This window comes from Herminiimonas arsenitoxidans (genome assembly GCF_900130075.1).
GTDB lineage: Bacteria > Pseudomonadota > Gammaproteobacteria > Burkholderiales > Burkholderiaceae_D > Oxalicibacterium > Oxalicibacterium arsenitoxidans.
In genome coordinates, this window is the sequence record NZ_LT671418.1 from 1,553,118 (window position 1) to 1,610,598 (window position 57,481).

At 52.5% G+C, this 57,481-nt stretch carries 56 protein-coding genes and 1 other RNA gene (2 of these 57 only partly in view); 21 read left to right on the forward strand and 36 right to left on the reverse strand.

All coding sequences use genetic code 11. The features are described 5' to 3' along the window. The 4 genes from BQ6873_RS07325 to BQ6873_RS07340 form a co-directional block, all read right to left on the reverse strand. A protein-coding gene (locus tag BQ6873_RS07325) for a sulfate/molybdate ABC transporter ATP-binding protein (RefSeq protein ID WP_076592062.1) crosses the window boundary here: on the reverse strand, positions 1-375 show its 5' portion. It extends 693 nt beyond the left edge of the window; 375 of the gene's 1,068 nt are visible here — the first part of the coding sequence; its start codon is at positions 373-375; its stop codon lies beyond the left edge, outside the window. Then, the gene (gene cysW, locus BQ6873_RS07330) at positions 372-1,283 is read right to left on the reverse strand and encodes a sulfate ABC transporter permease subunit CysW (protein ID WP_076592063.1); all 912 of its coding nucleotides are present in this window, start codon (positions 1,281-1,283) and stop codon (positions 372-374) included. The genes BQ6873_RS07325 and cysW overlap by 4 nt, the downstream gene beginning before the upstream one ends. Before the next feature lies 1 nt (position 1,284). Then, entirely contained in the window at positions 1,285-2,151 is an 867-nt protein-coding gene (cysT, locus tag BQ6873_RS07335; protein WP_076592064.1) for a sulfate ABC transporter permease subunit CysT, read from the reverse strand. A gap of 376 nt (positions 2,152-2,527) precedes the next feature. After that, positions 2,528-4,369, reverse strand: coding sequence for a peptide transporter (locus BQ6873_RS07340; RefSeq protein WP_076592065.1), 1,842 nt, complete (start codon positions 4,367-4,369; stop codon positions 2,528-2,530). Between the two features lie 655 nt (positions 4,370-5,024). Here BQ6873_RS07340 and BQ6873_RS07345 point away from each other — a divergent pair. Genes BQ6873_RS07345 through BQ6873_RS07355 form a run of 3 tightly spaced genes read left to right on the forward strand, consistent with a single transcriptional unit; the run spans position 5,025 to position 11,816 of the window. Continuing rightward, a complete protein-coding gene (locus BQ6873_RS07345) occupies positions 5,025-6,647 on the forward strand; it encodes a ShlB/FhaC/HecB family hemolysin secretion/activation protein (RefSeq protein WP_173830617.1) in 1,623 nt (540 codons plus the stop codon). Between the two features lies 1 nt (position 6,648). Beyond that, positions 6,649-11,034: a beta strand repeat-containing protein gene (locus tag BQ6873_RS07350; RefSeq protein ID WP_083664414.1), complete on the forward strand. Its 4,386-nt coding sequence runs from the start codon at positions 6,649-6,651 to the stop codon at positions 11,032-11,034. A 20-nt stretch (positions 11,035-11,054) separates the two neighbouring features. Continuing rightward, on the forward strand, positions 11,055-11,816 hold the full coding sequence (locus BQ6873_RS07355) for a FecR family protein (RefSeq protein WP_076592066.1): 762 nt from the start codon (positions 11,055-11,057) through the stop codon (positions 11,814-11,816). Positions 11,817-11,832: 16 nt separating this feature from the next. Here BQ6873_RS07355 and BQ6873_RS07360 read toward each other — a convergent pair whose 3' ends face one another. From BQ6873_RS07360 to BQ6873_RS07395, 8 genes are all read right to left on the reverse strand, one after another. Then, positions 11,833-14,277: a TonB-dependent siderophore receptor gene (locus BQ6873_RS07360; RefSeq protein WP_231949295.1), complete on the reverse strand. Its 2,445-nt coding sequence runs from the start codon at positions 14,275-14,277 to the stop codon at positions 11,833-11,835. A gap of 124 nt (positions 14,278-14,401) precedes the next feature. Beyond that, positions 14,402-14,476: non-coding RNA, sX9 sRNA (locus BQ6873_RS07365), on the reverse strand. 62 nt (positions 14,477-14,538) lie between these two features. Further along, entirely contained in the window at positions 14,539-15,555 is a 1,017-nt protein-coding gene (locus BQ6873_RS07370; RefSeq protein WP_083664415.1) for a FecR domain-containing protein, read from the reverse strand. Further along, positions 15,552-16,058: a sigma-70 family RNA polymerase sigma factor gene (locus tag BQ6873_RS07375; protein WP_076592067.1), complete on the reverse strand. Its 507-nt coding sequence runs from the start codon at positions 16,056-16,058 to the stop codon at positions 15,552-15,554. The genes BQ6873_RS07370 and BQ6873_RS07375 overlap by 4 nt, the downstream gene beginning before the upstream one ends. A gap of 126 nt (positions 16,059-16,184) precedes the next feature. Then, positions 16,185-18,686 carry a TonB-dependent siderophore receptor gene (locus tag BQ6873_RS07380; RefSeq protein ID WP_076592068.1) on the reverse strand — a complete coding sequence of 834 codons (2,502 nt, stop codon included), beginning with the start codon at positions 18,684-18,686 and terminating at the stop codon, positions 16,185-16,187. Positions 18,687-18,789: 103 nt separating this feature from the next. Beyond that, on the reverse strand, positions 18,790-19,806 hold the full coding sequence (locus BQ6873_RS07385) for a FecR domain-containing protein (protein ID WP_162274196.1): 1,017 nt from the start codon (positions 19,804-19,806) through the stop codon (positions 18,790-18,792). Beyond that, positions 19,803-20,312 (reverse strand): sigma-70 family RNA polymerase sigma factor, encoded by a 510-nt coding sequence (locus BQ6873_RS07390; RefSeq protein WP_076592069.1) that lies wholly within the window; start codon positions 20,310-20,312, stop codon positions 19,803-19,805. The genes BQ6873_RS07385 and BQ6873_RS07390 overlap by 4 nt, the downstream gene beginning before the upstream one ends. A gap of 223 nt (positions 20,313-20,535) precedes the next feature. After that, positions 20,536-21,174 (reverse strand): NAD(P)H-dependent oxidoreductase, encoded by a 639-nt coding sequence (locus tag BQ6873_RS07395; RefSeq protein WP_076592070.1) that lies wholly within the window; start codon positions 21,172-21,174, stop codon positions 20,536-20,538. 133 nt (positions 21,175-21,307) lie between these two features. Between BQ6873_RS07395 and BQ6873_RS07400 the strand changes: the two genes are divergently transcribed. Continuing rightward, on the forward strand, positions 21,308-21,763 hold the full coding sequence (locus BQ6873_RS07400) for a MerR family transcriptional regulator (protein WP_076592071.1): 456 nt from the start codon (positions 21,308-21,310) through the stop codon (positions 21,761-21,763). 144 nt (positions 21,764-21,907) lie between these two features. Here the strand turns inward: BQ6873_RS07400 and BQ6873_RS07405 are convergent, their stop codons facing one another. After that, positions 21,908-22,288, reverse strand: coding sequence for a hypothetical protein (locus BQ6873_RS07405; RefSeq protein ID WP_076592072.1), 381 nt, complete (start codon positions 22,286-22,288; stop codon positions 21,908-21,910). Between the two features lie 236 nt (positions 22,289-22,524). On the opposite strand from BQ6873_RS07405, the gene BQ6873_RS07410 reads away from it, so the two are divergent. Next, the gene (locus BQ6873_RS07410) at positions 22,525-22,893 is read left to right on the forward strand and encodes a c-type cytochrome (RefSeq protein ID WP_173830588.1); all 369 of its coding nucleotides are present in this window, start codon (positions 22,525-22,527) and stop codon (positions 22,891-22,893) included. Between the two features lie 11 nt (positions 22,894-22,904). On the opposite strand, the gene BQ6873_RS07415 is transcribed toward BQ6873_RS07410, so the two are convergent. The 9 genes from BQ6873_RS07415 to BQ6873_RS07455 form a co-directional block, all read right to left on the reverse strand. Beyond that, on the reverse strand, positions 22,905-23,450 hold the full coding sequence (locus BQ6873_RS07415; protein ID WP_076592073.1) for an RBBP9/YdeN family alpha/beta hydrolase: 546 nt from the start codon (positions 23,448-23,450) through the stop codon (positions 22,905-22,907). Continuing rightward, on the reverse strand, positions 23,447-24,298 hold the full coding sequence (locus tag BQ6873_RS07420; protein WP_076592074.1) for an EAL domain-containing protein: 852 nt from the start codon (positions 24,296-24,298) through the stop codon (positions 23,447-23,449). Before BQ6873_RS07420 ends, BQ6873_RS07415 begins: the two co-directional genes overlap by 4 nt. A gap of 76 nt (positions 24,299-24,374) precedes the next feature. Next, the gene (locus tag BQ6873_RS07425; RefSeq protein WP_012078607.1) at positions 24,375-24,593 is read right to left on the reverse strand and encodes a TOBE domain-containing protein; all 219 of its coding nucleotides are present in this window, start codon (positions 24,591-24,593) and stop codon (positions 24,375-24,377) included. Between the two features lie 47 nt (positions 24,594-24,640). Continuing rightward, positions 24,641-25,480 carry an ATP-binding cassette domain-containing protein gene (locus BQ6873_RS07430; RefSeq protein ID WP_076592075.1) on the reverse strand — a complete coding sequence of 280 codons (840 nt, stop codon included), beginning with the start codon at positions 25,478-25,480 and terminating at the stop codon, positions 24,641-24,643. Between the two features lie 16 nt (positions 25,481-25,496). Then, complete coding sequence (gene ssuC / locus BQ6873_RS07435) at positions 25,497-26,327, reverse strand: aliphatic sulfonate ABC transporter permease SsuC (RefSeq protein WP_173830589.1); 831 nt, start codon at positions 26,325-26,327, stop codon at positions 25,497-25,499. A gap of 9 nt (positions 26,328-26,336) precedes the next feature. Next, on the reverse strand, positions 26,337-27,485 hold the full coding sequence (gene ssuD, locus BQ6873_RS07440; protein WP_173830618.1) for an FMNH2-dependent alkanesulfonate monooxygenase: 1,149 nt from the start codon (positions 27,483-27,485) through the stop codon (positions 26,337-26,339). A gap of 79 nt (positions 27,486-27,564) precedes the next feature. After that, the gene (locus BQ6873_RS07445; protein WP_076592077.1) at positions 27,565-28,539 is read right to left on the reverse strand and encodes a sulfonate ABC transporter substrate-binding protein; all 975 of its coding nucleotides are present in this window, start codon (positions 28,537-28,539) and stop codon (positions 27,565-27,567) included. 124 nt (positions 28,540-28,663) lie between these two features. Then, entirely contained in the window at positions 28,664-29,257 is a 594-nt protein-coding gene (gene ssuE, locus BQ6873_RS07450; RefSeq protein ID WP_076592078.1) for an NADPH-dependent FMN reductase, read from the reverse strand. Between the two features lie 20 nt (positions 29,258-29,277). Next, positions 29,278-30,282 (reverse strand): sulfate ABC transporter substrate-binding protein, encoded by a 1,005-nt coding sequence (locus BQ6873_RS07455; protein ID WP_076592079.1) that lies wholly within the window; start codon positions 30,280-30,282, stop codon positions 29,278-29,280. 219 nt (positions 30,283-30,501) lie between these two features. On the opposite strand from BQ6873_RS07455, the gene BQ6873_RS07460 reads away from it, so the two are divergent. Then, on the forward strand, positions 30,502-31,551 hold the full coding sequence (locus tag BQ6873_RS07460) for an NADP(H)-dependent aldo-keto reductase (RefSeq protein ID WP_076592080.1): 1,050 nt from the start codon (positions 30,502-30,504) through the stop codon (positions 31,549-31,551). A gap of 73 nt (positions 31,552-31,624) precedes the next feature. Continuing rightward, the gene (locus BQ6873_RS07465) at positions 31,625-32,179 is read left to right on the forward strand and encodes an NADPH-dependent FMN reductase (RefSeq protein WP_076592081.1); all 555 of its coding nucleotides are present in this window, start codon (positions 31,625-31,627) and stop codon (positions 32,177-32,179) included. A gap of 91 nt (positions 32,180-32,270) precedes the next feature. Here BQ6873_RS07465 and BQ6873_RS07470 read toward each other — a convergent pair whose 3' ends face one another. Next, positions 32,271-32,672: a diacylglycerol kinase gene (locus BQ6873_RS07470; protein WP_076592082.1), complete on the reverse strand. Its 402-nt coding sequence runs from the start codon at positions 32,670-32,672 to the stop codon at positions 32,271-32,273. Positions 32,673-32,923: 251 nt separating this feature from the next. Between BQ6873_RS07470 and BQ6873_RS07475 the strand changes: the two genes are divergently transcribed. Then, positions 32,924-33,706 (forward strand): IclR family transcriptional regulator, encoded by a 783-nt coding sequence (locus BQ6873_RS07475; protein ID WP_076592083.1) that lies wholly within the window; start codon positions 32,924-32,926, stop codon positions 33,704-33,706. Between the two features lie 88 nt (positions 33,707-33,794). Here BQ6873_RS07475 and pbpG read toward each other — a convergent pair whose 3' ends face one another. Beyond that, the gene (gene pbpG / locus BQ6873_RS07480) at positions 33,795-35,009 is read right to left on the reverse strand and encodes a D-alanyl-D-alanine endopeptidase (RefSeq protein ID WP_076592084.1); all 1,215 of its coding nucleotides are present in this window, start codon (positions 35,007-35,009) and stop codon (positions 33,795-33,797) included. 225 nt (positions 35,010-35,234) lie between these two features. Beyond that, positions 35,235-36,125, reverse strand: coding sequence for a DMT family transporter (locus BQ6873_RS07485; RefSeq protein ID WP_076592085.1), 891 nt, complete (start codon positions 36,123-36,125; stop codon positions 35,235-35,237). Positions 36,126-36,365: 240 nt separating this feature from the next. Here BQ6873_RS07485 and BQ6873_RS07490 point away from each other — a divergent pair, with 240 nt between their 5' ends. Next, positions 36,366-36,932, forward strand: a complete 567-nt coding sequence (locus tag BQ6873_RS07490; RefSeq protein ID WP_076592086.1) for a phasin family protein — start codon at positions 36,366-36,368, stop codon at positions 36,930-36,932. Positions 36,933-37,012: 80 nt separating this feature from the next. On the opposite strand, the gene BQ6873_RS07495 is transcribed toward BQ6873_RS07490, so the two are convergent. After that, entirely contained in the window at positions 37,013-38,653 is a 1,641-nt protein-coding gene (locus BQ6873_RS07495; protein ID WP_076592087.1) for an ABC transporter permease, read from the reverse strand. Positions 38,654-38,764: 111 nt separating this feature from the next. Here BQ6873_RS07495 and BQ6873_RS07500 point away from each other — a divergent pair, with 111 nt between their 5' ends. Further along, positions 38,765-39,862 (forward strand): ABC transporter ATP-binding protein, encoded by a 1,098-nt coding sequence (locus BQ6873_RS07500; protein WP_083664418.1) that lies wholly within the window; start codon positions 38,765-38,767, stop codon positions 39,860-39,862. A 17-nt stretch (positions 39,863-39,879) separates the two neighbouring features. Here the strand turns inward: BQ6873_RS07500 and BQ6873_RS07505 are convergent, their stop codons facing one another. Then, on the reverse strand, positions 39,880-40,683 hold the full coding sequence (locus BQ6873_RS07505; RefSeq protein ID WP_076592088.1) for a competence/damage-inducible protein A: 804 nt from the start codon (positions 40,681-40,683) through the stop codon (positions 39,880-39,882). A 16-nt stretch (positions 40,684-40,699) separates the two neighbouring features. Continuing rightward, a complete protein-coding gene (locus BQ6873_RS07510) occupies positions 40,700-41,632 on the reverse strand; it encodes an EI24 domain-containing protein (protein ID WP_076592089.1) in 933 nt (310 codons plus the stop codon). A 198-nt stretch (positions 41,633-41,830) separates the two neighbouring features. Here BQ6873_RS07510 and BQ6873_RS07515 point away from each other — a divergent pair, with 198 nt between their 5' ends. Then, positions 41,831-42,187 (forward strand): FKBP-type peptidyl-prolyl cis-trans isomerase, encoded by a 357-nt coding sequence (locus tag BQ6873_RS07515; protein ID WP_076592090.1) that lies wholly within the window; start codon positions 41,831-41,833, stop codon positions 42,185-42,187. A gap of 64 nt (positions 42,188-42,251) precedes the next feature. Then, the gene (locus BQ6873_RS07520) at positions 42,252-42,506 is read left to right on the forward strand and encodes an acyl-CoA-binding protein (RefSeq protein ID WP_076592091.1); all 255 of its coding nucleotides are present in this window, start codon (positions 42,252-42,254) and stop codon (positions 42,504-42,506) included. Positions 42,507-42,582: 76 nt separating this feature from the next. Here the strand turns inward: BQ6873_RS07520 and BQ6873_RS07525 are convergent, their stop codons facing one another. From BQ6873_RS07525 to BQ6873_RS07535, 3 genes are read right to left on the reverse strand one after another with little or no spacing between them, the layout of a single operon-like run. After that, positions 42,583-42,867, reverse strand: coding sequence for a polyhydroxyalkanoic acid system family protein (locus BQ6873_RS07525; protein ID WP_076592092.1), 285 nt, complete (start codon positions 42,865-42,867; stop codon positions 42,583-42,585). 4 nt (positions 42,868-42,871) lie between these two features. Continuing rightward, complete coding sequence (locus tag BQ6873_RS07530) at positions 42,872-43,855, reverse strand: 2-hydroxyacid dehydrogenase (RefSeq protein WP_076592093.1); 984 nt, start codon at positions 43,853-43,855, stop codon at positions 42,872-42,874. A 10-nt stretch (positions 43,856-43,865) separates the two neighbouring features. Beyond that, complete coding sequence (locus BQ6873_RS07535; protein WP_076592094.1) at positions 43,866-45,272, reverse strand: sodium:proton antiporter; 1,407 nt, start codon at positions 45,270-45,272, stop codon at positions 43,866-43,868. A gap of 285 nt (positions 45,273-45,557) precedes the next feature. Here BQ6873_RS07535 and fdxA point away from each other — a divergent pair, with 285 nt between their 5' ends. The 4 genes from fdxA to nth all read left to right on the forward strand — a co-directional run bounded on the left by fdxA (position 45,558) and on the right by nth (position 48,802). Beyond that, positions 45,558-45,881, forward strand: coding sequence for a ferredoxin FdxA (fdxA, locus tag BQ6873_RS07540; RefSeq protein WP_076592095.1), 324 nt, complete (start codon positions 45,558-45,560; stop codon positions 45,879-45,881). A 232-nt stretch (positions 45,882-46,113) separates the two neighbouring features. Continuing rightward, positions 46,114-47,349: a polyhydroxyalkanoate depolymerase gene (locus BQ6873_RS07545; RefSeq protein WP_076592096.1), complete on the forward strand. Its 1,236-nt coding sequence runs from the start codon at positions 46,114-46,116 to the stop codon at positions 47,347-47,349. A 104-nt stretch (positions 47,350-47,453) separates the two neighbouring features. Then, positions 47,454-48,155, forward strand: a complete 702-nt coding sequence (gene rsxB, locus BQ6873_RS07550) for an electron transport complex subunit RsxB (protein WP_076592097.1) — start codon at positions 47,454-47,456, stop codon at positions 48,153-48,155. Next, positions 48,152-48,802 carry an endonuclease III gene (nth, locus tag BQ6873_RS07555; protein ID WP_076592098.1) on the forward strand — a complete coding sequence of 217 codons (651 nt, stop codon included), beginning with the start codon at positions 48,152-48,154 and terminating at the stop codon, positions 48,800-48,802. The genes rsxB and nth overlap by 4 nt, the downstream gene beginning before the upstream one ends. Before the next feature lie 22 nt (positions 48,803-48,824). Here the strand turns inward: nth and BQ6873_RS07560 are convergent, their stop codons facing one another. Continuing rightward, the gene (locus BQ6873_RS07560; protein ID WP_076592099.1) at positions 48,825-49,421 is read right to left on the reverse strand and encodes a malonic semialdehyde reductase; all 597 of its coding nucleotides are present in this window, start codon (positions 49,419-49,421) and stop codon (positions 48,825-48,827) included. Positions 49,422-49,573: 152 nt separating this feature from the next. On the opposite strand from BQ6873_RS07560, the gene BQ6873_RS07565 reads away from it, so the two are divergent. After that, the gene (locus BQ6873_RS07565) at positions 49,574-49,999 is read left to right on the forward strand and encodes a DUF1841 family protein (protein ID WP_076594008.1); all 426 of its coding nucleotides are present in this window, start codon (positions 49,574-49,576) and stop codon (positions 49,997-49,999) included. Between the two features lie 68 nt (positions 50,000-50,067). Here the strand turns inward: BQ6873_RS07565 and BQ6873_RS07570 are convergent, their stop codons facing one another. The 3 genes from BQ6873_RS07570 to BQ6873_RS07580 form a co-directional block, all read right to left on the reverse strand. Continuing rightward, a complete protein-coding gene (locus BQ6873_RS07570) occupies positions 50,068-50,421 on the reverse strand; it encodes a c-type cytochrome (RefSeq protein ID WP_076592100.1) in 354 nt (117 codons plus the stop codon). A gap of 12 nt (positions 50,422-50,433) precedes the next feature. Further along, positions 50,434-50,754 carry a c-type cytochrome gene (locus BQ6873_RS07575; RefSeq protein ID WP_076592101.1) on the reverse strand — a complete coding sequence of 107 codons (321 nt, stop codon included), beginning with the start codon at positions 50,752-50,754 and terminating at the stop codon, positions 50,434-50,436. Between the two features lie 170 nt (positions 50,755-50,924). After that, positions 50,925-53,066, reverse strand: a complete 2,142-nt coding sequence (locus BQ6873_RS07580) for a site-specific recombinase (RefSeq protein ID WP_076592102.1) — start codon at positions 53,064-53,066, stop codon at positions 50,925-50,927. A gap of 115 nt (positions 53,067-53,181) precedes the next feature. On the opposite strand from BQ6873_RS07580, the gene BQ6873_RS07585 reads away from it, so the two are divergent. Genes BQ6873_RS07585 through BQ6873_RS07595 form a run of 3 tightly spaced genes read left to right on the forward strand, consistent with a single transcriptional unit; the run spans position 53,182 to position 55,830 of the window. Continuing rightward, positions 53,182-54,036 (forward strand): AAA family ATPase, encoded by an 855-nt coding sequence (locus BQ6873_RS07585; RefSeq protein ID WP_076592103.1) that lies wholly within the window; start codon positions 53,182-53,184, stop codon positions 54,034-54,036. A 27-nt stretch (positions 54,037-54,063) separates the two neighbouring features. After that, complete coding sequence (locus tag BQ6873_RS07590; RefSeq protein WP_076592104.1) at positions 54,064-54,651, forward strand: GNAT family N-acetyltransferase; 588 nt, start codon at positions 54,064-54,066, stop codon at positions 54,649-54,651. Positions 54,652-54,660: 9 nt separating this feature from the next. Beyond that, positions 54,661-55,830 (forward strand): vWA domain-containing protein, encoded by a 1,170-nt coding sequence (locus tag BQ6873_RS07595; RefSeq protein ID WP_076592105.1) that lies wholly within the window; start codon positions 54,661-54,663, stop codon positions 55,828-55,830. Positions 55,831-55,851: 21 nt separating this feature from the next. On the opposite strand, the gene BQ6873_RS07600 is transcribed toward BQ6873_RS07595, so the two are convergent. Beyond that, positions 55,852-56,682 carry a response regulator gene (locus BQ6873_RS07600; RefSeq protein ID WP_076592106.1) on the reverse strand — a complete coding sequence of 277 codons (831 nt, stop codon included), beginning with the start codon at positions 56,680-56,682 and terminating at the stop codon, positions 55,852-55,854. A gap of 384 nt (positions 56,683-57,066) precedes the next feature. On the opposite strand from BQ6873_RS07600, the gene BQ6873_RS07605 reads away from it, so the two are divergent. Next, positions 57,067-57,481, forward strand: the 5' end (the start) of a protein-coding gene (locus tag BQ6873_RS07605) for a DNA topoisomerase IV subunit B (RefSeq protein WP_076592107.1). The gene runs 1,565 nt beyond the window's last position; the window shows 415 of its 1,980 coding nt (coding positions 1-415); the start codon lies at positions 57,067-57,069; its stop codon lies beyond the right edge, outside the window.

The following is a 57,481-nucleotide window of genomic DNA, read 5'->3' on the forward strand; positions in this document are numbered from 1 at the left end:
TTGCACCAGCTCCAGCAGCTTGGTTACTTTTTCCTTGATCACTTGTTCGGAAGGACGCGTAGCCGCAGGGCGCACACGCAAACCGAAAGCGATGTTTTCAAACACAGTCATGTGCTTGAATAAGGCGTAATGCTGGAACACGAAACCAACCTGACGTTCGCGCACATGGCGCGCCGAAGCGTCTTCACCATCCAGCAATACCTGGCCGTGATCCGGTTGTTCCAGACCGGCAATGATACGCAACAAGGTAGTCTTGCCGCAGCCGGAAGGTCCGAGCAATGCGGTCAATTCACCCGCTGGGAATTCCAGCGATACATTGTTGAGTGCGACAAAATTGCCGAATTGTTTTTGAATATTCTTGACTTCGATGCTCATGATCCCTGCTCCTGAAACTGTTCGTGTGTATCTTTTAAACGCCATTCAATGAATGATTTGAGCGCCAGTGTAACCAGTGCCAACATTGCCAGCAATGATGCTACAGCGAATGCTGCGGAAAATTGGTATTCGTTATAGAGAATCTCAACCTGCAGCGGTATCGTATTTGTCTGACCACGGATATGACCGGATACCACCGATACTGCGCCAAATTCACCCATCGCACGTGCATTACACAGAATCACTCCGTACAACAAACCCCATTTGATATTAGGCAGCGTCACATGCCAGAAGGTTTTCCAACCCGATGCACCCAAGACCAGCGCGGCCTCTTCCTCTTCACTACCTTGTGATTGCATCAATGGAATCAATTCACGCGCAACAAACGGGAAGGTCACGAATATCGTTGCCAGCACGATCCCCGGAACTGCGAACAGGATCTTGATATTGTTTTCCTGCAACCAACCGCCGAACCAGCCTTGCGCACCAAACAACAGCACATAAATCAAACCGGAGATCACTGGAGAAACCGAGAACGGCAAATCGATCAAGGTCAGCAAAACACTTTTGCCGCGGAAATCAAACTTCGCGATACACCACGAAGCCGCCACACCGAATACCAGATTCAAAGGCACCGCAATCGCCGCCGTAATCAGCGTCAGCTTGATCGCAGAAACAGCATCTTCTTCAACAATCGCTGCGATGTAGGCATCCCAACCCTTTTTCAACGCTTCAGCAAAAACAGATGCCAATGGCACGAATAGAAACAAAGTCAAAAATGCCAGCGCAACAACAATCAATACCGTACGTACCCAAACCGGTTCCAGCGTCGCAGCCGGCACACACAGCGCTGTACGCGGACCACTGGCGACCGTCACGCCATTAGATGGAAAAGCAATCGCTGTCATATCAAACCTTCTCTGCCTGACCACGCTTGCGGGTCCAGGCTTGCAATAAATTAATCGCCAATAGCATCAAGAACGAAGCCGTCAACATCACCACCGCAATCGCCGTCGCACCTGCATAGTCGTACTGCTCCAGCTTGGTTACGATAAAGAGCGGCGTAATCTCGGACACCATAGGCATATTGCCGGCGATGAAAATGACAGAACCGTATTCACCCGTCGCACGCGCAAAAGCCAGAGCAAAACCAGTCAGCAATGCAGGGAACACCGTAGGGAAAATAACCTTGGTAAACGTCTGCCAATGACTGGCGCCCAAGCTCGCTGCAGCTTCTTCCAGCTCACGCTCGGCATCTTCCAGCACCGGCTGTACGGTACGCACCACAAAAGGCAGGCCGATAAACGTCAACGCGATCACAACGCCCAGCGGCGTAAATGCCACCTTGATGCCTACTGCTTCCAGATAACGACCGATCCAACCGTTAGGCGAATACAGTGCGGTCAATGCAATACCAGCCACCGCAGTCGGCAATGCAAACGGCAAATCAACCATTGCATCAATAATTTTCTTGCCGGGAAATTTGTAGCGCACCAGCACCCAAGCCACGATGCCACCGAAAAACGCATTCAAGGTTGCCGCAATCAGTGAAGCGCCAAAGCTCAACTTATAAGAAGCCATCACGCGATCTGAGGTCACCGCAGTAACGAAGTCATCCCACGTCATCGTGAACGTCTTCAAAAATACGGCCGACAGCGGTATCAAGACGATCAGGCTGAGATAGAAGATGGTAAAACCAAGCGACAAATTGAATCCGGGAAGTACCCTGGATGCAGTTTGTTTCCTGACAGGAATGGCAATGGCAGCAGCGGACATAAGCTCTCTTTATTACAAATATGGCTAACAGGCTGCAATAATTGCACTTAGCCGATATAAAGAAAACGAATCTTTTTGCATTTTGTTAGAAGAAAAACGTATATAGAATTTCCCCCACGTAACGCAGTAGCTGTGATTCCTGCCAGAGAAGATGAGATTTTTGCCGCGATAGCTGAGATTCAATCTTGCATATAGGAAACATATTAATTTCCTCGCAAAACTGACTCTCTACAACCAAGCCACCTTCCCCTGCCTAGCGAAGGTTGCAGCCCGGTCATACGATACTTCACATCCCAACGCACACAAGTCATGTGCATCTGCTTCAAAGTTGTTATCAATAGCGCCAACACGTGTCAGGACGAATTACTGGAAAACACTAAGCCGATGGCAACTCTTTAAGCAATTGCAGCAAGCGCTGCCCCAGGATTTCCGGGCGACCACAGAATAGTTTGTCGAGCAGTGCCGGTTGTTCCAGTTGGCGATACAACGCCGCTCGCGCCGGATAATCGTCCGCCAGACGCACCGCTGCCGCAACGTAATCCTCAACGCTTTCGGTAATGCACCAGTCAGGCAAGCCCAAGCGTCTGAACAAGCCTTCGTCGATATGCTCGAACACTTCACGACCACTTTTACATACGCCTGGAATACCGATAGTCACAGCATCGACGATGCCATTGGTATTACCGAACGGGAACGGGCTGAGAAACATATCGCACTGATTAAAAATGGAGAGGTATTGCTGATATGGCTGATGTTGATACACCGATGCCTGCGGCAGATAACCTTGTATCAGGCGGCATACTTGAGGGTAAATCAAACCCTGCGCCTGACCGATCAAAAAATGGAAATGTATCTGGCGCGATGATTGCCGGTCAATTTCCTGGCATGCCGCCAAAAAGCCCGGATTCAATTTCATCGTCGTGGCAGCCACCGCTACATGCACCACCGGTCGCTCTAGACGCTGCTGCGGAGCCAGCGCTACTTCAATGGCAGATGGGCGATATGGCTGCCCGTCTTTCGGCAACAGCAATAACTTCTCGCTGAAACAAGCCGGATCGCCGACGAAATCCTCTTCAACGCTGATGTAATCGATGGCTCGTGCGTGGGTCGTGGCCGGATGTCCGAGCGCCGCCACCTGCAAGCGGGCCAATCTCAGATTGGCCGCAAACATGGTGATCGGGAACATGCCGACGCTGGGCATGTACAACACATCCGGTCGCCGCGCCGTCGCCACAGCATGCAATTGGCGCATGCAGCCTATCGTGTCATGTTGCGTTTCAAATTCAATGACCTCATCGAATACCGCTCGCCCCAGATCGTCCACGTTATTGGCATAAGCAATCGCGACCAGATGGAAATGCTCGCGCGCCGCTTCCAGTGTTTTCGAATGGGTGCGGTAAATCGAATGCCCGCCGGTAAACCATTCCAGCAAGACCAGCATGACCGGTTTGCCGGCATGATTGCTCACGGTCGCTGTCGGTGGAATATCCCGAATATTGAGCGCTGCCAGCTTGTTTTGAATCAGGCGGTTAATCGGTCGCTTGATATCGTGGCGTCCCGGCAAATCGGCATAACTGCAATGCATGTAAACATCGTGCAAGATCCCAAGCGGCAAGCTATCCAGCGTATCGATTTGTTCCAGTTGTGCCGGCAGCCACGCCAGCAAGGCTTCCCGTTTCGAATGCGCCGCTCTTGAGCCGAGAAAGCGCGGCGACAGCAAGGCCATGAACAGGGCCGCGGCAAGTGTGGGATTTTGTTGCCACAACCGTGCGGCATCCAGCGGCTGTTCGGACTCCGACGAATACAGGATGCAGTACTTGATCAGATCCAATTCAGTGACATGCACCGCCTTGGATTCAGGGCCAAGGAAATTGAGCGAACTCAGGATATGGTCAGCGTTGACGAAGGGACTGGCTGCAAACAACGCTGCCAACCAGCGCTGAAAATTGATCAGTTGCCCGAAACCATCCAGCGTAACGTGGAAGCTCGGATCTGAAAACAAGGCAGAAATGGCACTGGTAACTCGTGTCAACACATGCTGATGCAATTGTTCTGCCGGTATCGATGGTGATGCCGTGAGCACGAAACTCTCGGTGAGTTTTCCGTAATTTTTATCCAGCAGCAACAAGAGCTTGAGCAGTTGGCGTACGGCTGCTTCCTGTTGTCTGGAATAACAAAGGTATTCGAATTTTTCCAGCGAGAAAATTTCTTCTGTCATCGTGCGCTAACTAATTAATACGAACTCAAATGTGGAAAAACTCGGAAACAGATCTGCTCGCGCAGAATTTATTGCAGGCTATTAAATCGACATTATTGTCGCGCTGCAATAATTGGATTGCATCATCCTGCCCAAGGTCCTAGTTGTAAATTTGCATCAAAAATGTGATCCACGTTCAAAAATATTCCTTGTAGACAATGCGCATATCCAACCCGGTATGTGCGCACCTGCCCACATATTCCCCCTCTGAAACATGGCTATGACACAACATTTTGCGCCTTGCAAAACTGTCCTGCCGTCAAATCGGCTACTGCATTCGCAGTATTTACTTTATAGCGTCGCTCTTTAATATATTCAGATCGAACCTGCTATTTGGCGAAAAAACACTGGCGCAGTATGGCCATCTTGTCGTGTTTGCCCGATCAGAACAGAAAATATCCTACAAATTCAGGGTTGATCTAGGACTTTAGTCGGATGCGCAAAGAATTTGGGCTACCTACAATCCAGCAACTCTTCACCTCAAGCTCATGTTTCTATGAATAGCAGCTACCGCAATCTCTGGAACCCCGACACCGGGAATGCCGCTTCCAAACTCGGCCGCGCATGCGGCAAGCACAGCGGCAGCTTGCTTGCGCAGCGCTTGGCGCCCGGCATCATGCAATGTTTACTTGGGGTGACATTGACGCTCGCGGCTGCCGGCGCGCTGGCCGATGATCGCTTCAACATCACGCGCTTCCAGATAGATGGCAATACCTTATTGCCGACCAGCGAAGTACAAGCCTTGACAGCACCGCTGAGCGGCCCCAATCGCGCCTACGGCGATGTGCAAAAGGCGCTCGAAGCGCTGCAGAACGCCTATCGCAAGGCTGGCTACAGCACTGTGCAAGTCTACGTTCCCGAGCAGGAGCTCACCAGCGGCGTAGTCAAAATCCAGGTGAACGAAAGCGTCATAGGCAAGGTCGTCGTCAGCGGTAACAACTACTTTAGCGAACAGAATATCCGCCGCAGCCTGCCGCAAGTACAAAGCGGCAAGACGCCGAATCTGCGCCAAATTTCCGAAGCGGTACAACTCAGCAACGACAGTCCGGCCAAGCAAATTAACGTCGTCCTCGGCACAAGCGAAGAAGACGGCAAAATCGACGCCGAAGTCAAAGTCAGCGACAACAATCCCTTGCGCGTATTCATGACGCTCGACAATACCGGCACCGATGCCACTGGCAAATGGCGCACCGGCGTAGCGATACAGCATGCCAATCTGTTCGACCGCGATCAGGTCGGTACGCTGGCATATACAACGTCGCCGGATAGTCCAAGCGGCGTACGCGTCAACTTGTACTCGCTGGGATATCGCATTCCGCTGTACGGCATGGGCGACAGTCTCGATTTCATCTACGGTAAATCCAGCGTCAATACACCGGGCGCATCACCGACGCTGGGTGGCTTACTCGGCTTTACCGGCAAGGGCGACATCTTCGGGCTACGCTGGAATCACTTCTTCGCACGTCAGGGTGAAACCAGCACTAAACTTGTGTTCGGTCTCGATTACAAAAAAATCGATTCACGCTGCAACATCAATGGCATCGAATTGAGCACTGCACCGCCGACGCCGCCAGTGGCTTCCTGCGTGCCTTATACGACCATGCCACTGAGCGCGACTTATAGCGGTCAGACACGCGGTGTCAGTCAGAACATCGACTACAACGTCGGTATCGCGCGCAACATCGGCACCGGTACGGCTTATACCAATAATATTACCGACGGTAGAACCGATCGTTATTCCTATCTGACGCCGGGCAGCCGCAACACCAACGACAACTTCATCATCCTGCGCGGCGGCGCTTCCATCTTCAAAAGCTTCAGCAACGACTGGCAAATGCGTGTCGCAGGTTCTGCGCAATATGCCAAGGACCCGCTGGTATCCGCTGAGCAGTTTGGTTTGGCTGGTGCAACGATGGTGCGCGGCTTCACCGAGCGCGCGGTGGCAGCCGACAGCGGCATGATACTCAACAGTGAAATCTATACGCCTGAACTGCTAAGCAAAGGCAATCTGCGCCTGCTCGCGTTTTACGACATCGGACGCGGCTACAACAACAAAGTTGGCAGCACCGGCATTCCATCAAGCATGACGGTAGCAAGCATAGGCGTCGGCGCGCGCTATGTACTGGGCCGTGACTTCAATCTGCGGCTGGACGTCGCCCGCGTGCAAAACGCTGGTACAGCAATTACCGAAAGCCGCGGCGACGTGAATGCGCATCTAAGCGCGACATTGGGGTTCTGACATGAATAATGACAAGCAAAAACAGACTGCGGCCATCGATGCTGCAAACAGTCAGGCGATATGCACGGAGTGCTTGCCGCCATCGATCACCATGCGTATCGGCAATCGCCGCCTGACCTTGACTTGGCGGCCGCGCAAGCAGATGCCGCAATTGCTGACTGGTTTGCTGCGCCGTTCCTGGCGCACCATGTTCCGTTCTTCCTTGCGCTTGTCCATGATTACCGCCGCTGTATGCGCCGCATGGAATATCCCGGCGATGGCAGCAGCGCCGGCACCGAATACCTTGCCAACCGGCGGCACGGTTACCTACGGTAACGCCACGTTCACGCAAAACGGCAATACGCTCAACATCAACCAGACCACCAATCAGGCTATCGCCACTTTCACGACCTTCAGCATCGGTGCCAATGCGACGGTCGACATCAACCAGCCGAGTGCTGCCGCGGCTTTCCTGGCGCGCGTGACTGGCTCCGATCCATCGCTGATTTACGGCATGCTCAAATCCAATGGCACGGTCGCGCTGATCAACCAGAACGGCATACTGGTCGGGCCGACCGGCGTGGTCGATGTGGCACGCTTCATCGCCAGCACGCTGAATATCAGCGACAACGATTTTCTGGCTGGACGGCTGACCTTCAACAACGGTGGCAATGCCGGCAATGTCAGCAATCAAGGCACGATTAAAACCGCCAACGGCGGCAGCGTGTATCTGGTCGGCGTCAACGTTGACAACAGCGGCATCATCCACAGTCCCAACGGCGAAGTCCTGCTGGCAGCAGGTCAGACCGTACAACTGATAGACACCGGCACGCCCGGCGTCTCGGTTGCCGTCACCGGTAGCGCCAGCAAGGTCACCAACCTCGGCACCATCACGGCAGAAGCCGGTCGCATCGGCATCGCCGCGGGCTTGATCAACAACAGCGGCAACATCAATGCCAGCAGCGTAGTCAGCGAAGGCGGCCGTATCTTCTTGCGCGCATCGCAGAATCTGACCACCACTGCCAGTTCCAGCATCAGCGCCGACGGCAGCAAGGGCGGCAACATCGTGCTGTATGCAGACGACACAGCCTATCTCGACGGCGCTATATCGGCGGTCGGTCCCGTGTTGGGCGGCGGCTTTGTGGATACATCCGGCCTGAAGTCGCTGGACGTCGTCAATGCGCCTACCATTGGCGCCGGCGGTACCTGGCTCATCGACCCGTATAACCTGGAGGTGGTGAGCGACGCCGTCGCCAGCGCCAATATCTCCACCGGCGGTACCGGCCCCTTTGCCGTCACCTCCATCGGCACCGGCGCCCAGATCAGGGCATCGTCCATCAGCACCTGGCTCAGCCAGGATCTCAACGTGACGCTGTCCACCTCGGGCGGTCAGTCGGATGGCGGCTACGGCAACATCAATATCAGCGCGCCGATCACCAAGAGCGCCGGCGCGTATTCCGTACTGACACTCAATGCCGACGGCAATATCTATGTCAACGCCAACGTCGCCAGCACCAGCGGCAGGCTCGATGTAAACATGATCAGCAACTACCGCGGCTTCTACAACGGGATCCAGTCGAACCAGATCAGCGGTGCCACCGTTTCGCTCAACGGCGGCGTACTCAACGTCAGCGACGGCTATTCCGGTTTCCGAGCCGGCAACCTGTCCCTGATCAATGGCGCCATGCTCAACCTGAGTTACAACCACTCGGATCCGAACTCGCTGCAAGCCGGCTCCCTGTATGCCGGCAATCTGACCGTGGACGCCACCAGCAGCATCGTCGGTAGCGGCGGTCCTAATTCCAATCTGAGCGTGAGTGGCGCGTATGCCAACGACGGCACTCTGACGCTGTCCAACACGGCCGGCATGAGTGTCGGTACGCTCACCAATACCGGCAATGTCACCCTGACCAACGTCAGCGCCTTCACGTCCGGCGCGGTCGGCAACAGCGGCAACCTGACGGTGACCGACAGCGCAGTGACCGCCACCGACAAGATCACCAATACAGGCCAGTTTTCGATTACCAATAGCACCATCAATACAGTGAACGGCTTTATCAATAGCCTGGGCGCCACGCTAGATCTGGGCTATCAGTCCAGCTTCAACAGCGGCATCCTGAAAAACGCCGGCACGATGAATGTCGGCGGCGTGCTGATCACCAATGCCACGGTGACCAATGATGAGACCGGCCTCATCAATCTGGGGGCCGATGCGCAATCCTTCACGGTCACCGGCAACGGCGGCTGGACCAACAACGGTTCTATCGTGTTGAACGGCGCCTCGCGCACGGTTAACCTGTATGTGGGCAATCTGACCAACAACGGCAGTCTGGTCATCGGCGGTGGTGGCAATAGTTTGTCGGTCGCTGACAATGGCGGCCTGCTCAATGCCGCAACGGGAACGATTACGGTCGGCAGCGATGCTTCATTGAACGGCTCTTCCCTTTCCAATAGCGGCCTCCTCACCATGCAAGGCAACGCCGGCGTCTATTTTTCGGAGGGAGTGCAGAATCAGATCGGCGGCACGATCAGCGGCACCGGGACGATCGGCATGGCCGACGTGAATGGCGTGCGCAGCACGCTGGTCAACAGCGGCACGATCGCGCCGGGCGGCAGCAGCGCCATTGGCAGTCTGACGATAGACGGCGGTTACATGCAAACCCCCACCGGCGTCTTGCAGATCGATGTCGCCAGCGCCAACAGCTATGACAGGCTCTATCTCAGCAACATCAGCGGCCCACAGGCAGTCAGCCTGGGCGGCACCTTGCAAAGCACCTTGCTGAACGGCTACGTACCAACCTCAGGCGCAACGTTCAGCGTCATCAATGGCGGCGTGACGAACGGCTATTTCCGCAATGTATTGGGCGACGTGGTGCTCAATGGCGGTAATAAACAGATGCTCAAGGCCAGCACCGTCAACGGTGCCAACGTCAACCTGACCATGGCTTCCGGCGAGGACATCGCTTATGTCGGCAATGCCAGCTCCAACTGGGGACAAGCGAACAGCTGGTCCACGGGATATATCCCGACTGCTGTTGATCGCGTGTTTCTCGACGGTGGCACGGTGCAGCATGCCTCCGGCAGTGATACGGTCGATCAGTTGAGCATCGCCAACGGCACCACTCTGGGTCTCAGCGGCGGCAGTGGCCTGACGGTTCTCACTTCCACCGCAATGGCAGGCACAGTCAATATCAACGGCGGTATGCTGACATTGGGCGGTGCGACGACCGGCACCGGCGCCATCAATATGGACAGCGGCTCTTTCAATTTCTCCGGTGCTACGCGTCTGGATAGACTGTACATCTCCAACGGTACGGTAGCCGGCGCTGCTGGTTCTGCACTCAATGTTGCGGAATCGTTTGTTCAAAACGGCGGCACACTGACGCTGGCTAATGCGGCATTGAACCAGGCCAGCGGCAACATGAACGTCGGTAATATCAACGCCAACAATCTCGTGCTGACTTCGGAGAACGGTGCCATCACACAGACTGGTGGGACTGCGCTACACGTCATGCAGCAACTGATTGCTTCCGCAGCGACGGGCATTACTTTATCCAGCGCCAACAACCAGATCGCCGCTTTCGCTGCGAACAATAAGGTCAACGGCAATATCGTGCTGAGGAACACGCTCAATACCGCTGACACGACGGCAGTGGTATTGAACGGCATCTCCAACGCCGGCGGCAATGTGTTCATCAACAATACCGGCGGCACCGTTACCAGCGCCATCGGCAGCAAGGCCGATTTTCTGGCAGGCATTCCGACCAACGCCGATGGCTCACCAAGCAGCGCTGCGGCCCAACTCACCGCGCTCGGTATTAATACCGACGGTAGCGTCAAGTCCGCTACGGGATCGGTAGATATCGTTGCGAATAGTCCGCTGACCATAGGCAGCGGCGGTGTCAATGCCGCGAGCGGCATCGTCCTGACCGCCGGAGACAACAATGCGGCGGAGGACAATCTGACGATCAATGGTTTACTCAATTCAAGCAGCGGCGACATTGCGCTGTCGGCCGGCAATAACGTCGATATCAATGCCAACGTTGCGACTACAGGTAGTACGTCCTTTACTACAGTTCGCGGTATGGTCAACTATGCACGCGGGGTCAGCATCACTGACGTCAACGGTACACGCATCCCTGTGCCCATAGCCGTTGTACCACCTGCTGCACCACCTGTTACAGCAACCGAAGTCGCACCGGTGATTACCCCTTCGGTTGGGCAAATTGTGGCAAGCGTCATTGCGCCGCGCGTGACGACGGTCAATACCAATCCACCGACCTTCAGTTCTGGCACAAGTTCTTCCACCACAGACGATGCTCCTACCGTTGGCGGCAGTCCGGGCACTTTTGGCAGTGATGACAAGAGTGCTCCCAAGGACAATCCGCGATTGCTGATGTGTACGTGATGTTGCGGAGGACAAGAAAAATGAAACAGGAATATCGCCACATGAATATCACGATGAGCAAAATCCGACGCTTGCCGACGCTGCTGTTATTGCCGCTACTGCTGATCTGGGGAAATCCGGCGCATGCACAAGCGGTTGGCAAGATAACTAATTTGTCCGGTGTGCTGACGGCACGTCATCCCGATGGCAGCGTGCGTATCATGGCTTCGAAATCAGATGTGATGCAGGGTGACACGCTCATTACACAAGCCAATACTTATGCGCGCATCAAGTTCGTGGACAACGCAGAAATCGTCCTGCGGCCCGCGTCTGAACTGATCATAAAAAGCTATCAGTACGATGCCGAAAAACCCGCGAATGACAAGATCGCCATCGGTCTGACTAAAGGCAGCCTGCGCGCGGTTAGCGGCTTGGTCGGCAAACGCAATCCCGATGCAGTGAGCTTCGATACGCCCGCTGCAACCATAGGCATACGCGGCACCCACTTCGGTGCCTTGTTCTGCCAGAACGATTGTGGCGGCGTGCCGACACCGAGCGGTACGACACCGGCCAACGGTTTGCACGTTGATGTCGCACAAGGCGCGATCGTGCTCACCAACCCGGCCGGCTCGCAGGTATTCCAGTCCGGTCAATTCGGCTTTATCGCCAACATGAACACGCCACCTGTCGTGATACCGCCGACGCAAGGCATTCCGCTTACGATGCCGCTATCGATTAGCAAAAACGCCCCTAGTATGGGACCGAGCAGCAATGCTCAGGGCACTGCTTGCATCGTGCGATAGCGGCGTGTTGTAGAGATCAGAATTTGTATCGCGCCGTCATCGTCACTGTACGCTCACGACCCGCGTAGCATTCGCCCTGATAGCAAATCGTGTTGTACTTCTTGTCGAAGAGATTGCTTGCGTTGAGTGACAAGCGCCACTGCCCAGTTTCGTAACGCAGCAATGCATTGAACAAGGTCACGCCGGCCTCCGCAGAACGGTTGTCTTCAAAATTCTGACGAACACCGATGTAATTGGCACCAGCACCGATGCCCCATCCTTGCGCCATTGCGTAATCGACCCAGATCGAAGCACTCTGTCTCGGGATGGCAACTGGTCGCTTGCCAAGCTCATCTGGATCCAGGCTCTGTACGACCTTGGCATCCATCAGCGTATAAGAAGCCACTACGTTCAGGCCGCGTGCCACTTCCGATTTCGCTTCAAGCTCCAGCCCTCGTGAGCGCTGTTCGCCGATCTGGCGACTTTCACCAGTACCCGGATTGGTAGTAACGACATTGGTTTTTTGCAGATTGAACAGTGCTGCCGTGAACAAGGTATTGCTGTTGGCCGGTTGGAACTTCACGCCGACCTCGGTTTGTTTACCTCTGCTTGGCTTCAATGGATTGCCGCTTGCATCCAGTCCGGCTGTCGGCAAAAAGGATTCCGAATAACCGATATATGGCGCCCAGCCATTACCGACCAGATAAGACAGGCCAGTACGTCCGCTGAAGGCATCGTCGCTCTTTCTGGTCAAAGTTGAAAGCCGCCGATTGTCGGTCGTCGAACGCACATGATCCTGGCGACCGCCCAGTGAAAGTACCCAACGGTCTGTGATCTTGATTTGATCTTGCGCGTAGAAGCCAATCTGATTCGTCACTTGAGTGAAATCCGCATTCAAGGTAGTCGGATCCGTAATCGGCAAGCCATACACAGGATTCAACAAGTCCAGATCCGGCCCGGCACCACGATAGCGTAAGGCCGTGCCTTCCACTCGGTTCCAGTCCATACCGAAGAGCAAATTGTGCTCGACTGCACCACTACGGATTTTTCCGTGTAACTGGCTATCGAGAGAGACTTGCTGGAGCTGATCCTTCCATGAGCGCTTTGTACGGGTATAAGTGTGTCCATCCGGCTGCAAGTCTTCGACCCACAGTGCACGGCGATCCATCGATATATCGGTATAGCGTGCATTCTGTTTGAACGACCATTCATCATTGAATGCATGCTCGAACTGATAGCCGATCGAATTCTGCTTCTGCGCGAAACGCGAGTAAGAGTAATCACCCATCTTGACCTTCGTCACGCTAAGATCGGCTGCCAGCGCATAGTAAGCATCTTCGCCGGACTCATCCTTGAGGAATTCACCTAATACGGTCAACGAAGTAGCAGCGTTCGGCTGCCAACGGAAGGACGGTGCCAGATAGTTGCGCGTGCGGTTGATCTTGTGCCCGTCCGGGTAGCGATCCTGATCGTTGCTGTCGAGTGACACACCGACCAAACGATAACTAAACTCTCCGCTATCACCTATCGCATCGCCCAAATCAAAGGCAACTTGCTTGCGATCGAAACTGCCGTATTGCACTTCCACTTCGCGTATGCGTTCGCCAGTCGGTTGTTTGCTGGTGCGATTGATGATGCCGCCGGCATCGCCCTGACCGTACATCACGGACGACGGCCCACGCAGCACCTCGACTCGCTCCAAACCATACGGTTCAGTCATGCGGTAAATCACTTCGAACCGCGATTGCGCCAAGCCATCGCGGTAGTTGCCGCTATCACCGGGGAAACCGCGCATGTAAATGTATTCCCAGCCGCGCGGGTCCGGCCCGTAGGTATTAACGGCAATCCCCGGCGTTTGCCCCACGATATCCATGATGTCCTGCACACCGCGTGCCTCCATCTCGGTACGTCCGATTACCGAAATCGATTGCGGAATTTCGAGGATGGAGGTGCTGGTCTTGGTCGCACCGCTGGTGCGTCGCGCCACATAACCAACTACCGAACCATCATCCTGTGCAGCTTTCACCGTGACCGCAGGAAGAACGGCATCCTGACGCGGCGTAGCATCGACCGCCGGCAAACTGCGCAAGGTGTACTGCCCATTGCCGCGATGTACCGCTTCCAGACCACTACCGCTCAACAGCGCGGCAAAGCCGCTGGCAACTGAATAATTGCCCTGCAATCCAGCAGACTGCGCACCAGTGGTAACGGCAGGATCAAACGACAAGGCCACACCAGCCGCAGCGGCGAAGCGCCCCAGCACTGCAGCCAAAGGGCCGGGTGCAATCTGGTAGGACTTCACGCTTTGCTGACTGGCTGACGAGTCGGTATCTGCCGCCTGCGCAACATGCGGCGTGATTGCCGTCACGGCAAGAGCGAGCAAGGCTGCGTGCATAGCCAGTGTCATTGGTCGGATGGCAGGCAAGGCATCAGCCTGCTGCAAAGAATTGGAATGGCGACGAGAAAATCGATGATCAAACATGTGAACCCTGCATGAAATGGTTGTATTGAATACCCCTGTCATGTAGGCCGAACGAAACGCAAAAAGATGAAAATAATTTTTGAAAAAATGTGAGGCACGCGAAAGCGGCGTAATGCTTAGAACCTGTTTACGATCTGTAGCGAGAGGTCATCAGCCGGTGGCGGCCGGAGCGGAGGAACCGGAATGTACTTGAGTACATGAGGATTCCGAGCACCGCCCGACGCCGGATCATGGCCTCGCAGTAGGATCGCAAACAGGTTCTCAGATCGGGCCGAGCACAACCCAATAGCGCGTCGTGCTGGTCATGCGTATCGGAAAGGATTTGACCAAAACCTGCAGCGCCTTGTCCGTATCCGCAAGCGGGAAAGCGCCGGATACGCGGATATCCGCTACCGCCGGATCGCATGCTAGCCGACCACGGCGATAACGCGACAGTTCGGCAACAACATCACCGAGTCGCCAGTCATTGACGACCAAACTGCCCTGCTCCCATTCCACCAGCGCATCATCGGTAGCGAAGGTCGCGCTGATCTCATTGCGCGTCAACACCGCCGATTGACCGGCCTGCAATATCCGCACAAGACCATTGTTCAGCGTGCGCAATTCGACCGCATCATCCAGTACAGCAACCACCGTGCGGTCGTCAAAAGTGCGCACCGTAAAACGCGTGCCCAGCGCAAGTATCGATCCCTGCGCTGTTTGCACGACGAAGGGCCGTGCATCTTCGGCCGCATGTCTATGCTTTGCTGTTTCTATCAGGATCTCGCCCGACCAGAGTCGCACCGTTCGACGCGTTTCGGAATAACGGACATCTGCCGAGCTATCTGTATTCAACACCATGCGCGAACCATCGCTCAACAACACGCTGCGCTGTTCACCCACACCCGTGCGGTAATCCGCCATCCACGGTTGCAGCAAGGTGCGGTCCGTACTGGCGCGATAGGACACGTAAGCAAGTCCACCAGTCGACGCCAGCAGAAACACGCCACGCAGTACAGCACGCCGCCCGCGTCGTACCGACTGCAAAGTCGGCAGTGCGATATTGGCCGGCACCGCTTGCATGGACTGGCGTATCGACTGCATACGCTCCCACGCCCGACGATGATCGGGATGTTGCTGCAGCCAGTCTTGCAGTGCCTGCTGATCTGCCTCATTGCTCTCGCCCGAACACAAGCGCGCATACCAGGCGACAACTTCCTTGCGCAGTGCAAGTTCGTCACGCGGCACTAGAGTGTTGGAAGAGTTATCAGCAATGCCGGTAGATAAAGATGACGTCATGGCGCGAGCAAATAACAATGTTCGAGCGCCGTGCACATATAGTTGCTGACCGTACGCTTGGTGACACCCAGTTGCTGTGCAATCTGCTCGTAAGTCAGTCCTTCCAATTGCGAAAGAAGAAACGCCTGACGCACGATAGGCTTCATGCCATCCAGCATGGCATCGATGGCGAGCAAGGCTTCCAGCAAAATGGCACGAGTTTCAGGCGATGGCACTTCTGGTTCCGGCAAGGAAGCCAGCACATCCAGATAGCTGCGCTCCAGATCCTGTCGGCGGAAAAAATCAGCCACCAAACCTTTTGCTATCGTCCCCAGATAAGCACGCGGTGCACGCACATCAGGCGACTCTCGCTTGAGCAGCACACGCACAAAAGTGTCTTGCGCCAGATCAGCCGCCTGATGCCCGCAGCCCAGCTTCTTGCGCAGCCAGCCGCACAACCAACCGTGATGGTCGGCGTATAGCGTGTGCATTTGTTGCTGAAGAGGGGAATCGGCGGCAGCCATTGCGAAGTCGACATTTACGTAATGAGAATTGTTCTCATTTTAGCCCGCACAAATGTACTTGCGCAATGCGTATAGATATCTCCGTATGATCGGCACCACATTCATCATGGAATGAGCTTTTTATTATCAAAAACTCGCTCTGAGCGTCAAGGTTGCATTGCGTGGATCACCATAGACATTGCCGAAATTCACGCCACGGATGCCGGAGTAGTAAACCTTATCGAGCACATTGTTGATGACGAGCGAGGCAGTGATCTTGTCGCTATAGCGATAAACAATGCTCATCTTCAACACACTAAAAGCGCCCTGCTCCGATTTGACTGTCCCGTTCAATGCGTAATAGCTGCTTTGTGCATTGATGCCGCCACCAACAGACCAGCGACGCTCGTCGATTGGCAATCGATACTGTGTCCACAGTTTGAAAAGATGACGTGGTGTTTGAGTACGGAACGAGGTGCCTTCGTTGAGCAAGTCTTTCATATACTTCGTACTGTTATAGGTATAGCCGGCAAAGAGATCCCAGTCCGGCGTCAATTTGCCGGAAACCTCGGTTTCTATCCCTTCGCTGCGTACTTTCCCTTGCGCTTCATAACACCAGCCTGTTACCGCAGCACCGGCACAAGGAGTGCCTACTGTTTCTTGCGCGCGGTTTTTCTGATCGATGCGGAAGGCCGCGATCGATGCGTTCAATGCGCCGTTGAAGAATTCACCCTTCAAACCGATTTCGTAGTTACTGCCAACAATAGGAGCTAGCTCCTTGCCACCGACAGTGAACTGCGTCGTCTGCGGCAAAAAGATATCAGCGTAACTGGCATACAGCGAGTAGCGATCGTTCAGTTCATAGACGAGGCCGGCATAAGGCGTCAATTCGCTGTTGTAGGCGATTTGTCTGCCTTGAGTCGTGACACCTGTGACGAAATTATGATTGTCCGTCTGTGTCTTGTACCAACTGAGACGCGCACCAAGAATCAGCTTGAGCGGATCGCTCAGATTGAGACGCGTGCTGCCGTACACGCCATATTGTTTTGTGGTCGCCGTAGTGCCGCTGGTGTAAGGACCGGCATCTGGTTCCGGCACGCTGCTTGGATCGAAATTAAAAATATCCGGGATCGCAACCGGCGGAAGGAAGTTGCTGCCTTTGGTATCAACGTTGTAGCTTTGTGCGTTGACGCCGATCAGCACATCATGCCGTCGACCGAACAGAGTGACTTTCCCATCTGCATTGGCATCGAGATTGTAGCGATCACCATCGGAATGCCACTTGATCCCTGTGTAGATCGAAGCGTTGGAACTACCGGGAACAACGCCACCATTTGCTGCCGTGCCACTTGTGACTGAACGTTTGAAATCCTGTTGCTGATGCGAGCCGTTGAAGGCGAAGTTCAGCTTCCAATCGTTATCAATGCGATGCGTCAAGCCGGCGAATACTTCCGTAATGTCCTGATCCCAACGATTCCAGGCAGGTGTCAGATTAGTAGAGCGCGGCAATCCTAAGCTGCGTCCATCGCTATAGCGTGGAAGGCCGAAGATGCTGGGTACGGCATTCACTTGTTGCTGTTGCAGACCCAGTGTCAACATCGTTGCCGGCGCAAGATCAATGTCGACGACGCCGTAGAAGATCGATTTTTTCGAGCGCTGATAATCGACGTAGCTGCCACGATCATCGTAGACGCCGACGAAGCGGCCGCGCACGCTACCTGATGCATTGAGCGGACCACCGATATCAAACTCGCTGCGATACGAATCCCATGCACCCATGCTGGCGGCAACAGATCCGGCAAATTCATGGGTAGGTTTTTTGCGGACCAAATTAACGGTCGCAGATGGATTGCCCGCACCCTGCAACAGTCCGGCCGCTCCGCGTATCACTTCGATGCGATCAAGCACGGCAACGTCATAACCGGTATAGGAAGTGCCGAGAAAAGTTTGCGGTACACCGTCGTACTGATAAGACGTAATCGGGAAACCACGTGCAACCAGATTGGCCGCACCGGAAGCACCGGTCGTGGTATCGAGTTGTACCCCGGTAACCTGATCCAGCGCTTCTTCAAGTTGCGTCATGTTCTGGTCGAGCATGCGCTGTTTAGTAAGCACGCTGACCGATTGCGGAATCTGGCGCAATGATTGTTCCCATTTGCCTATCGTGACGGTATTCGTCGTATAGGAACCCGTCCCTTCCGTGGTGGGATCCAGCACCTTAGCGTTGACACTGACTGCCGGCAATGTCGTCGTGCCGGGTGCGACCTTGCGCAAAATGTAGCCACCGTTGGTCTGACGTATCGCTTCCAGTCCGCTGCCTTCCAGCAAGCGAGTGAACCCTTCATCGACACTGTATTTTCCTGTGAGGCCGGCAGATGTCAGTTCGCGCGTCTGGGCAGAATCCGTGGAGAGCGTAATGCCGGATGCGGCGGCAAATTCAGCCAGTGCAGCACCAAGCGGACCGGGCGCAATCTGGTAAGACTGTTGGCTGCTTGCCGATTGTGCATGGGCAGACACAGACATGCCGGCCAGCATGATGGGAGCGGCCAGTGCCATGCTGAGCACGGCAAGCCGGACGGCATTGCTGGCCGGGGTAAGAGTACGAACGCAAGGGAGCGTCTGCTGTGATGGTCCAAATTGATGCTGCATGAATTTTTCCTGTCAGGCTGTTTAGAGGAACGCGGATGAGTCCGCTTCTACTCATAAAGCCGAACGAGAGATCGAAAACAGCAACCCCTGCAGCAAATTTTTTTCAACCCAACGGTCCAACCTGAACCCAGTAACGTGTGAAGTAGCGCACACGTATGGCATGCGATGCTGCCAGACTTTCCAGCACGGCATCAATGTCGTCGAGGCGATAAGCGCCGGTTATCTGCATCGCTGCCACGGCAGGATCGCAATGAAGTTGGCCACGTTTATATCTGGACAATTCCGCGAGGAAGGTATCCATACGCTGATCAACCGCGATCAGCATGCCGCGTGTCCATGCGCCCTGACTGCGTTCGAGTGGAACCAGCGAGCCGACAGCCTTGTCGGTGAAGACTGCTTGCTGACCGGCTTCCACCCGAACCGGAGATTCTGTCGTATCAAATGGTGCAACCTCAACCGCATGTTCGAATACAGCAACCAAGGTGCTGCCTTTGTCACTACGCACGCTGAAACGTGTACCGAGCGCGCGTATGCTGCCCTGTCTCGTTTCGACAATAAAGTCACGCGATGCTGTACCGGCAGCATTGTCCGTAGCAGTGCGTATCATGATTTCACCTTGATGCAGGCGAATCACACGGCGGGTCGCGTCATAACGTATATCCAGCGCGGTATCAGTATTGAGTTCCAGCGTACCGCCATCGGCCAGAGTGATCGTACGTCGCTCGCCCGGCGCGGTTTTATAGTCAGCACTCCATGCGCGCCACGGTGTGGTTTCGTGCGCCGCCCAACCAGCAGTGCCGGCAGTCAGCAGTAGTGTCAAAACTTTTAATGCAGTACGCCGACGCTGTTGCGCCCCCTGCAGTGCGGGCAGTGCAAGCTGAGATGGCATGCTGCCGAGATGACGTTCCAGTTGTTGTACGAGATCCCAGGCACGACGATGTGCGTCGCTAGTGGCGATCCATCGTTCAAGTGCGGCATGGTCGAAGTCTGCTGACGTTTGGCTTTTCAGATCTACATACCAGTTGGCCGCAGCTTCCAGCAAGGTGCGATCTATCAATGCGGCTGATTTGCGCACTCCGTCTGCGGCGCTCAACAGCGGCGTCATCGATGGCATGCTCATGCTGCCGCCAGCACCAGACATTCAGTGTAGGCGCGCACCAGATGCTTCTTCACAGTAGGCAGAGAAATACCGAGACGGCGGGCGATATCGACATAGCGCAACTCTTCGATTTGCGCGAGCATGAAGATTTGCCTGGTACGCGAACCAAGTTCATCCAGCATGCGGTCGATAGCTACCAGCGTTTCAATGATGATGGCATGCGTTTCCTGCGAGATGGCTTCCGACTCAGGATACATCGCGAGTGCTTCGAGATATGCGTTTTCCAAGGCCTGCCGACGAAAGCGATCGATCACCAAGCCGTGCGCAATCGTCACCAGATAACCGCGCGGTTCGCGCAAGTGTGTGACATTGCGGTTGCTCATGACGCGGACGAAGGTATCGTGCGCCAAATCGGCAGCATCAAATGCATTGCCGAGCTTGCGGCGCAGCCAACTCTGCAACCAACCGTGATGGTCGGTATACAGCGTGTGCACCTGTTGCTGATGAGGGGAATCGGCGGATGCCATTGAAGAAATCTAATTTTATTGAATGAGAATTGTTCTCATTTTAGTCTATGCAAATGCGCTTGCGCAATGCGCACAACCATCACCGTATGATCGGCGCCACATCAACATGACAACGATACCCATAAAAATCCCCGCGGCCGTCAATCGGGCGCGGGGATTTTATATGGAGAACGACGATGGCAAGTTGCCTATCATCGCTAGGCATCAATCAATAAGTAATCGACTACTTCACTTCGATGATGAAGTTCTCACGTGCGCGACGCACTTTCTTGAGGTCGACCAACCAATCACCTTCCTCGGCACGATAACCGATAGGCAAAATCACGACGCTGCGTAAATGCTTCGCTGGCAATCCCAGGATTTCATCGACTGCGGCCGGGTCGAAACCTTCCATCGGTGTCGCATCGACTTCTTCAAACGCGGCGGCGAGCAAGGCCGAACCAAGTCCGATATAAGCCTGTCTTGCCGCGCTCTGGTAGTTGCCTTCCTTCCCTCGTGCAGCAACGATGCCAAGCAGCATTTGACGATAATTTTCCCATCCCTCATTCACGACACCACGCACCTCGTTGGTTAGATCGAACATCATGTTCACGCGCTCGGGCGTGATGTCATCCCAGGCAGCAAACACGAGTAGGTGGGAACTATCAGTAATTTGTGCCTGATCCCAACCGACTGCCCTGATTTTTTTGCGTATGTCGGGATTGCTTACCACCAACAATTCGTAAGGTTGCAGACCGCTTGAGGTTGGGGTAAGTCGTATGGCTTCCAGTATGCGCTCCAGTTTTTCGTCAGAAACAATTTTGGAAGGGTCGAATTTTTTCGTGGCATAGCGCCAGTTCAATTGCTGAATTACTGCTGTCATGTTGTTACTCCAAATAGCTGTGATAGGGGAAGCAAACCGAACCCAATCAAATACAAGACGGTAAAACCAGCCTAGCATCGGGTTGTGTCTCAGCGTATACTAAGCTTCAAGTTAACTTGAAGGTCAAGCGAAAATGAAGATAGGCGAATTAGCGCAGAAAACCGGGCTGACGACATCGACCATACGGTTTTATGAGGAACAGGGACTCATACAGCCACCGACTCGTGGTGCCAATGGCTATCGCTACTATGACGATAGTGATCTACGGCGTTTGCATATGGTGATGAAGGTGCAAAAACTAGGCTTCTCTTTGGATGCTATTCGTGGCTTGTTCATACATGACGGGCAATGCTCCAAATCGAGAACCCTAGAGCAAATCGATATTCGCCTCGAAGAGGTAGCGCAGCTTGAAGCGACCCTGATGGCTCAACGTGCTGAACTGATATCGCTGCGCGACATACTGGAAGCGAGTATCAAGACAGGGCTTGATCCTGTATGCACCGCATCGCCTGGCCCAGATCAAAACCAATTTAAATATGGCGACATGTCGATTCACAATCGCATGCATGCCAAAGGAAACAGACCGTAGTATTTACTCACTTCGTGGCCGGAGAAATAAAAATTACGCTGTAATAAAAAATGCGTGATGGCCTGAAAAGGCATCACGCATTTTATTTTTTGAATACCGTCTAACTTGAGCGCGGCTTGTGGTGAAGTTATTGGGAGTGAACGACTACTTTTTCACCAACTCCCATTTACCGGCCTTGGCTTTACAGACTTGTAGCCCTAAAGTTTGATCCTGCCCTTTTGCATGCAACACGATGCTCAGATCACGGCAAGTTTTATCACCTGTGGTCGTGGTATTCGACGCAGTGATTTCTGCGGTGACCTGTGTGGCATTGCCTAAACCCTTGTTGCTCCAGTCGAGCTTCTCGCCATCTTTTTTATTATCGAGCACATCGCCTGCAGCTTTGTGCAGAGAAGCGTTGTCCTTAGCCTTTAAGTAAGTAATCGGCGTGTAGTTCAGGAATCGTAAGTTGGCAGCTTGTATAGACGGCGTCACGAACATAGCCAACCCAGTAACAAACAAAATATTCAGTAATCGTGTGCGCATTCATCTACCCTTTCATGTTCATTCAAATAGGTACCCGAAAACAGGGGGTAACAACATTACAACAACTATGAATGAATATAGTGAAATACAGTGAATGGCACAAGCCCAATATCAAACGGTGTCCTATCCCCGATAACAGAAACAAGATCGACTCCTTACTTTGTTAAACTCGCAGCACTTCCCGCTTCACCACCTTGATGACTTCGATCGACAGCAAAGTCACGAATACGAGAAACATGCATAACAAATTATTACTGGCGCTGATCCTGAGCTTGAGCACGACCATCGCACATGCAGCTGGCGATGTAGTCGCAGGCAAAAGGGTCTTTGCAACATGTGCGAATTGCCATCAGGTAGGCCCATCTGCGCGTGGCAACTTTGGGCCACAACTCAATGGGATAGTTGGAAGAACAGCAGGGACAACGACAGATTACAAGTATTCGCCGGCGATGAAGGCATCCGGCATCGTATGGACAGAGAAGAATCTACGCGCTTTTATCAAGTCCACGCATGATGTCGTGCCAGGTAACAAGATGCGTTTTTTTGGAATCAGCGATGAAAAGCAGATCACGGATTTGCTGGCTTATCTGCAAACCTTCAAATAAACCTGCTGCAGTTAGTTGTAGTCAGCCTGCGCTCTCTCCAGCAGCTTTTGTAATTGCTGCAAGCCCTGCTCCCAATCACCCAGATTGGATTCGGAATTGATGTGACCCAAAGCGCCAGCACTGATGAAGTCGCTGCCCCAGATATCTGCCCAGTAAGCAGCTCTATCACCAGCCATCCACGGATCGTTGGTACTGCCTATCACGATGGATGGGCACGGCAAGCGTGCATCGCGCAAGAGATGATCCACACCAAACTTCTCTGGATCTGCCGGCGCAACCAACAAGGCACCCGCCAGATCAAAGTGACCGCGACTGGCCGCATGCATAGTCGTCAGGCAACCGAAGCTATGTGCCACGATCAGAGTGGGCTGATCCGATTCAAGCAGGACTTCAGTCATGCGTTGCGACCAGCGCAGCAATTCCGGTTGCGCCCAATCGTCTTGTTCTACTCGCTGAAAATTTGGATAGCGGTTTTCCCAGCGCGTTTGCCAATGCTCGGCACCGCTGCTGTGCAAGCCAGGTGCCACCAGCACACGATAGTCGGATAAAGAAGTCATGATGCAAAGCCTGCCGTCGCGATAGTCTCCAACTCGCTTGCACTCGCTTCCTGTGCAAAGCTCGCCTTGGGTTGATCCCACAAATAACCTTGCGCCAATATCGTTTGCCGGGCTTGTGTACCCAGCGTGCGCAATCTGTCATAAATCGCTGTTGATTCTACACGCTTGAAAACTAGCTTGACGTGTTGATCCGCAGCTACGCGCAATAATTGCAGCGTGGCTTCTTCATCGGTAATTTCACGTACATCGACCTTGATCACATCAGGATGCACTTGATCCAGCAACTCCAAGCCTTGCCGCGCGTTGGCAGCATTCACTGCCAGACGGAAGCCATTGCGGCGATAGTTATCGGCAACGTAATTCAACAACCAGGCTTGATCCGGCTGTATCAATGGCAATTGCAAAACGATTTTTTTATGCGGCAAGCCGAGTACATCCAGCACGCGACGGAAGGACATACCGTGATTGCTATCAACCGCCGCCAGCAGACGCGCATGCACGCTAAGGTAGAGATCGTAATCAACCATTTCCGGTTGACGATAGAAATTGACCGCATGCAGCAGACGGCACAAACGATCCAGTTCTATCGATTGCTCATCGGTGGCACCAGTATCCAGCAGCTTCCACAGGCTCAAGCCTGCGTCGCTTTTGGAATAACTGCGCATGAAGCCTTGCACACCGACGATCTCGCCGGATTCCGGCGTACGTATCGGCTGAAAGGCGCTGGTCAGTGTGGAATTGAAATAGCGGCCGTGCGCCCGTCCCTGTTCATCCAGCCACAAGGTGCTGTCGGCCCGAGGTGCAGCGTGCAGCCGTGAGAGATATTGTTGCAAGGCGGGGAAAGTCATGCTGCTCTTCCTTGATCATCAAGGAGACATCTGAAAGCGCGCGCGTCTATGGCACGCTTTCAGACGCGCCTTTAGTTCATAACAATTTGGCGATCGATACTTCAGTTGCCTTGACCAGCGCAACTACTTCGGTACCGATCTTCAGTTCCAGATCCTTGACCGAGCGTGTCGTAATGACAGAGGTAACAATACCGGCTGGCGTTTCGACATCAACTTCCGATACGACGTCACCCAGAATGATGTTGCTGATCTTGCCTTTGAACTGATTGCGTGCATTGATTTTTTCGATACTCATGATGTTTCCTTTGTGTAGGTTAAAAATTCATTTCAATAAAAATGTGATCAAACTGCCCAGGCAAACTGGTTCACTGTTTTCAACAGCGAGACATCGCCCAGAGAAGTATCTTGTGCATCAGCGGAAGGTGGAATCTGCAATACATGCGCAAGGATGCGTTCTTCCAATTGTGCAAACGTTGCATTACCGCGTGCACGTGGTCGCGCCAGTGGAATACGTTCATCCAATGTGATGCGACCATCCTCGATCAGCACCACACGATCAGCCAGCGCAATCGCTTCCTGTACATCGTGCGTCACCAGCAATGCGGTAAAGCCGCGCTTTTGCCACAGCGTTTCTATCAATTGCTGCATCTCGATCCGTGTCAGTGCATCGAGTGCACCGAGCGGTTCATCCAGCAACAACAGTTCAGGGTCATGCACCAGCGCGCGTGCCAGTGCGACGCGTTGACGCTGGCCGCCGGACAATACCGCTGGCCATTCACCGGCACGTTCTTCCAATCCGACCTGACGTAATGCCTTCAGGGAATCGTCTTTCTTCGGCAAACCGAGTGCGACGTTGTCGAGCACACGCTTCCATGGCAACAAGCGTGAATCCTGAAACATGATGCGAGTTTCCGGCGCGCTCTTGCCATCGCCGAAAGTGAGTTTGCCGCTGTCTGCCGTTTCCAGTTCTGCGATCAGGCGCAGCAAGGTACTTTTGCCGCAACCGCTGCGACCGACGACGGCGACAAATTCGCCTGGCTCCAGTACCAGCTCGATCGATTTCAAAACCTCGCGGCCGCTATAGGACTTGAACAGGTTTTCTACCGTGACGCGTATGCCGCGCTTGGCCGATGTCGGCGTCGCCGCAGCGACGCTTTGTTGCTCTATCTGATTTGTTTGCATGATGTGCTCCACTTTCTTAATGGCGGTAACCGGGATGCCAACGCAACCAGTAACCTTCCAATGCGCGTGACACGACATCAGCGAGTTTTCCGAGCAAGGCGTACAGAAGAATGCCTACCAGCACGACATCTGTTTGCAGGAATTCACGTGCATTCATCGTCATGTAACCGATACCTGATTGCGCCGAAATAGTCTCCGCCACGATCAGCAACACCCACACCAAACCGAGCGAGAAGCGCACGCCTACCAATATCGATGGCAAGGCACCTGGCAAGATCACATCGCGATACAGCGACCAGCCGGACAAGCCGTAGCTCTTCGCCATTTCGATCAAGCCTTTATCAACCGAACGGATACCGTGGAAGGTATTCAGATAGACCGGGAAGAACACGCCGACTGCGACTAGAAAAATCTTCGATGTCTCTTCAATTCCGAACCACAGAATCACCAATGGAATCAATGCCAGCGCCGGAATATTGCGGATCATCTGCAATGTCGTATCGAGCAAAGTCTCTGCCGTTTTAAACGTGCCAGTCAGCAAGCCCAGCAACAAGCCCAGACCGCCACCTACGGCAAAACTAGTGGTTGCGCGCCACAGACTGACTTTGACGTGCGTCCATAACTCACCGGATATCGCCAATGCCCATGCTGCTTTCGCCACCGCAAACGGCTCGGGCAAAATACGGCTGGAGAGCCAGCCAACTTGTGCGGCGATCTGCCAAATAGTGATCAACAAAATCGGCACTATCCACGGCACCAGTTTTTTCAAACCACTGGCGCGCCATGTCGATTTTGCTTTGCCGGCAGTAGCACTACCGGTAGCGAGAGTTGGGAGAACAGCGCTCATGATGATTCCTTAGCTCTGCGAAACTTTAGGCAGGATGTCATTGGAAATGACTTCGCCGAACGGGCCAGTCAATACCGCGTCACCCGAACGTGCCTTACCTTTGCCCAGCAATGGGAATACCAGTTCGGCAAAGCGATACGATTCTTCCAGATGCGGGTAGCCCGACAAGATGAAGGTTTCGATGCCGAGGTCTGCATATTCCTGCATACGTGCAGCAACCGTTTCTGGGTCACCGACCAATGCTGTGCCTGCGCCGCCGCGCACCAGACCGACACCAGCCCACAGATTTGGAGACACTTCGAGCTTGTCTTTTTTACCGCCATGCAGCGCTGCCATGCGGCGTTGGCCTTCAGAATCCATCTTGTTGAATGAAGCCTGCGCACGCGCGATCAGATCGTCGTCCACGTACTTGATCAACTCATCGGCGGCTTTCCATGCTTCTTCATTGGTTTCGCGCACGATCACATGCAGGCGTATACCGAACTTCAAAGTGCGACCGTGTTTAGCAGCACGTGCGCGCATGTCGGCAATTTTTTCTGCCACAGCTGCCGGCGGTTCACCCCAGGTCAGATAGACATCGACTTGTTCTGCTGCCAGTTCATGTGCTGCTGGCGACGAGCCGCCGAAGTACAGCGGCGGATACGGCTTTTGTACTGGTGGGTACAAAGTCTTCGCGCCCTTGACCTGTATGTGTTGGCCTTCAAAATCGTAGCCGGCATCACCGCCTTCACCCGACAATGAAGCGCGCCATACTTTCAGAAATTCATCAGTGATTTCGTAGCGCTCGGAATGACTCGCATGCAAGCCATCAGCTTCCAGTTCGGCTTGATCGCCGCCAGTCACGACATTGATCAACAAGCGTCCTTTCGACAAACGATCGAAAGTAGCTGCCATGCGCACCGCAAGACCTGGCGTACTCAAACCTGGGCGTACCGCGACCAGAAATTTCAATTGTTTGGTTTCACCGATCAAACTCGACGCTGCAACCCATGCGTCTTCGCACGAACGGCCGGTCGGCAGCAACACGCCGTCGTAACCCAACGTGTCTGCCGATACGGCTACCTGTTTCAGATAATCGAAATCAACCTGACGCGCACCTTTCGAGGTACCCAGATAACGACTGTCGCCATGTGTAGGCAAAAACCAAAAAACATTCAAACTCATGATCTCATCCTTAAAACAAATCAGCGCCGCCTCTCATGCGGCGCTTACTACATACATTCCGCTGCTACGTTCTTTAACGCTTGACCAACGCATCCTTGACCGTGATCTTTTTCGGGATCAGTTTCAGATTGCTGAATACATCGGCAATCTTTTGCTGCTCAGCGATCACTTCTGCTGTCACCGGTTTAACGCCGTATGAGTAGCGCTTGGCAGCCAGTTCCACACTAGGCAAATCGAGGCCGGTCTGCGCCACGAGTACCTTGGCGACTTCTGCCAGATTCTTGCTGCTCCACTGGTCAACCTGATCCAGTTCGTCCAGCAGGATGGAAATAATTTTTGGATTCTTCTCGGCGTAAGAACGCGCTGCGAGGAAGAACTGATGGTTGGCAACGATGCCGGTGCCGTCAGCCAGTACACGCGCACCGATTTGTTTCTCTGCCGCAGCCAGGAATGGGTCCCAGATCACCCATGCGTCTACACTGCCGCGCTCAAATGCAGCGCGTGCATCGGCTGGCGCCAGGAAAATTGTTTCGATATCTTTATAGTCGAGGCCGGCTTTCTCCAATGCCTTGACCAGCAAGTAATGCACATTCGAACCTTTGTTCAATGCGACCTTCTTGCCCTTCAAATCAGCCACTGTTTTCAACGTTGAATTCTTCGGCACGATGATCGCTTCGCTGGCTGGCGATGGCGGTTCATTACCGACGTACACCAAGTCCGCACCTGCAGCTTGTGCAAAAATCGGTGGCGCTTCGCCTACTGTGCCGAAATCAATACTGCCGACATTCAAACCTTCCAGCAGCACCGGGCCGGCTGGAAACTCTGTCCATTTCACTTCGATATTCTCTGCAGCCAGGCGCTTCTCCAGCGAACCGCGACCCTTCAGGATCACTAGCGTGCCGTACTTTTGATAGCCGATGCGCAATACACTTTTCGCCTGGGCCGATGCCAGATTCGGCAAGCCTATGCTCAAAGCACCCACTGCAGCGGCAGATAAATATCCAAGTGTGCGGCGCTTAGCCAGGCGTTTATCGTTAGAAATGGTCATGTCGTTTTCCTTGTTATGCAAAATTTTGAGAAAAAATCTCCCCCATCGGTGCAACAGCACCGATTTTTTTCAACACATCGGATAGAGATTTGTGCGTCAGACCTGCTTGCGCAGGCCCGGTAAATCAAACGCTACAGCGCACGCTGGAGAAAGGAATCGAGTCGAACTCGTTAAGCGTTGCTGCATCATTCAGCGCAGACAAGCTGGCAGAAAGATTCTCTATGCCATCGCTCACGCGTTTGGCAATTGCAGCATCCAATGTCAAACCCTGCTCCGCCGACCAATTGATCTGCAAATCAGTCGCATAGATGCTGGGCAATACATGCTTGGCATCCAGCGCCGACAACACAGGGCGCAAACCGTAATCGAGAGCCAGCATGTGCGATTGGCTGCCACCTGTTGCCAGAGGCAAGACCAACTTCCCACGCAAACCATCTTGCGGCAACAGATCGAGAAAGGCTTTCAGGATTCCGCTATACGCCGCCTTGTAGACCGGCGTTGCAATCACAACGGCATCCGCCTGCGCAACTTGTTCCCTTGCCGTTTTCAACAGTTCATCCGTAAAGTCTGCATGCACCAGCGCCTGGGCAGGCAAATCACGTACATGCAGCTTCACATAACGATGACCAAGCAAAGCCAGTCTTTCGCCCACGTGATGCAGCAAGCGGGTAGAACGAGATGGTGTTGAAGGACTACCCGCGAGCAACAAAATATTCATTTCTATTCCAGAGATACGGCTTATTTTTTGCCTGGTTGATAAATCTTGTCGAAGATGCCGCCGTCAGAAAAATGATCCTTCTGTGCTTTGGTCCAGCCACCGACATCTGCAATCGTGTACAGCTTCAATTTTGGAAATTGCGCTGCATATTTCTTCGCTACTTTTTCATCGATAGGACGATAGTAGTTTTGCGCTGCGATTTCCTGACCTTCGGTCGAGTACAGATATTGCAGATACGCTTCAGCTACTTTGCGTGTGCCACGACGATCAACAACTTTGTCGACAACAGCGACTGGTGGTTCAGCCAAAATACTGGAAGAAGGCGCAACGATCTCAACCTTGTCCGGGCCTAATTCTTTAATCGCCAGAATCGCTTCGTTTTCCCAAGCCAGCAATACGTCGCCGATACCACGTTCTACGAAGGTCGTCGTTGCACCGCGTGCGCCGGAGTCCAGCACAGGAACGTTTTTATACAATTTGGTGATGAAGTCAGTTGCAGTCGCTTCATTGCCGCCTGGTTGTTTCAATGCATACAACCATGCAGCCAAATGGTTCCAACGCGCGCCACCGGATGTTTTTGGATTTGGTGTGATCACGGATACGCCTGGTTTGACCAGATCGTTCCAATCTTTGATACCTTTAGGATTGCCTTTGCGTACCAGGAACACGATAGTCGAGGTGTAAGGCGAGCTGTTGTGCGGCAAACGTTTTTGCCAGTCTTTAGCCAGCAAACCACGTTCAGCAATCGCATCGATGTCATACGCCAATGCGAGTGTGACTACGTCTGCATCCAGACCGTCGATCACGGCACGGCCTTGCTTGCCGGAACCACCATGTGATGTTTTAATCTTGGCGTCATCGCCCGATTTGGCTTTCCACTCTTTAGCGAAAGCTTTATTGAATTCCTGATACAGTTCGCGTGTTGGATCGTACGAAACGTTCAACAACGACACTTCTGCGGCATGCACGGTCGGCGCAATCAATGCGAATGCGAGAGCGGTGCCTAATAATTTTTTGAGCAACATTTTCTTTCCCCTTGGGCAATTCGTTTTCTGGAGATTGAAGATTAAAGCCGCTCAAATAAAAACAAAACGAATTGTTTCATCGATCCTTATGCGTTTTCCGAATATGGAATTTCTGCCCTTCTGCTGAAGAATCCACTCTTTTCCCGCTTTTTCCCAGCTTGTACTCGTTTTCGTTTTTGTTGCTAGACTAAAAAAGCCAACAAGAAAGGAAAGCATGCAATGAAGTATCAACAACTTGGAAAAACAGATATCAAAGTCAGTAATATCGCACTAGGCACCATGACCTGGGGTGAGCAAAACAGTGAAGCAGATGCACATGCACAACTCGATATGGCGATCGCAGCCGGCGTCAATCTGATCGATGCCGCAGAAATGTATCCCGTCCCACCTAAACCAGAAACACAAGGATTGACTGAACGTTATCTCGGTAACTGGTTGAAAAAATCCGGCAAGCGCGAGCAACTCATCATCGCCACCAAAGCCGCTGGGCCTGCTCGTTTGCCGCACAATCCAAAACATGTACGCAATGGACAAAACAGTTTTGATCGCACCAGCTTGACCGAGGCACTGCACGGCAATCTGGAACGTCTGCAAACGGATTACATCGATATCTATCAACTGCATTGGCCGGATCGCAGCGTGAATATTTTTGGTCGACAAAATTATGAGCATCATCCAGATGAAGACACAGTACCTATCGCAGAAACATTGTCGGTGCTGGCTGACTTCGTCAAGCAAGGGAAGATACGTTACATAGGTGTATCGAATGAAACGCCGTGGGGCCTGTCGCAATTCCTGCGTGCATCGGAACAATTGAATCTGCCACGCATCGTCAGCATACAAAATCCCTACAGTCTGGTGAATCGTTATTTTGAAATTGCGCTGTCAGAATTTTCACATCAGGAGCAGATAGGTTTGCTCGCTTATTCGCCGCTCGCCTTCGGTGCACTGTCAGGAAAATATTTGAACGGTGCGCGCCCTGCAGATGGACGCATGACACTGTTCGAACGCTTCGTCCGTTACAAGGCACCGCAAGTGGAAACTGCTGTGCAAGCCTATGTCGATCTGGCGCATAAACATGGCCTCGATCCGGCGCAAATGGCTTTGGCTTACGTTAACACACGGCCCTTTTTAACGAGTACGATTATCGGCGCCACTACTTTGCAGCAATTGCAAAGCAATCTGGATAGCATCCATCTCGAACTGGATGCAGCTGTACTGAATGGCATAGAAGAGATACACGCCAGACATCCGAATCCTGCGTCATGATGTTGGCATGGAAGTCGTCACTTGTATCTGCCGCAATCTGATCGCATAGAAATTTTTTCTCGAAAGGAAAATCATGAGCACTACGTACAAGGTCGCCGTTGTTGTCGGCAGTCTGCGCAAGGATTCCATGAATCGCAAACTGGCACAGGCACTCAGCAAGCTGGCGCCGGCCTCCCTGCAATTGAGCATAGTGGAAATCGGTGATCTGCCACTCTTCAATCAGGATCATGAAGGCAATCCATCGCAGCCAGTGATCGATTTCAAACAAGCGATCAAGTCAGCCAATGCTGTGCTCTTCGTCACGCCGGAATACAATCGTTCAGTGCCCGGCGTATTGAAGAACGCCATCGATACAGGCTCGCGTCCTTACGGTCAAAGTGCATGGAGCGGCAAACCCGGCGCCGTCATCAGCGTCTCGCCCGGTGCCATCGGCGGCTTCGGTGCGAATCATCATCTGCGTCAGGTACTGGCTTCCGTCAATGTACCGACCATGCCGCAACCGGAAGCGTACATCGGCAATGGCAGCAAATTGTTCGACGATAGCGGCGCGCTCGCCGACCCATCGACTGGCGAATTCTTGAAGAAATTTCTCATCGCATTCGATCAATGGATAGAACGCAATATCTAAGATTGAAATAAAAAATCGGCACAGCAAAGTTTTTATCCTTTGCTGTGCCGATTTTTATTTGTTTCTGATTTTTTAAACGATCGAGCTATGTTCAGTTGCCAGTGAATAAAGGCCACAAAATAACCAGCCAGGTTGCACCAGCCAGAAACAGCGCCAGCATCACCGCAGCACTACCAAAATCCTTGGCATTTTTTGACAAGGGATTACGTTCCAGCGAGACGCGATCCACTACCGCTTCGATTGCTGAATTAAGCAGTTCGATAATCAGTACCAGCACAAACACGCCTATCAGCAACAGCTTCTGCAAGGCCGAAACCGGCAACATCAATGCGGCTATCGTCGCGATCACAACAACGAATAATTCCTGACGAAAGGCATGCTCACCTTTCCATGCTGTCTTGAAACCTGCAATGGAATAACCCAAGGCAGAAAAAATACGCTTCAAACCGCTTTTGCTTTTGAATTCACTAATAGGTTGTTCTGGATAGCTCATGCGATTTCACAGTGAATGGGTTAAGAGGGTGAAGCGAGGCAACAAGTTGCTGCGATTATCAGTGCAACGGTAGATAGACACAAGCAACACATGATGCTTCCCAGATTATCCCCACCAAACCGTAAACATGCCGTTAAGCCCTATTTTGCGCAAACCAAATCGTGGCAATTCAGACGACAAAACAAGAGGCGGGCTTCTTTCATCTTTCACAATGTGATATAACATCCAGACTGCAATGCCCACATTGGAATATGAGAACAACGAATACGGCTGAGACAGACAAAACCTCCATTCAAGTCATTGAACGCATGGTTTCGCTGCTGGATGCACTCGCGACCTACCCCGATCCAGTCAGCCTGAAGGAACTCTCCAGCGTCACGGGTTTACATCCGTCCACAGCTCATCGCATCCTGAATGACCTGGTCATCAAGCGCTTTGTCGATCGCTCCGAGCCTGGTACTTACCGACTCGGCATGCGCCTGTTGGAACTGGGAAATATCGTCAAGAGCCGTCTGGACGTACGTGAAGCTGCGCTCGATCTGATGCGACAACTACACCGCAAGACCAATCAAACCGTCAATTTGTCGGTACGACAAAACGATGAAATCATCTACATCGACCGCGCCTTCTCGGAACGCTCCGGCATGCAAGTGGTACGCGCCGTTGGCGGACGCGCACCTTTGCATCTGACGTCAACCGGTAAGCTCTTCCTGTCGATAGATGAACCAAGAATGGTGCAAGCCTACGCGGCACGCACCGGCCTCGCCGGTCACAACAAGAATTCGATTACCGACTTGAGCAAGCTGCAAGGCGAACTGAGCCAGGTACGCGCACACGGCTATGCACGTGACAATGAAGAACTGGAATTAGGCGTGCGCTGCATGGCGGCCGGCATACACGACGATAGTGGCAGGCTGATTGCGGGCTTGTCTATCTCTGCGCCGGCAGATCGGCTACAGGAAGAATGGCTGGCAGATTTGATGGATACCGCCAAGCAGATTTCTGCTGCGCTCGGCTACACAGAAACAGCATGATCATTGACGCCAAATAAACCTCTGCTGGCGTATGCAAGACCAATAAAAAAGGCGAACCGTAGTTCGCCTTTTTTATTGAGTGCATCGTTCAGCTTTGCACCGCATGATGTTTGCCTGCGATGTTTTGCGGCTGCTGAGTTTCTATCCATTTACGTATCCGTGTTGCATCTCCCAGACGCGAGAGCTTGCCTTTGGAGTCAAGGAAGATCATGACGATAGGTCGGCCACCAATATTCGCTTGCATCACGAGGCAGCGACCAGCTTCAGAGATATAACCTGTTTTTTGAATACCAATTTCCCAATCAGGATTGGTGACCAGGCGATTCGAATTGGCGTATTGCAGTGGACGTCCGCCCGGCTCAACAATGTATTTCGTATCCGTTGAATATTGACGCAAGATTGGGTGGTTATATGCAGCCATCACCAGCTTCGCCAGATCGCTTGCACTTGCCACGTTATTGCTGGACAAGCCTGTCGAATCAACATAGTGCGTACCGCTCATGCCCAACGATTTTGCCTTGGCATTCATCGCTACGACAAACGCACGGAGACCGCCCGGGTAATGACGACCGAGAGCAGAAGCTGCGCGATTTTCTGAACTCATCAAAGCGATGTGCAGCATGTTCGCGCGCGACAATTGCGAACCTACACGCAGACGCGATGAACTATTCTTTTCGCGATCGATATCTTCAGTCGTGACTTCCAGCACTTCATTCATGTCTTGCTGTGCTTCGACGACTACCAGACCTGTCATCAATTTGGTGATCGATGCAATCGGCAAAGTCACGTTCGCATTTTTTTCAAACAAGACTGCCGATGTGGATTGATCCAGCACCAGCGCGACGTTCGATGCAAGGGCCAATGAATCACGCGTCATGTTCAAGCCCGCGATATCGCCTGCGGTCAAGACTGGAGGAACGGCTGGAATAACTGGTTTGGCAACGCGTTGATAAATCGCCTGACGCTTGCCGTGCACAACAACTTCTTTTTTGACGAGCTTCTCGCTGCTGTTCAGCGAGACAGTGTTGCGCTGTTTGGATTTCTTGTTGGATGCAACCGTTTGCTTGGTGTTGACGCGTTTGGTCGACTTAGTTGATTTGCTAGCTTGTTTGGCTTGCGCGACTGGCTTCTTCGCAGCGGCAGCGCGTTTGGGTGCCTGTGCTTTTTTGGCCTGTGCGTTGGATGCGACTTTCTTGTTAGTCGCCTTCTTCGCATTAGTGGAGCTCGGCTCTTTAGCCAACGCCATAGGTGCGTTGAAAATAACGAATAACGAAAAAAATATCCCCAGCGCGGACTTAAGCATCTGCGACTCCCCAATTCATACGATGAAATATGGCTTGCAGTTTAGCAAATATCGGAAAATGTGCAAGATAATTAGATAGTTAGCTGTTTTCATTAATCTACTTTCTAACTAACGATATCTTTTTCCTCACATTATTGGTGCAATTTTCGACTAAAAATACACCGTTCAAGCCCCGAATTTATTGCTACGCAACAATAATTTTCATAGGAATCGGCCTCTTTTCCGCTACTTTTTCACTACAAACGCTACCCCCACAACAGCAAGCAACATGCCAGCCACGCCTATCAAACTGAAGGTCTCGCCAAACGCAGCCCACGCCATCAATGCAGTCGTTGGTGGCGTCAGATAAAGCAAGCTGGTGACCTGTGTCGCAGCACTTTTACGTATCAATGCAAAGAGCAGGAAGATCGCGCCTATCGAGAGCGCAACGATGGACCACAGCAGCGCGCCTATAAAGCTGGGCGTCCACTGCACGGTTTCCAATGACGGTGAAAAGCCTTCAAAGTAGATGGCGAAAGGCAGTACGACCACGCACGATGCGGCGAATTGAATAATGGTCCCGGTACGCAGATCAAAATGCGGACAATAGCGCTTCTGATACATCGTCCCTATCGTGATCGACAGCAAAGCCATCAGGCACAAGGCGATGCTTTCCCAGGTCAAACCGATCAGCGTAATTTTATTGGCAACCACCAGCGCCACGCCGCATAGACCGAAGATCAGGCCGATCCATTGACGACCGCGCACTTTCTCACCGATCAAGGGCGCAGCAAACGCCGTCAATACCGGCTGCATACCAACAATCAAGGCAGACAAGCCGGCCGGCATGCCGAGCTTGATTGCACACCACACACCGGCCAGATAACCTGCTTGCACCAAGATGCCGGCAACGGCGATATGACGCATAGTGCCTATCGGCCACGGCGCACGCAGCAATAAAACCAATGGCAGCAAGATAATCAACACGCCGACAAAACGCAGCGTCAAGAAGGTCAACGGCGGCGCATACGGCAGGCCGAACTTCGCGACGATAAAACCGGTACTCCAGATCAGCACGAACAGGAAAGGCATCGCTGCCAGCCAAGGGCTTACCGTCTTACTTGAATCTGTATGCATTCTTGCTTTCTATTCTTTCAATTCCGCGTGGGAAGTACTTGCAGCACAGCTTTGGGCATGCCCTTATTAACGCCTGCCAGGCAAAATTCTCGCATTTTTCTCAGGAAAATATTTATTTGTGCATTGCAGCAAATATCGCTTGACACCATCCTTACAATACTTACAATGGGTCATGTTGCAACGCACAACGCCAGTTTTTACCTACCGCAGTGATGTACTACCTTCACAAAGGAGAAACCCATGTTTGCTATTCCAGAGCAGTTTTCCGCCGCCACCAAACACCAGTTTGAATCGCAACTCGCCATCCTGAATTCGCTCACCAGCACAGCATTCGATAGCGTACAAAAAATCGTCGACTTGAACCTGAGCGCGGCGAAGTCATCATTGCAGGAATCCGGCGCTGCTGCACAAAAGCTCGCCACCGCCAAAGATCCACAGGAATTTTTCTCACTCAGCGCTTCGCAAGCACAGCCGAACGCCGAAAAAGCACTGGCTTACGGTCGTCACCTGGTGAGCATCGCAACCAGCACGCAAGCTGAATTTACCAAGGCAGCGGAAACACAAATCGCAGAAACCAATCGCAAGGTCTTGTCCTTGATCGATGAACTCAGCAAGAACGCACCAGCCGGTTCTGAAAACGCCGTCTCCATGCTCAAGTCTGCAATCGGCAATGCCAGCGCCAGCTACGAACAACTCTCCAAAACAACCAAGCAAGCAGTTGAAGCCTTGGAAGGTAATTTGAATGCAGCCGCCAGCCAATTCGCCAGCGCTGCAGAAAAAACCACGACCAAATCACGTAAATCGTAATTTCTCAGAGCTCTCCTCACTGGCCTTCGCGCCACTTCTAATGCCCCGGAAAATCGGGGCATTTTTTTATGCAGCAAGCGCTAGCGACGACCCGATGCAATCGCACGCGCCAGAATGATGACAGGCACGATCGCAATCAACACGATGGTCAATGCAGGCAAAGCCGCCTCACCCAAACGTTCATCGGATGCCAATTGATGTGTGATCACCGCCAACGTATCGAAGTTGAATGGTCGTATCGTCAGCGTCGCCGGCAATTCCTTGACCACATCGACAAACACCAGCAAACCCGCCGTCAACACACTGCGCCATAACAAGGGCAAATGTATGCGCATCAACATCGATGTCATGCCATGCCCGAGACTGCGTGCACTGGCATCCATGGACGGCGTAATTTTGATCAAGCCGGCTTGTACGCTTTGGAAGGACACCGCGAGAAAGCGCACCAGATAAGCGTAGATCAAGGCAATCACACTGCCGCTCAAGACCAACGCCACGCCATGTTCCGCATTCCAGCTATCGATGCGCGACATGGGAATCAAAATCCCCACCGCAATCACCGCACCCGGTATTGCATAACCCATGCTGACGATGCGATTACAGATCGCTTGCACTTTGCTATTCGTCACACGCGCTGCATACGCCATCAAGACGCAAATCACGATGGCAATCACCGCGGTGACGCCACCAAGTATGATCGTGTTATTCAACCAGCCGAGATAACGTGCGCTGAACGAGATCGTTTCTTCCTGCAGCATCAAGCGCAGCAGAATAAACAGCGGTGCAAAGAATCCCAACACGACTGGTAAGGCACAAAATAAAGTCGCGCTCCACGCCTGCCGTCCTTTAAGCGTAGTCATCAATTGCGTGGCACTCCGTCCACCGACTGCGTAATAACGCGCCCTACCGCGGCTCTTCTGTTCCAGCAGCATCAAGACCATGACCGCGATCAATAGAACGGCAGCAATTTGTGCCGCAGCCGCGCGATCAGAAAAGATGTACCAGGATTTATAAATCCCCGTGGTCAATGTCGGCACGCCGAAATAAGCAACCGCACCGTAATCAGCCAGCGTCTCCATCAGCGCCAGCGCAATACCGGCCGCAGCTGCCGGACGCGCCAAAGGCAAACTCACTTGAAAAAATGCCTGCCACGGCCCGGCACCCAAAGTACGTGCGGCATCCCACATGCGCGGGCTGCGCTCGATAAACGCATTACGCGCCAGCAGATATACATAGGGATACAAGACAAATGCGAAGAGGAAACCGGCACCACCGACCGAACGGATTTGTGGAAACCAGTAAGTCGGCCCTTGCCAGCCAAACAGTGCGCGTAATCCGCTTTGCACTGGTCCAGTAAATTGCAGGAAATCGGTATAGGCGTAAGCGACCACATACGCCGGCATCGCCAGCGGCAGGATCAGAGCCCATTCAAAGAACTTCTTGCCGGGGAAATTGAAAGCCGCCACCAGCCATGCGCAACCTATACCCATCACCGCCGTCAGGATCGCAACGATCACGGCAATCACAACGCTATTGACGATGTATTCCGGCAGCACCGTTGCCCACAGATGCGAGAAAGTGCTGATATCAGTACCGGTTTCAGCGCCGGAAACCAAATTGGAGAGCACGCCGACGATAGGCAAACCCACCAGACAAGCAATCGCCAGCGATGCGATCAGCAAGGGATGCAAAGCACCGCTTTGACCTTGTCTCTTATGCACGCAGATAAACCTGAATATAAAAAAGCATGAATACTCTCGCGATCGGCTAAACGAGAATTATAATCAATCGCTCATTTCGCCCATGTAATTATTTCCGGAACAGTGCATCTCATGTCAGCCATTCCCGCTCCGTCAGCGCATTTGTCGGTTGAAGCCATACGTGTTGGTTACCAAGTCGCGCATCAAATGCACGAGATCGTGCACAACCTGTCCTTCGCCTTGCAACGCGGCGAGATCGGCTGCCTGCTCGGCCAATCCGGCTGTGGCAAAACGACTGTGCTGCGCGCCATCGCCGGTTTTGAATCGTTGATCGCCGGTCGCATTGCCTTAGGCGGTAAGGAACTCAGCAACGCAACGCACACCACCGTACCGGAAGCGCGCCATGTTGGCGTGGTGTTCCAGGATTACGCCCTGTTCCCGCATTTATCGGTGGCTGACAATATCGGCTTCGGCTTACGTAAACTGAGCGGGGCCGAACGTCATGCACGCATCAGCAAGCTGCTGACATTGGTCGGTCTGACTTCGCAAGAAAAAAAATTCCCGCATGAATTATCCGGTGGACAACAGCAACGCGTGGCACTGGCACGTGCATTGGCACCGCAACCGGACTTGTTATTGCTGGACGAACCGTTCTCCAATCTCGACGTGGACTTGCGTGAACGACTCGCGACTGAAGTGCGCGACATTCTGAAAGAAGTTGGTACCACGGCGGTATTGGTCACGCACGATCAACATGAAGCGTTTGCGATTGCGGATCAAATCGGCGTGATGCAAAACGGTGTCATCGTGCAATGGGACCATGCCTACAATTTGTACCATCGCCCTGCTACACGTTTTGTCGCAGACTTTGTCGGCCTCGGCGTTTTTGTCCCCGGCCGTATTGATCAGCACAAGCAGGATGTGAGTATAGAACTGGGCAGTTTGCCGCTCTGTCACGGACTGGAAGTATGCGATCCGAATGAGCAAGATGCGCAACAGGTTGATGTATTGCTGCGCGCCGATGATGTGGTGCACGACGACAGTAGCCCGCTACAAGCCGAAGTCGTGCGCAAGGCATTCCGTGGCGCAGAATTTTTATACACACTGAAATTACCGAGCGGCCAGCAACTGCTGGCACTCGTCCCCTCACATCATGATCACGCCTTGGGTGAACGTATAGGCATACGGCTGGAAGCAGATCACGTCGTCACCTTTCCCAAGCAGGATTGAACGGACTGTGTGATCAATCAGAGATGCTGAACTTCCACTTTCAGCAGATTTAATTCAGCAATCAATTTGTCGAAAGCTGCAGCAGCTTGCTCCGGCTCGCCTTTGACACCGAGTTCGATATGGCGGCGTGTCTCTGCATCGCCCACGCTCGGCAAGCTGAATACCTTCACTTGCGGGAACTCATCTTCTATCGCTTCCATCAAGGGCGTCAGCGCCGATTCCATCGATTGGAAGACCAACACCGATTTCTCAAACCGCGGCTGTTGATGGAATAGATGTCCATAGTGCGTATCCAGTATCCATTCAATCATCGGCCACGCCATCACCGGAAAACCCGGCATGAAATAATGCGCCCCCCCGCCATTGCCGTGATGAATAGCGAAACCGGGAATCTTGTTATATGGATTCGGTATGATCTCTGCACCTTGCGGAAATTCACCCATCTTCAAACGATGCAGATTCTCCGGCTTGTTCAAGTCAAAAGGCACATTCGCTTCACGCGCCATCTCCAGCATGCGTTCCTGTATCTTTTGCTTGGCTTCCGGATGTAATTCGATAGGCACGCCTAGCGCTGCTGCCGCACATTGACGCGTATGGTCATCCGGTGTCGCGCCTATGCCGCCACAACTAAACACGATATCGTCACTGGCAAAGGTACGCTTCAAGGTCGAAGTAATACGCGCTCTGTCATCGCCCAGAATTTCTGCCCAACCCAGCGACAAGCCACGTACGGATAGCAGATCAACGACCTTGGAAAAATGCTTGTCGATGCGTTTGCCGGACAATATTTCGTCGCCGATGATGATGAGTCCGAATGCCATGGTTTTCCTTCTGATGTCAGATTTGAGGAGTCGGTGGATTGCCTGGTTGATTGTCCACTTGCGCGTCTGCCGGCGGCGGTAACACGATCACAGTTTCTTCAGGTGTCGGCGCGGTAGCCTGTGTCACTGCCTGCTCTGCAGCTTTTCCAGCAGCCTGTGCAGCTCTATGCTGTGTCAATGCATCCATGCAGTAATGCTGAAACCACAAACCGCTGAAGATGAAGACCAGCACGTATAACCAAATCGCACCGGCTGCCAGTACCGGAAAAAAGATCACCGACAAAGCACCACCCAACCACAGCAAGGTCGGTGCAGCACCCATCGCACCGGTAATCGCACCTATCACCAGCAACTGCCAGCGATGTATGCGCAGGATGATTTTGCGTTCCTCAGCATCGGCATGATCAGCTAAGGCATCGTAGGCCATCACGCGATAAGTCAGCCAACCCCACAAGATAGGCTGAATCACAAAGGTCAAAGGTGGAATCAGGGAAAGCGGCAGCGTAATCAGCCACAACACTAAAAATATCGTGAATGACGAAGTCGACATCCACAGGCTGCCAAAGAAAGTGCCGCCTTTGCGCGCTTCCAAATCCTTGTATCGACGACTACCCACATGCTTGACGATGACCGGCATCGCCATCACGCCGACAAAAATCAGCGCCGTCAGTATCATCAGCGGCAACAGTATCCACATGGCAATCAAGGGCACGACTACCGTCTTGAATGCGCCCATGCCCAGCCACATCAATAATTCATTGCTGACGCGAAAACCATCGTTCTCAACAAAATAGTTTTGCAGCCAATCAATCATGGGCTGCAGATACAGCCACAAGCCGACACCCCAGACTGCGATCGACAATACGAATGGAATCACGCTCAGCATCAGCATCCTGAAATGCAACTGGGATAGCAAGGCTCGTCCGAAAGACGTAAATACCGGGCGCATGATGGAAAATCCTATGAAAAATTCAATTCGCGCGTCATAGCTTGATAATGCATACAAGCCCGCGCAAAGAATAAGCATTTTACCGTGCTGCCTTCGCCCGCGCCTGACAGGCAATCAAGTCCAGGCGCTCGGTCGGATAAAAGTGCCTTCACCTGCTACAATCTGCCCACTTTCTGACTTATTTTTCAAAGGAACAACATGGCTACTACCTCGACCTCCTCCGGCCTGCAATTCGAAGACAAAGTTGTCGGCGACGGCGCAGAAGCAACTGCTGGCGCACACGTTACCGTGCATTACACTGGCTGGCTGCAAAATGACGACGGCAGCGCCGGCGCAAAATTCGATTCGAGCAAGGATCGTGGCGACCCATTTGAGTTTCCACTCGGTGCTGGTCACGTGATCAAAGGCTGGGACGAAGGCGTACAAGGCATGAAAATCGGCGGTACACGTACCCTGATCATCCCTGCATCGCTGGGCTATGGCGCACGCGGCGCTGGCGGCGTGATCCCACCAAACGCAACGCTGATTTTCGAAGTGGACTTGCTGGGCGTATAAAGCAAATCTGGTTCGCACTGCGAGCAAGTATCCTCAACCAGCTTGTTATTTATCGGGAGTACGTATGAGCCTGCAAGAGCAATTCGATCAAGCATTAGCCGATTCCAAGACTTTGCCGGAGCGTCCGGATAATCTGACGCTGCTGAAAATCTATGGTCTGTACAAACAGGCGAGCGGTGGCGATGCGACTGGTGAACAACCTGCAATGACAGATTTTGTCGCACGTGCGAAATGGGATGCCTGGAATAATCTGAAAGGCATCTCGAAAGAAGATGCGATGCAGCAGTACATCGATCTGGTGGAAGATTTGAAGGCTTAATGTAAGCAGATCTTCCGCAGAAAATTAAAAAGCCCCGTATGCAAATACGGGGCTTTTTTATCGAGCAGACTATCAACTATGCTGCGTCGGCAAAATACTTCTTCATATTGCGCGCCACTTTTTCTTCCAGTGGTCCGGCGAAAGCCTTGAACAGAAAATCCAGCGTGATATCGATTTGCGCTTCTTTATCACGCAAGGCCAAGGTACCTGCTACTCCGCTACGCTTGAACGACAGGATGTCACCATCCCACTGCGTCGTCATATCGAACTCTGTTGCCATCTTGTCTGCCACTTTTTGCGCAGCGTCTTTTGCCTGTTGCAGCGGAAGCTGATGCTCCTGCGTGATGCTGATATCTGCCATGTGCTTACTTCTTCGCTTTCACTTCCGGGTTGAGTAGATTCGGTGGTTGTTGTCCGCTTAAGGCCGCAACCAGATTGGTAGAAGCGCAATCGGACATCGCACGACGCGTTTTTTCCGAAGCGCTGCCTATGTGCGGCGTCAAGACGACATTCGACAAGGTCAGGAAGTCGGGATGCAAGGCCGGTTCATTCTCATACACATCCAGTCCGGCTGAGGCGATGCGTTTCTCACGCAGTGCTGCAATCAGCGCGACATCATCCACAATCCCGCCACGCGCAATATTCACCAAAGTCGCAGTCGGCTTCATCAATGCCAGTTCAGCAGCACCGATGATGTGATGCGTTTGCGCCGAGTATGGCAAGACCAGAATCAGGTGATCGGCACCGCGCAACAATTCTTCCTTGCTGACATAACGCGCATTGTTTGCGTGTGCTTCCTGCTCTGGTGTGAGGCGACTACGATTGTGATAAATCACCTTCATGTCAAAACCCATGGAGCGGCGTGCAACCGCCTGCCCTATGCGTCCCATGCCCAGTATGCCCAGCGTGGCACCATGCACATCCGCACCCAAGAATTGATCGAAACGCCAGTTCTTCCATTTGCCGGCGCGCAAATAATGTTCGGATTCCGATACGCAACGCGCATTCGCCATCAACAAGGTCCACGCGTAATCGGCGGTTGTTTCATTCAACACATCTGGCGTATTGGTCACCATGATGCCGGCTTTGGTCGCAGCGACAACATCGATATTGTTATAACCGACCGCGACATTACAGATGGCTTTCAAATGCGGATTAGCAGCAATGACTTCAGCCGACATTTTTTCGCTGGCGGTAATCACCACCACATCTTTACCCTGCATTTTTTCATGCAGCTCTGCTGCTGAAAAAATCTTGTCTTCCTGATTTGACTCAACATCAAAGTGTTGCTGCAAGCGTTCGATCACATCAGGGAACGTTGCACGTGCGACGAGTACTTTTTGCTTCATATACGTCTCCTCAGGTGAAAAAGATGAAAGTCATCAAAACGAACAAGGGTACAAGGATCGCACACGACCATGCCATATAACCAAAAAACGATGGCATCTTGATGCCGCGTTCTTCTGCAATGGCCTTGACCATCATGTTCGGTGCATTACCTATGTAGCTATTGGCACCCATGAATACAGCACCACAAGAGATTGCCGCCAGCGTTGCCGCCAGCGTCGTCATCAAGGTCGTTGCATCGCCACCAGCCGTATTGAAGAAGACCAGATAAGTCGGTGCATTATCAAGGAAAGAGGAAAGAACACCCGTCGCCCAGAAATACATCGCATTGATAGGTTGGCCATTGCCATCCGTCACAGCGCGCACGATGCTTGAGAACGCACCCGACTCACCTGCACGCAACATTGCAATGACCGGAATGATGGTGATGAAGATACCGGCAAATAACTTGCCGACTTCCTGTATCGGTCCCCATGAAAAGTCATTGCCGCTACGCGCGCTTTTAGGTGTCAGCCACAAGGAGAGGAAAACCACGCCTATCAAGGCGACATCACGCAACAGGTTTTGCAATTCGACTTCATTACCAAAAACAACATAGGTAATGCCTGACTTCCAGAAACCGCTCATCAAGACCAATGCAACTACCAGCGCCAGCAAGGCAAAGTTGATTTTCCCCTCGAAGCGAATTGCGGAATCCGGTGTTGGGTCCAGCTCGGGCGGTTTGATTTCTTCACGCTTGTGATAGTAGTGACTATCGAGCAGGTAAAAAATAATCAGCAACACGACGCACAGGAACAAGGTAGGTGCGAACAGATGGCGCACCGTCCAGAAGAAATCCACGCCCTTCAGGAAACCGAGGAACAGCGGCGGATCACCCAGCGGCGTCAAGGCACCGCCGGCATTCGCCACCAGGAAGATAAAGAACACGACGATATGTGCCGCATGTTTGCGGTTATCGTTGGCGCGTATCAAAGGTCTGATCAGCAACATCGATGCGCCCGTCGTTCCCATGAAGCTGGCCAGCACCGTACCTATGGCGAGCAAACCCGTATTCAACCCCGGCGAACCGTGCAAATTGCCGCGTACGCAAATACCACCCGCGACCACAAACAAGACCGTGATCAAAATCAGGAAAGGGAAAAACTCAGAAATAAAGGCGTGCATGGCGCCATGTACCGCCGTTGCACCGCCGAAGAAATACGCGCAAGGCAGCAAGAATGCCAAAGCCCATGCCAGCGTCACTTTACCAAAATGGTGATGCCAAAAACTTGGCGTCAATAACGGACAGAGCGCGATCGAAAGCAGCAATCCAGCAAAGGGAACACCCCACAGCATCGACAAACCGCTTCCATTCAATTCTGCCGCGCCACATAGCGCAGGGGTCAAGGCAAGCAAGCCGACAAGAAAATGTGCACGCATGGTGGCTCCGTATTGAAGGGATGCCATTTTAGCCCAGAAAAAATGTGTCTTGGCAGCAATGCAAACGCCGTTATCCAGCCCATGTCGTACAAAAAACCGCCGAAATCTTTCCTGCATAAGACATTCAACGCATTTGCTTATTCGGAATCGGTATAACTCCGGTTTGTGAGAAAGAGCGATATGCCTTAAAATACAACGCTTTGCGACTACTGCCCGGCAAGATGAATGTCATCTGCCTCCATCGAGTAGTCGGCTCCATTTCAAATATTTACAGTTAGGACTGGTATGACCCACGTAGTGACCGAATCCTGCATTCTCTGCCGTTACACAGACTGCGTAGATGTGTGTCCGGTGGACTGTTTTCGCGAAGGCCCGAACTTCCTGTCTATCGATCCGGACGAATGCATCGATTGCGCAGTATGTGTAGCCGAATGCCCTGTCAACGCCATCTTTGCAGAAGAAGATGTGCCGGCAGATCAACAACAATTCATCAAGTTGAACGTGGATTTGTCGCGCGAATGGCCATCAATCACCAAAACCAAACTGCCGCTGCCTGAAGCGGAAGAATGGAAAGACAAGACAGACAAGCTGCAGTATCTGGCACGCTAAACCACCTCTTTTCGACAAAAACGCCCTCTGGTTCGCCACAGGGCGTTTTTTATTAGGGGAACGGTTTTCCCCGCAGCGCATCAAATCGTTATTAAGTCTATAACTATCAATTCCTTCATTGGATTGCATATAAGCGTTGTTAAACGATGAATAGTTATCAATGCTGCATTGCAATATACTGATTTTGTCGTGACAATCGTTTTAACAACAGCCATCGGAAGAGGCCTTCTCTATGCTTTACCAGTTGCATGAGTTAAACCGCAGTCTGCTTAATCCACTGATGCAGTGGGCGGAAGCATCGTCCAAACTATTTAGCGATCCGGTCTCGCCGCTGGCTTATACGCCGTTCGCGCAGCGTATCGCTGCCGGCTATGAATTGATGTACCGACTGGGCAAGGATTACGAAAAGCCGCATTTCGGCATCGAATCGGTGCCCGTCAATGGCAAGCAAGTCGCCATCGTCGAAGGAGTGGCGGAAGAAAAATCCTTCTGCACGCTGATTCATTTCAAAAAAGCATTGAGCATCAAAGCCCTCGCCGCATTGAAGCAACCTACCGTTCTACTGGTAGCACCTTTGTCCGGACATCACGCCACGCTCTTGCGCGACACCGTACGCAGCCTCTTATCGGACCATGATGTCTACATCACCGATTGGCGCGATGCGCGCATGGTGCCGCTGACGGAAGGCCCGTTCCATCTGCACGATTACGTCTATTACATACAGGACTTCATCCGCCAGCTGGGACCGGATGTGCACGTCATTTCCGTCTGCCAGCCTACGGTACCTGTACTCGCTGCCATTTCATTGATGGCCAGTGACAAAGATACGCATTTGCCGAAGTCGATGACGATGATGGGCGGCCCTATTGATCCGCGCAAATCGCCTACGCAAGTCAACAACCTCGCCACCGAAAAACCGTACGAGTGGTTTGAGAATCAGGTGATCTTCAGCGTACCGAACAACTATCCGGGCTTTGGCCGCAAGGTATATCCAGGCTTTCTGCAACATGCCGGCTTCATCGCGATGAATCCGGGCCGTCATGCGCAAAGCCATTGGGATTTTTATGAGCACTTGCGCGAAGGTGATAACGAATCTGCGGAAGAACATCGCAAGTTTTACGATGAGTACAACGCTGTGCTGGATATGCCTGCCGAGTATTACCTGGAAACAATCAAGACCGTGTTCCAGGAACATCGCTTACCGCTAGGCACATGGGAAATCGAAGGCAAGCTGGTCAAGCCGCAAGATATCAAAACCGTCGCACTCTTCACCATCGAAGGCGAGAAGGACGATATCTCCGGCGTCGGGCAAACACATGCAGCGCAGGATTTGTGTTCATCAATAGCCAAATCGAACAAAGAGCAATTCACCGCGCCGCAATGCGGACACTACGGCATCTTCTCCGGCCGCAAGTGGCGTGAAATCATTTGCCCGAAAATCGGCGAGTTTATTGCGAAGCATTCTTGATTAGCCGCTTCCCAGTTATAAAAAGTCGCAACTTGTAAGCTCAAAGCCTTTTTCTATTTGGCGCAGCGGCCCGTATAAGACGATAATTCTGTTTTATCTCTTACTTGCCCGCTGTGTCCTCTCCTCCCAAAAAATCGCTTGCCGATCAGCTTGAAGATCTGCTGCCACAAACGCAATGTACGAAATGCGGCTATCCCGCATGCCGTCCGTATGCAGAAGCGATGGCCGATGGCACAGCCAGTTACAACCAATGCCCACCCGGCGGTATCGAAGGCGTGGCAAGACTGGCGCATCTGTTGGGCAAACCGGTTATTCCCATCAATCCCGTTAATGGCCATGAGCGACCACGCCCGGTTGCCGTCATTGATGAGAGCCTGTGTATAGGTTGCACGCTGTGCATACAAGCGTGCCCGGTCGATGCCATCGTCGGCGCCGCCAAGCAGATGCACACCATCGTCAACGATTTGTGCACCGGTTGCGATCTGTGTGTTGCGCCCTGCCCGGTTGATTGCATTGCGATGGTAGACGTCACGCCGGGGAAAACCGGCTGGGATGCGTGGTCGCAAGCGCAAGCCGATACCGCACGCGAACGACACGATTTCCGTACTAAACGTTTGCAACACGAGAAAGAAGAAAACGACGCGCGCCTGGCCGCCAAGGCAGCAGCGAAGTTGCAGGCTGTGCAATCGGAAACACCGATCTCGGAAGAAGAGAAAGCCGAACAGGCACGCAAGAAAGCCATCATTCAAGCCGCGATAGAACGCGCACGACTGAAAAAAGAACAAGCGGAAAAGGACGCTAAATGAACGCAGAGAAACGACGTGAAATTTTTAATCGACTGCGCGCTGCCAATCCGCACCCAACTACCGAACTTGAATATCAAACACCATTTCAGTTATTGATCGCTGTGCTGTTGTCGGCGCAGGCAACCGATGTCTCGGTCAATAAAGCCACGCGCAAACTGTACCCACACGCCGGTACTCCGAGGAAGATATACGCACTCGGTGTCGAAGGCTTGATGCCTTACATACAAACCATAGGCTTGTATCGCACCAAGGCCAAGAACGTCATTGAAACCTGCCGGATTTTGCTGGCAGAACATGGGGGCGAAGTACCACGCACGCGTGAAGCACTGGAAGCGTTACCGGGCGTAGGACGCAAGACCGCCAATGTGGTGATGAATACCGCTTTTGGGGAGCCGACGATAGCAGTCGATACGCATATCTTCCGCGTCTCGAATCGCACCGGCCTGGCACCGGGCAAGAATGTCGATATCGTCGAGCAGAAATTGATGAAGTTTGTCGCGCCGGAGTTCCAGCAAGATGCACATCACTGGCTGATCCTGCACGGTCGCTACACCTGTATCGCACGCACACCAAAATGCTGGAACTGCATCATTGCTGATCTGTGCGAATACAAGCAGAAGACACCGCTACCGGCTAAAGGCGTGTAAGCCTCAGCCGGTAAAACCGTTTTTACAAAACGATAGCGCAGGCAGCTTCAAAGGTCAGGCGCGGCAAACGCGGTTTGATTTTTTCGTGATCGCCATAACCGATGCTGCAAATGAAGTTGGCTTTTACCTTGGTGCCAACAAAAAAAGCTTCATTCACTTTATCCGCATCGAAGCCTGACATTGGGCCGCAATCCAGACCAATCGCGCGCGCCGCCATGATGAAGTAGGCGCCTTGCAGTGAAGAATTACGGAAAGCCGTATCTTCAGTAAATTTCTCGTTACCGGCAAACATCGCCTGCGTATCCATGTGCGGAAACAATTGCGGCATCTTGCGCGGGAAGGCCATGTCCATGCCGATAATCGCGGTGATCGGTGCAGTTTTCACTTTTTGCACATTGCCGGGGGAGACGCATGCGGCCAGTTTCTCTTTTGCTTCCGGCGATTTCACGAAGGCGATGCGAGCAGGCTGGGAATTCATCGAGGTCGGCGCCCACTTCATCAATTCGTAAATTTCACGCAACTGACCATTAGTAACCGGTTTATCGAGCCAGACAGTGTTGGTGTGGGCCTGGGTAAAGAGAGTATCGAGCGCTTCCTGATTCAACATAGCGACTTTCATTTTCAAGTGTTCAAAGGCATGCCGCATGGCGGCAATAGTAATAAGCAAAACGGTAACAGATGCGTATGTTATCCGAAACACGCTCAGCAGTTCAGGAGCAAGCCACGTACAATTGCGGTCTGTACCCAATGTTCGGCTTTTTGCATACCCTAATGTTTACACCTTCACAACACGATGTACGCCGTTTTTTCTGTGAAACCTTTCACAAGCAGCGGACCAACGCCATCCTCACGCCGCTGGAAGCGATTGCACGCGACTGGATCATCCAGCATCCGGAATATGCCGAGGCGCTAGCCGATGTAGAAGCAGCATTGGCGCAAGACTATTCGGTGGAATCGGGTCAAGCCAATCCCTTCCTGCATCTGTCCATGCACTTGTCGATAGCCGAACAGATTTCGATCGATCAGCCACCAGGAATACGCGCAGCCTACACCGGACTCGCGCGCCGACTGGATTCAGAACATGAGGCCCATCACCAAATCATGGAATGTCTGGGCGAGATGATCTGGACCTCGCAGCGCAGCGGCCTGCCACCCGATGGTGCTGCTTATATCGAGTGCATCAACAAGCGCCGCTGAACAGGCTGAAAATGCAAAAAAGCCACGGAGACCGTGGCTTTTTTATTGAGCGAAACTGCTTCGCGTTCTTATTTACGCAGTACCAAGGTAGTTGGCAGGCTGTGCAAATAAGCAGCGATATTGTCGATATCCTGGCTCGACAATGCGCTAGACAGCGGTCCCATGATGGCATTGCTGCGACCGTTGGACACTCCGTTGCCGCGCTTGTAGGCAACCAGCGCATGCTTCAGGTAATCCTTAGGTTGACCAGCCAGTTTTGGATAAGCCGGATCAATTGGTGTATTGAAATCAGCGCCGTGGCACGCTGCACAATTGAACTTGGCAACAGCTGCTTTACCAGCGTCGATCTTGCTTTCAGCCGATGCGTTGAACGAAACAACTGCCGACAGCGATACGACAGCCAATGCTAGAATTTTTTTCATATTGGGCTCCCGTTATTTCTGCTGTGTGTAGTAAGCAGCGACGTCTGCAATATCCTGATCCGACAGACTCTCTGCAATACCGCGCATCGATGGGTGATTACGGTCGCCTTTTTTGTAAGCATGCAAAGCGCTCACAATATACTTCTCCGACTGCCCACCTATCATAGGCACTTGGTAAACCTCAGGAAAAGTCGCTTTGTAGCCCGGAATGCCATGGCACCCGATACACATCGACACCTTGTTGGCACCTGCCTTGGCATCACCAACGATTTCCGCTGCGGTAGCGATGTTGACCACACCCGCGAGCGCGAGAAGCGCAAATAGTTTTTTCATGATAGCTGTGGGTAAGTAGGACGAAAACTGCGGGTGGCGTGGCTGAGAACAGCTCTTTTTATATAGTGAAATTATTACTTCGCCACACCAAAACCGCTCGATTCTACCCCAAGACTCTGGGACAGTCCACGCTCAATCGCGGCAGCGTGGACAGTATCCGACAAAGCAATTTACTCATCCCTGCGAGGCCGCTCTGGTGCTTGTTCTTCCTCTTTTTGCGTATCGTCTTCTAGCTGTGCAACAGGTACCGGACTCTCCGGCTGTGTCGGCCAAAAGAAAATATACGGCGTCAGCGTAAAGCGTCGCAACATCGCGCGGAACACCAGACGCCGCACGCGTTTAGGCACATCACGTGCACGTAAAGCCAGTGCCAGCGCGCAGCCAAATGCCACGCCCACATTCAGCAAGCCGATCGCAACTATGCCCACGCATGCCAGCCAGAATTGCGGCGTCGCCATTACTTCCCAGCCGATACTGCTGACCGCTGCAGCCAAGGTTGCTGTCGACAACGTGACATGCCGCACATCCAGTGGCAGACCGAAGAAATGTGCAATCACCGGCACCATACCAAGCAAAATCGCCAACGACACATTACCGACGATGCCGGAAATATTGTGCTCCAGCCAGTTTGCCCAGCGCTCTGCACGCGCAGGTCCCAATGCATGTACCAAACGCCGATGGTAGGTGATGGAGTCCTTCAAACGACGCAAGGCAAACCAATTATCGGCAAAACCCGCAATCAAACTCGCCAGCCACAACAGCAAACCGGTGAAGGCCGCGAACAAAGGTGTCACACTAATCACCGAGAGCGAAGCGATAGTAGCGTGCGCCTTGTGCGTATCCATGACCGGCTTACCCGTCATGAACAAAATAGCGAAGGACAAGCCGACGATAACCGGCGCAACCGCCAGCAAGTTACCAAAGACCGCCGCCGCTTGCGAACGCAGCAAGGCAGCAATCTTGGCCAGCAACTCGCGCAAGCCTTCTACCGTCTCCAGCTCGCCCATTTGCGCAGCAAGCGCAGGTGCAGTCACTGCCGGTTGTTTAGTTGCCAGTACACCGCCGATTGCCGTGATCACCAAAAAGCTGACCGCAAAATTAATCGACAGGAACATGCCTTCGAAAAAGTGTGCAAGGCCGAGTCCGGTAATTCCCAGTTTTGCCAATGCGGTAAAAGCGGTAATAAAACCGCCTATCAATGCCGCCTTCAGCATTGCGCGATATTCGTTGCGGTCACTCGCAATATAGTGTTCGCCATGGCTCGCATTACGCTCAACCATCTTACGTGCCAACAGGGAGAAACTGCGATTGACCAATTCACGCACCGAGGAACGACGGTGATGCGCGATGATCAAATCGACCAGCACCGCTTGCACTTGCCCCGAGCCTTCTTCCGCATGCTGCGTATTGCGTAAATCAAGCAAGCGCGCCACCCGCGTCAGTTGTGCACGCATGCGTTCAACGTTATAGACCAAGCCAACCGACACACCGTATTCATCCAGATGCGCGTAGATCTTGTCGGTCTGTGCCTGACATACCGCGATCAACATGCGTACGCTGCGCAAGGCAGACTCATCTCTATCGCCAGTCATCAGGTAATTTTCCAGCTCACGACGCAAGGCCATGAACGGCGTCGCCAACAAAGGCATGCGTGGCTCCAGACGCTGACGAAATGCCGGACTGATACCGATGGAAATAATCATCGTCACCAGATACAACATCGCTTCATCGATCTGTTTGCGATAGCCATGCGCGATGCCGTCATCTGCACCCAATTTCCACAAACGCGACAAGGTTCTGGGATCAAGTTCCAGCAACCATTCCGCATCCGATTCATCCTGAAACATTGCTGTAAACAATGTCGATAAATCATGTTGTCCTACTGGTGGTGGCAATACCAGTTTGACGATACGTTCTGATAATTCAGAAAAGAAAGCAGATTCACGCGGCAAGCCAGTCGCTGAAAAAAGCTCAGGACCAGTTGCCTCACGCAATGTTTTACGTAAAGTTGCCTGCACGATCTGTCTTACATCGCGATGCTCATCCAGCCAATCAAGCAAAAAGCGTATGCGCAAATTCTTGATACGACGCCATTCGCTATCGTCAAGAAAAGACACTTTAGGCTCGTGACGTATCCAGTCGGCCAGATCGATCATCCAATTGGCGCGCGCATGCCACGACGCATTCGGATCTGCGCGACGTACCAGAGGTTCAACTTGTTGCAGATAACGCGCATGATCAGCGTGATGCCGCAGGGAACCGCGGCGGAATCTGCGCCAAACAGCGAAGATTCTAAGGAAAGAGATTTTCATTATATTTATTGTAAGGAGAGGCTATCCTGAAACGTATCAGCCGCTATAGCCGCTACGCATTCGCCAAGCTGTTCTCGCTTATACTCCAATTTCTTTTCATTTTAATGACACTGCCATGCGACAAGAGACACGCTTCGAAGGTTCCCAGAGTTATGTTGCCACCAGCGACCTGAAGCTCGCTGTCAACGCTGCACTGACCTTGCAGCGTCCGCTATTGATCAAAGGTGAACCGGGCACCGGCAAAACCATGCTGGCGGAAGAAGTTGCTGCCGCATTGAATATGCCCTTGTTGCAATGGCATATCAAATCGACGACCAAAGCGCAGCAAGGCTTGTATGAATACGATGCAGTGTCGCGCTTGCGCGATTCGCAACTTGGCGACGAACGCGTCAAGAACATCGATAACTACATTATCAAAGGCGTATTGTGGCAGGCATTTGCTGCCGACCAGCAAGTTGTTTTGTTGATCGATGAAATCGACAAGGCCGATATCGAGTTCCCTAACGATTTACTGCGCGAACTCGATCGCATGGAGTTCTTCGTCTATGAAACGCGTGAAATGGTGAAAGCCAAGCATAGACCGCTGGTCATTATCACATCGAATAATGAAAAAGAATTGCCGGACGCTTTCCTGCGCCGCTGCTTCTTCCACTACATCAAGTTTCCCGACCGCGACACGATGGAACAGATCGTCGCTGTGCACTTCCCCAATCTCAAGAAAGACTTGCTGGCGAAAGCACTCGAAGTCTTTTATCAAGTACGCGAAGTTGGCGGCTTGAAGAAGAAGCCATCCACTTCCGAATTGCTGGATTGGTTGAAACTCTTGCTGGCGGAAGATATCCCGCCGGAAGCATTGCGCAGCAACGACGACAAGATCATCGTGCCGCCGCTGCACGGTGCCTTGCTGAAGAATGAACAAGACATCAATCTGTTTGAACGACTGGTGTTCATGTCGCGCACGAACCGCTAATACTTGAATAATGTTGGAACCTATCTCATGACTTTCACAAAACCAATTACGTTGACAGGAAAGCGGGTATCCCTTGAGCCGTTGACTCTTGCGCATCGTGATGCCTTGATCGCAGCAGCGGCCGATGGTGATATGTGGAAACTCTGGTACACATCAATCCCTGCACCAGACACCACACTCACCTATATTGAGACTGCTCTCGACTTGCAAAGCAAAGGTAGCGCATTACCTTTTGTAATTCGTGATCAACGCAATGGCACGATCGTCGGAAGCACCCGTTACATGAACATCGACGCCGTTAATCGCCGTGTTGAAATCGGCTCAACTTGGCACGGTGCAAGCGCGCAACGCAGCGGCATTAATCGAGAATCCAAACTGCTGTTACTGACATACGCATTCGAAACACTGGGTTGCATTGCGGTCGAATTTCGCACGCACTGGTTCAACCATCAATCGCGCACAGCAATCGCCGCCTTGGGTGCCAAACAGGATGGAATTTTACGCAATCATCAAAAATTACCAGACGGCTCACTACGCGATACGGTTGTGTTTTCTATCATTGAATCAGAATGGCCAGCGGTGAAGGCACATTTGCAATTCGGACTGGTACGCTAGGATTTTCTTGTGTTAATCGATTTTTTCTTCATGCTGAAAGATGCAAAGATTCCTGTCTCCATCAAGGAATTTCTGCTGCTGCTCGAAGCATTGGAAAAAGATGTCGTAGGTACATCCTTCGATGACTTCTACTATCTGGCACGCCTGACGCTGGTCAAGGACGAAGCGCACTTCGATAAATTCGATCGTGTCTTCGGCCTCTACTTCAAAGGCATCAGCACCGTTTTTGAAGAAAACTCTGCCATTCCACTCGACTGGTTGCTGAAGAATGCAGCGCGCAAATTATCGCCGGAAGAGCAAGCGCTATTGCAGAAATTCGGCTACGACAAACTTGCCGAACGTTTGCAGCAATTGCTGAAAGAACAGAAGGAGCGCCACGAAGGCGGCAGCAAATGGATAGGCACTGGTGGCACTTCCCCTTTCGGCAATAGCGGCACCAATCCGGAAGGCATACGCATAGGTGGTGAGAGCCGCAATCGCACCGCGGTCAAAGTGTGGGAACAACGCTCCTATCGCGATTACGATGCCTCGCGTGAAATCGGCACGCGCAATATCAAGGTGGCATTGCGTCGCTTGCGCAAGTTTGCACGCCATGGTGCAGCCGAAGAATTTGCGCTCGACGATACGATACGCGCGACCGCCAGCAATGCCGGCTATCTTGATATCAAGATGCAGCCGGAACGCAAAAACAATATCAAGGTATTGATGCTGCTGGATGTGGGCGGCTCGATGGATGATCATATCCAGCGCACCGAAGAATTATTCTCGGCAGCCAAGTCCGAGTTCAAGAATATGGAGTTCTATTACTTCCATAACTGCGTCTATGATCATCTGTGGCGCAACAACCAACGCAAGCGCACGGAACGCTTTGACACCTGGGATGTATTACGCAAGTACACACCAGATACTAAAGTCATTTTCGTTGGCGATGCCACCATGAGTCCGTATGAGATTTTGCAGGCTGGTGGTGCGGTCGATTATCACAATGACGAAACTGGCGCGGAATGGCTGCAACGTTTTACCAAAACATTCCCCAACCATATCTGGCTCAACCCAGAACCAGAAAACATTTGGGAATATCGCCAATCGATCGCGATCATCCGACAGCAGATGAACAATCGCATGTATCCGTTGACGATAGAAGGACTGGAGCGCGGCATGCGCACACTCAGCAAATAAGTATGAAAGATGAATGCCGCGTCAGCGCGGCAGGTGCATGAACTTCTTGAGTGCACTGATGAAGTGAGGTGCTGCTATCGGCTTGGTCAGAAAACCATCCACACGCGATAGCCGAGCCAAATCGATATCGTAGCCGCTCGCTTTACTCACCAAAAACATGACCGACGTTTTATCGGCTGGGCGGATTGCTTTAACCGTCTTACACAAACGATATGGATTGATGTCCGTCACGGAAGTATTGACCACTACCACTGCCACACGTTGCCGTGCGCAAGCACCCTCGGCTTCTGCTTCACTACTCGCCCACAAGACCTCAGTCTTGTGACGCAACAACAGTTCTGCAATGTAATCACGGAAAGCTGGCGTCTTGTCGATGACCAACACTGCACCGCCGTGCGGCAACTCAGTGCGCATCTTTTGATAATCGGCGGGATCGGTTAAATCTATATCCACGCGATCGCGACGACGACGTTCCGGTACGGCAACCACATCCGAGGCTTCCAGACGCGACAATGCATCGGCACGTTTTTCTATCAGCTTATCCAGCGCCTCAAACAATCTATGCCAGCGGATAGGACGTTCTACACTTGCATACGGCAAAGGAACGCTGGGCGTGCCTACCAGCAATGCTGGCCGCACATCGCTGGGGCGTAGATCGGACAAGGCAACCAACGCCCGCAACTCTTCCGCATTGGCTATATACAGGTCCGGATCTTGCAGGTTATCTTCAGACAGGCGAATGTAGCCATATCCCTTGCCTTGGTCCAAGGCAAAAGTGGCATCGAAAATTTCGATTTCCTGCGGCTTGAAGCCCATCAGGCGCACTGCAAAAGGGAAACTATTAGCTGACATCGCGTCGTGGTTGGGAAGCGTTACCGCGCTATATTGCTCGGCAACACCAAAAATAAATTCACTGCCATGTGACACTTATGCATTGATAAAATCTGCTGTCACCCAATGTGAATGAGCAATGTGCTGATAGATATGTACAAAATCATGTCGATAATTTGTCAAAACAGATACATTTGACCGCTTTTAACAAAAAAGCGCCAGAAATGCCTAGACGATCTAACCATATTTAACAATTGCGACGATTTCTCTATACATGAATGACACGTTAAAACATGCTGAAGGCCTTTTTTCATTAGAATGCAGACACTTTCCATGCTTCACAGTGTTTTGCAATTAACAATTTTTCAGCACCTTAGCTCAGCACCCTTACCAGTATTCGATTGAATGGCCACTAAAAAATCCGACTATAGCGAATCATCCATCCGTGTCCTCAAAGGTCTGGAACCGGTTAAACAGCGTCCCGGCATGTACACGCGTACCGAGAACCCGCTGCACATCATTCAGGAAGTAATCGACAATGCCTCCGATGAGGCACTGGGCGGCTATTGCAAGAACATCGTCGTCACGCTCAATACCGACGGCAGCGTCAGCGTCGAAGACGACGGCCGCGGCATTCCGGTCGGCATGCATCCGGAAGAAAAAGTCCCGACGGTGGAAATCGTCTTCACGCGTCTGCACGCAGGCGGCAAGTTCGACAAGGGTTCAGGCGGCGCGTACGCCTTCTCCGGCGGCTTGCATGGTGTGGGTGTATCGGTCACGAATGCACTCTCCACCCGACTGGAAATTACCGTCTGGCGCG

Coding starts and splice junctions, on each gene's coding strand:
- cysW (WP_076592063.1), bottom strand. CDS start 1,283: ATGACAGCGATTGCTTTTCCATCTAATGGCGTGACGGTCGCCAGTGGT.
- cysT (WP_076592064.1), bottom strand. CDS start 2,151: ATGTCCGCTGCTGCCATTGCCATTCCTGTCAGGAAACAAACTGCATCC.
- BQ6873_RS07340 (WP_076592065.1), bottom strand. CDS start 4,369: ATGACAGAAGAAATTTTCTCGCTGGAAAAATTCGAATACCTTTGTTAT.
- BQ6873_RS07345 (WP_173830617.1), top strand. CDS start 5,025: ATGCAATGTTTACTTGGGGTGACATTGACGCTCGCGGCTGCCGGCGCG.
- BQ6873_RS07350 (WP_083664414.1), top strand. CDS start 6,649: ATGAATAATGACAAGCAAAAACAGACTGCGGCCATCGATGCTGCAAAC.
- BQ6873_RS07355 (WP_076592066.1), top strand. CDS start 11,055: ATGAAACAGGAATATCGCCACATGAATATCACGATGAGCAAAATCCGA.
- BQ6873_RS07360 (WP_231949295.1), bottom strand. CDS start 14,277: ATGTTTGATCATCGATTTTCTCGTCGCCATTCCAATTCTTTGCAGCAG.
- BQ6873_RS07370 (WP_083664415.1), bottom strand. CDS start 15,555: ATGACGTCATCTTTATCTACCGGCATTGCTGATAACTCTTCCAACACT.
- BQ6873_RS07375 (WP_076592067.1), bottom strand. CDS start 16,058: ATGGCTGCCGCCGATTCCCCTCTTCAGCAACAAATGCACACGCTATAC.
- BQ6873_RS07380 (WP_076592068.1), bottom strand. CDS start 18,686: ATGCAGCATCAATTTGGACCATCACAGCAGACGCTCCCTTGCGTTCGT.
- BQ6873_RS07385 (WP_162274196.1), bottom strand. CDS start 19,806: ATGAGCATGCCATCGATGACGCCGCTGTTGAGCGCCGCAGACGGAGTG.
- BQ6873_RS07390 (WP_076592069.1), bottom strand. CDS start 20,312: ATGGCATCCGCCGATTCCCCTCATCAGCAACAGGTGCACACGCTGTAT.
- BQ6873_RS07395 (WP_076592070.1), bottom strand. CDS start 21,174: ATGACAGCAGTAATTCAGCAATTGAACTGGCGCTATGCCACGAAAAAA.
- BQ6873_RS07400 (WP_076592071.1), top strand. CDS start 21,308: ATGAAGATAGGCGAATTAGCGCAGAAAACCGGGCTGACGACATCGACC.
- BQ6873_RS07405 (WP_076592072.1), bottom strand. CDS start 22,288: ATGCGCACACGATTACTGAATATTTTGTTTGTTACTGGGTTGGCTATG.
- BQ6873_RS07410 (WP_173830588.1), top strand. CDS start 22,525: ATGCATAACAAATTATTACTGGCGCTGATCCTGAGCTTGAGCACGACC.
- BQ6873_RS07415 (WP_076592073.1), bottom strand. CDS start 23,450: ATGACTTCTTTATCCGACTATCGTGTGCTGGTGGCACCTGGCTTGCAC.
- BQ6873_RS07420 (WP_076592074.1), bottom strand. CDS start 24,298: ATGACTTTCCCCGCCTTGCAACAATATCTCTCACGGCTGCACGCTGCA.
- BQ6873_RS07425 (WP_012078607.1), bottom strand. CDS start 24,593: ATGAGTATCGAAAAAATCAATGCACGCAATCAGTTCAAAGGCAAGATC.
- BQ6873_RS07430 (WP_076592075.1), bottom strand. CDS start 25,480: ATGCAAACAAATCAGATAGAGCAACAAAGCGTCGCTGCGGCGACGCCG.
- ssuC (WP_173830589.1), bottom strand. CDS start 26,327: ATGAGCGCTGTTCTCCCAACTCTCGCTACCGGTAGTGCTACTGCCGGC.
- BQ6873_RS07445 (WP_076592077.1), bottom strand. CDS start 28,539: ATGACCATTTCTAACGATAAACGCCTGGCTAAGCGCCGCACACTTGGA.
- ssuE (WP_076592078.1), bottom strand. CDS start 29,257: ATGAATATTTTGTTGCTCGCGGGTAGTCCTTCAACACCATCTCGTTCT.
- BQ6873_RS07455 (WP_076592079.1), bottom strand. CDS start 30,282: ATGTTGCTCAAAAAATTATTAGGCACCGCTCTCGCATTCGCATTGATT.
- BQ6873_RS07460 (WP_076592080.1), top strand. CDS start 30,502: ATGAAGTATCAACAACTTGGAAAAACAGATATCAAAGTCAGTAATATC.
- BQ6873_RS07465 (WP_076592081.1), top strand. CDS start 31,625: ATGAGCACTACGTACAAGGTCGCCGTTGTTGTCGGCAGTCTGCGCAAG.
- BQ6873_RS07470 (WP_076592082.1), bottom strand. CDS start 32,672: ATGAGCTATCCAGAACAACCTATTAGTGAATTCAAAAGCAAAAGCGGT.
- BQ6873_RS07475 (WP_076592083.1), top strand. CDS start 32,924: ATGAGAACAACGAATACGGCTGAGACAGACAAAACCTCCATTCAAGTC.
- pbpG (WP_076592084.1), bottom strand. CDS start 35,009: ATGCTTAAGTCCGCGCTGGGGATATTTTTTTCGTTATTCGTTATTTTC.
- BQ6873_RS07485 (WP_076592085.1), bottom strand. CDS start 36,125: ATGCATACAGATTCAAGTAAGACGGTAAGCCCTTGGCTGGCAGCGATG.
- BQ6873_RS07490 (WP_076592086.1), top strand. CDS start 36,366: ATGTTTGCTATTCCAGAGCAGTTTTCCGCCGCCACCAAACACCAGTTT.
- BQ6873_RS07500 (WP_083664418.1), top strand. CDS start 38,765: ATGTCAGCCATTCCCGCTCCGTCAGCGCATTTGTCGGTTGAAGCCATA.
- BQ6873_RS07505 (WP_076592088.1), bottom strand. CDS start 40,683: ATGGCATTCGGACTCATCATCATCGGCGACGAAATATTGTCCGGCAAA.
- BQ6873_RS07510 (WP_076592089.1), bottom strand. CDS start 41,632: ATGCGCCCGGTATTTACGTCTTTCGGACGAGCCTTGCTATCCCAGTTG.
- BQ6873_RS07515 (WP_076592090.1), top strand. CDS start 41,831: ATGGCTACTACCTCGACCTCCTCCGGCCTGCAATTCGAAGACAAAGTT.
- BQ6873_RS07520 (WP_076592091.1), top strand. CDS start 42,252: ATGAGCCTGCAAGAGCAATTCGATCAAGCATTAGCCGATTCCAAGACT.
- BQ6873_RS07525 (WP_076592092.1), bottom strand. CDS start 42,867: ATGGCAGATATCAGCATCACGCAGGAGCATCAGCTTCCGCTGCAACAG.
- BQ6873_RS07530 (WP_076592093.1), bottom strand. CDS start 43,855: ATGAAGCAAAAAGTACTCGTCGCACGTGCAACGTTCCCTGATGTGATC.
- BQ6873_RS07535 (WP_076592094.1), bottom strand. CDS start 45,272: ATGCGTGCACATTTTCTTGTCGGCTTGCTTGCCTTGACCCCTGCGCTA.
- fdxA (WP_076592095.1), top strand. CDS start 45,558: ATGACCCACGTAGTGACCGAATCCTGCATTCTCTGCCGTTACACAGAC.
- BQ6873_RS07545 (WP_076592096.1), top strand. CDS start 46,114: ATGCTTTACCAGTTGCATGAGTTAAACCGCAGTCTGCTTAATCCACTG.
- nth (WP_076592098.1), top strand. CDS start 48,152: ATGAACGCAGAGAAACGACGTGAAATTTTTAATCGACTGCGCGCTGCC.
- BQ6873_RS07560 (WP_076592099.1), bottom strand. CDS start 49,421: ATGAAAGTCGCTATGTTGAATCAGGAAGCGCTCGATACTCTCTTTACC.
- BQ6873_RS07565 (WP_076594008.1), top strand. CDS start 49,574: ATGTTTACACCTTCACAACACGATGTACGCCGTTTTTTCTGTGAAACC.
- BQ6873_RS07570 (WP_076592100.1), bottom strand. CDS start 50,421: ATGAAAAAAATTCTAGCATTGGCTGTCGTATCGCTGTCGGCAGTTGTT.
- BQ6873_RS07575 (WP_076592101.1), bottom strand. CDS start 50,754: ATGAAAAAACTATTTGCGCTTCTCGCGCTCGCGGGTGTGGTCAACATC.
- BQ6873_RS07580 (WP_076592102.1), bottom strand. CDS start 53,066: ATGAAAATCTCTTTCCTTAGAATCTTCGCTGTTTGGCGCAGATTCCGC.
- BQ6873_RS07585 (WP_076592103.1), top strand. CDS start 53,182: ATGCGACAAGAGACACGCTTCGAAGGTTCCCAGAGTTATGTTGCCACC.
- BQ6873_RS07590 (WP_076592104.1), top strand. CDS start 54,064: ATGACTTTCACAAAACCAATTACGTTGACAGGAAAGCGGGTATCCCTT.
- BQ6873_RS07600 (WP_076592106.1), bottom strand. CDS start 56,682: ATGTCAGCTAATAGTTTCCCTTTTGCAGTGCGCCTGATGGGCTTCAAG.